The following is a 57,671-nucleotide window of genomic DNA, read 5'->3' on the forward strand; positions in this document are numbered from 1 at the left end:
CATCCCTATCCAGCCTATGCACCGGAGCAGAACCGTCACCTGACCACGGTGCGGCTGAACTACCGCGCCATGCAGGACAAGCTCAACCTGTCGCTGTTCGCCTTCTACAGCCCAACGGACGACGACTATTACCTGCGGCCCCAGGCCAGCTACCGGCTGGACGATCACTGGAGTTTCACCACCGGCCTGAACCTGCTCGGCGGCAGCGAGGATCACACCTTCTTCGGCCAGCTTGCCGACAACAGCAACGGCTGGCTGCGGATCCGTTACAACTACTGACATTTCAACAAACCCGGCACGGGTCTACGCCACTAAACTAAGGTGACGGCCCGCGCCTAACTCAGCGACCTGCGGAGGCCATTATGAGCAAACCCATCTGTACCCTACCCAACTCTACCGAGCGTACCCTGTATGCCTTTGCTGGCTTTATGGTGCTGCTGTCCGTAGCACTGACGGTCTGGGTTCATCCCCTATTTGTCTGGCTCACCGTCTTCGTCGGTGCCAACCTGTTTCAAAATGCCTTTACCGGCTTCTGTCCTGCCACTATGGTAATGCGTAAACTGGGTTTGCGCTCCGAGCGCGAACTGGAACAACAACAGGAACGGTAATATCCATGACACTCACCGCAGGGAAGTTTCTCCGCCTGCTGGGGCCCCTGCTGGCTCTAGCCTATTTCTGGGGTTCGGCAGCCACGGCGCAAACCCCGGATCGTGCCCAATTGGCCTGGCAGATGATCGAGCAGGGGGCCGTCATCATTGATGTACGCACCGCCGAGGAGTTTGGCGCCGCCCACCTGGAAAAGGCCCATAATCTTCCCTTCGACACCATAGGCCAGACCATTGGTAGCCTGAAGCTTGGCAAGGATACGTCCATCGTTGTCTACTGCCGCAGCGGTCGCCGCTCGGGGATCGCCGAGCAAACCTTAACTCAGTTAGGTTTTTCCCGGGTGCACAACGGTGGCGGCCTGCAAGAGCTTCGGCAGACCCAGCCTTAAGCGATCAACGGCTCTGAGCTCGATGCTAAAGGGCAGCATGGGATCACCAGCGCTGCCTTTTTTGCACTCTCAAGGGTTTCACGCTCACTGTCCTGACTCAATGCCCATTGCGGCCATTGGTATAGCGTTCCAGCTCCGCCTCTATCTGATGCGCTACCTGCCGCACTGCCGCTTCGCCCGCGGCAATCGCTTCTTCGGCCCGCTGGAATTCCATGGTTGCGATCTCGCCGACCCGGGGTAGAACGATCGATTCCGGTGGATCCCCCACCAGGCGGGCCCGTTTATGTCGTTGCTCCAGGATCTGCATCGACTGGTGCATCACTGCTATCGAGCTGGGATGATCACTGGTAAAAGTTCTCTTCACCCGGGTTAACAGCTCCCTGCCGGAAACCAGAAAGTCCATAAAGCCCGTATTGGAGTCCTGCCGTTCGATCTGCGCCGGGGCCACCGGCGTATCCGCCTTGACCACATCATGAATATGCTGGCGACTGTCGCCATGCAGATCCACCGCGATCACCAGATCCGCCCCCAGGGCCCGACAGGCTGAGACAGGCACGGGATTCACCACGGCGCCATCCACCAACCAGCGATCACCGATCTGTTTTGGCACCATCAACCCGGGGATGGAGCAGGATGCCCGAATGTTGTCAGCCAGTTCCCCATCGTCCAGCCACACCTCCTGACCGGTATAGAGATCCGCCGCCACCGCCAGAAAGGGTAAGTCGAGCTGATCGATATGATTTAAACCTATTGCCTTGCCGCCAGCATCGAAGACCTTATCACCCTGGATCAACCCTCCCCGACGCCAGGAAAGGTCCATCAAACCCATCACATCCCAGCTGGAGAAACCGCGAACCCACTCCTCGAGCGGATCGAGTTTCCCCGCCGCATAAGCCGCCCCGACAAACGCACCGATGGAGCAACCGGTCACCACTTCGGGCTTGATCCCCAAACGGGACAGTTCACGCAGTACGCCAATGTGAGCCCAGCCCTTGGCAGCACCACTGCCTAAGGCAATCCCTATCTTCACTCCCTGCGTCATCTCTGAGTCCCCCAGTTTCTGATATCCATAATCTAACACGACCCATCTGAGTAAAACTTGGCATTTATCCACGTTAGCCGACGCCCACAGGGTGTCCTAAAGTCATTACACTTTGACAACATGGCGCCACACTGGTAGCTTCCCGCGGCTATCCCTGTCACTCATCATAATTTAGGTTCAATATCAGTATGTTTGAACTTCGTAGTAATCCCCAAGCCACGGTACGGGCAGATCTCCTGTCTGGCCTGACGGTGGCCCTGGCCCTGGTTCCCGAAGCGGTCGCCTTCGCCTTTGTTGCCGGCGTCGAGCCCATGGTGGGTCTCTATGCCGCCTTTATGATCGGCCTGATCACCGCCATCTTCGGCGGTCGTCCAGGCATGATCTCCGGTGCCACCGGGGCCCTGGCCGTGGTCATGGTGGCCCTGGTTGCCCAGCACGGTGTCCAGTACCTGTTTGCCACCGTGATCCTGATGGGGATCCTGCAGATCCTGGCTGGCGTATTTAAACTCGGTAAATTTATTCGCCTGGTCCCTCATCCCGTGATGCTGGGCTTCGTCAACGGTCTGGCCATTGTGATCTTCCTGGCTCAGCTTGGTCAGTTTAAGGTCCAGGATGAGTTGGGTAACTGGGTGTGGATGCAGGGCCAGACCCTTTACCTCATGCTGGGCCTGATCGCCCTGACCATGGCCATCATCCACTTCCTGCCCAAACTGACCCGGGCGATCCCCTCCTCCCTGGCCGCCATTGTCACCGTCACCCTGCTGGTGCACGGCCTGGGGCTGGATACCGCTTCGGTGGTGGATTTTGTCCGTGCCATGACCCAAGATCCGGCAGCAACCCTGGAAGGCACCCTGCCCTCGTTCGCCATTCCCATGGTGCCCTTCAACTGGGAAACCCTGACCATCATCTTCCCCTACGCCCTGGTGCTGGCCGCCATTGGCCTGATTGAGTCACTGCTGACACTGACCCTGGTGGATGAACTGACCCAGACCCGAGGCCAGGGTAACCGCGAGTGTGTCGGTCAGGGCGCCGCCAACGTGGTCACCGGCTTCTTCGGGGGCATGGGTGGCTGTGCCATGATTGGTCAGTCGATGATCAACATCAACTCCGGTGGTCGCTCCCGGCTGTCCGGCGCCTCCGCCGCCCTGTTCCTGCTCGGCTTCATCCTGTTTGGTGCCAGCCTGATCGAGATGATCCCGATCGCCGCACTGGTGGGCGTCATGTTCATGGTGGTATTGGGCACCTTCGAGTGGTCGAGCTTCCGTATCATGCGCAAGATCCCCAAGGCCGATGCTCTGGTGATCGTCCTGGTGTCTGCCGTCACCGTCTTGACCGATCTGGCCGTTGCCGTACTCGTGGGGGTTGTTGTTTCTGCCCTGCGCTTTGCCTGGGATCACGCAACCCATATGACCGCTAAGGTAGCCGTGGACGCCAATGGCTGGAAGAGCTACCAGCCACAGGGACCGCTGTTTTTCGCCTCCATCACCAGCTTCCTGGATCTGTTCGATGCGAAGAGTGATCCTCAGGATGTGATCATCGATTTCCGCGACTCCCGAGTGGCCGACCACTCTGCACTGGAAGCGATAGACACCCTGGCAGAGCGCTACCTGCGTGAAGGCAAGCGCCTGCATCTGCGCCACTTAAGCCCAGAGTGCCGTCAATTGCTGCACAAGGCAGGCGATCTGGTCGAAGTCAATGTGATGGAAGATCCCACCTACAAAGTGGCCGTCGACGAACTGGGTGGCTAACCCACCACACATTAAAAAACCGGCCCTGCGAGGGCCGGTTTTCTTTTGTCGGGACTGACGCTCAATGCGTGCGGATCACCACATCAGTCTCGACTCGATGGCGCTCACCGTACACTCCATCCTCGGCCCGCTCTCCGCAACCAATGACCATGGTGATTTCACAGCGAGGATCCATACCCAGCGCCTTTTTCAAGCGCTTAGAATCGTACCCTTCCATGGCACAGGTATCATAACCTTCGGCGCGCAACGCCGTCATAAAGGTCATGGCTGCCAGAGAGGTGCTCTTGTGCAGGCAAACCCGAACATCACTCTTGCTCACTTCCCGCATGATCGGTTTTTTCAGGCCAAGATAGCCACTGATCACCTTACGGATCAGGCCACGAACGCCTAAGCGGTCGTTGTTGTACAGCGCCGGGATCAGCTTCTCATAGTAGGAAAACGCCCGTTTGGCACTGGCGTGGCTTTCACGTCCTTCAAAGTTATCCCGCACCTGTGCCGCATTGCGCGATGCCCGCTCTCGCCAGTGATGAGGTGTCGTGGCAATCACCACCAGTTCCCGTGCCGTCTTGGCGGCATTTTGATTAAAACAGCAACGCGCCACTTCGGCACGCTTGTCCGCATCAACCACCCGGTGAAACTCCCATAACTGCATATTGGAGGAGTTGGGGGAGAGCAGAGCCAACTCCAGGGCTCGTTGCACCGCGTCGTGATCGAATGGGGTATCGCTTTGGTATTTGCGTACCGAGCGACGACTGTGGATCAGTTCACCAAAGAGCTTGGGTGTCATGGCAGTATTCCAATTCAAATAAAACGTCACAGCTTACTCAAAGCCGCTACCACATCCCATTAGACCACTGAAATTTATTGATCTGTTTGGCTTTCTTCCCGCTCATCGTCTCGCATATCAGGCAATGCCTGGCGTGCAAGCGCCTTGGTACGCTGCTTATGTTCATACATGCGCTGATCGGCCTGCGCCACCACCGTATCGCAATCGGCCTGCGCTTGGCTGATCTCCGCGACTCCCCAGGACAGGTGAAGCTTCCTCCCATCCAGCCGTTCCCCTTCCAGGGGCACACCGGGATCGAGGAAGTTGCTGCACAACTGCCTGGCCTGATCGAGTTTGCAATCAACCAGGAGCAAAATAAACTCATCCCCTCCGTAGCGTCCCACCAGATCCGTCGCTCGCATCCGCAACGAGAGAAAACGGGACACCGTCAGCAAGACCTGATCACCAGCCTGGTGTCCCAAGGTATCGTTGATCTTCTTAAAGTCGTTGAGATCGATAAACACCACGCAGGCATGCAGGGCCTGCCGATGACAGCGTAGACACTCGCGCCGCAACTCCATCAGCAGGGCATGACGATTGAGCACCCCGGTCAGGGGATCTTGGCGAGAAAACAGCGACAGCTCACTGAACGCCCTATCCAGGCCGTCAAAGGAATCACTCAACTCATCATGGGAGACCACCTCCTGGGTCACATCCTGGGTGATCCCCACCAGAAAGCCGAGGCGCCCATCCTCGTTCCGGATCCCCTGGCCCCGATCCCGAATATGGCGGACCGTACCATCTTCCCGACAGATCCGATAACAGAGATCCCAGCCCAGTTCCCGAGAACGCTGCCAATGCCTTGCGACCCGATCCCTGTCATCCGGATGAATCAGTTCAAAGAAACTTTTAGGATCTTCATAGAGGCTGGCACGACTGCGGCCAAACAGACGCTCAAAGCCCGCATTCACATAATGCAACTTAGAAAGGTCCGCCGAGCCGATCCAGGCAACGACCTGTTCGGACCAGGACTCGACCATCACCCGGAAGCGATGTTCCGATAACCGGCTCCGTTGCAACGACTCCCTTTGGGCCGTCACATCCTGCAAGGTAATAAAGAAATAGTCTGGGTTCCCCGGCACCAGGGTTACCGTCAGTTGCCCCCAGATCAGATGCCCCTGCTTGTGGCGATAACGCAGCTCTGAGGTGTAATGCCGACGACGGCCGGACAGCAAAATGCCAAAATCCCGTAGATCCCGCTCTCGGTCCGCCTCCAGCGTCACACCGTGTAACCCCAGAGCAAGCAACTCTCCCTGTGCATATCCCAGCATCGCCACCAGGCTGGCATTCACCTGAATAAACTGTCCAGCCAGGCTCATATGGGCCATGCCCATCGGGCACAGGGCAATGCTATCCCCATACCGATGACCCAGGGCTCCTGCGGGGAACGTTCCGCCAGCGGGGGACCAAACATTCAATACGAGCAACGCCAAGGGAGAACTCTCTTCGAGCCTTTGTATCGACAGCAGACAGTGCTGTTGTGCTTGTCCCTCGCTGCCAAGTGCCAACCACAACTGAGCCTTTGCCTGGCCCTCAGGGTGGAAGAGCCGTTCAAGGGCCTGATGAAAGTCTTCCCGGGCATCCTGTGGCAGACAGGTATCGATGGAGTCTGCCAACGCTGGGGGCCTGTCCAACAGGCTCTGAACCGCTTCATTACAGGCCACCACTGTGCCTAGCGGATCCACCACCAGTGTCGGCTCAGACAAAGCGCTCACGGTCGCACGCCAGCGCGAGGCCGTCCCCTTGACCTGCCGCACACGGCGTTCATGCCACAGCGCAAGCAGCACAGCTACGACAGCGACATAAACGGTCAGCAAAAAGGGATCGGGCCACCACTGCAGCAACACCAGGTAACCAGAACAAGCCAGAAATGAAGAAAACAGGAGTCGCGTCATCCTGGACACGCTAAGCCTCCATGAAGGTTTTTTGTTCATTTGTTCAGTAAAGTGAGCTTAGGACAATTCGACGCACTCAACACATTCCTTCATGAAAACAAAAACGGCCCCTTGCGGGACCGTTTTGGCGTCGGCTCAAATGTAATTGAACAAGGTCATGCCATTAAGCTTACCGAAAGTTTGCGTCACCGAGTTAAGGGCCAGGGTCTGGCGTTCAAACTCGGTAATGGCCGCCGCATAATCCAAGTCTTCCAGTGTCGCCTTCGCGCCTGAAGTCACCAACTCCATATCCTGATGCTGCTCCAGGAAGGTATCCAGACCGCGCAAGGTGTTACCGGTTTCCGCCCGGATCACCGAGGCATGGCCCTGGTTGACCGTGATATCTGCGATCAACTGTGCATACTCCGCCTGAGCCACGTTGCTGTCGATCCCGGCCGGATCCTCCAGCAACTCCGCCGTACGTTTCATGGTATCGAAGATCGAACGGTCCGATTGCTGATCGATGGGGATCTGATCGCCTATCTCTGGCTCCCCCGTTAACTGGATCGCCATCCCGTTAAACTGCAGCGGTTGGGAGGCATCAAACGGCTGGGGTGGCAGGAGCACCGTACCACCGCCATCGGTCACGGTAACATTGATGTTCCCCGCCCCATCATCAACAAACTGAATCTCCATGGGACCGGCCACATGGGTCGCCGGATCGGTGATCCGGGCCGACTCCACAAAGGTATAACCCGTCATGGTGGCGTTAGCATAATCCGCCTGGTAATCCCCACTGGCGGTGGGCGATTGCATAAACAGGCGATCACCACTCTCACTGACATTCACCGTCACCCCGTCGGCTATGGTCGCACTGCGACGACCGCCATCCCCCATGTACACCACATCCCCATTGGCATCGAACACAAAGGGCTTGGTATCGGTCTGGTATCCGGCAAACAGGTAATTGCCGTTCTCATCCTGGTTATTGGCCAGGGCCAGCATGGCCGTCATCTGCTCACGAATATCCAGGGCCAGAGCCTTGCGATCATCCGGCCCCAGGGCACCATCATTGCCCTGCAGCATCTTGTCCCGGGTGGTCAGCAGTTGCTTTTCATACTCGTTGAGCCGGGTTTCCTGCTGGGTCAGCCGATTATTGGCCAGGTTGATATTGGCCTTGTACTGATTGAGCTGCAATTGCTGCTGGCCCAGATTTTCGATCATGATCGCCCCGACCGGATCGTCCTTGGCCGTATTCACCCGCTTTCCGCTGGAAAGCTGGATCAGGGTCTGATTACTGTCCGATTGAAGCCCGGTGATGTTACGCGCGTTAAGGTTATAAAACTGGCTGGTTGAGATCCGCATCATTCACTCCTTAACGTACCGAGTTAAACAGGGTATCGAAGGTTTCCTTCGCCACCGTCATGATCCGTGCCGACGCCTGGTAAGCCTGCTGGAAGCGCATCAGATCGGCCGCTTCCTCATCCAGGTTCACACCGGATTCCGCCTCAACCCGGGTCTGGGCCTGGCCCTTCACCGCTTCCGCCGAGATCAACGCCGTTTCCGCCGCCCGGGCCTTGCCGCCCACCGTCGTGGTGATGTTCTGATAGACATCCACCAGGGTCATGTCACCACCATGGGCCAGCTTGCTGGTCGCCAGCTTGGCCATGGCAACGGCATTGCCGTTATCACCCGGGCCAAAAGAGAGATCCATCTGAAACTGATCGCCACTGGCCGTATTGCCATCGACCTCAAGCACGAAACCCAGGGTCGCGATCTGGTTGCCGTTCATGCTCCCGCTGCTGATCTGAGTGCCACTGCTGTTGTGCACGGCAAAGGTGCCCAAGGCCGGATCAGCGGTAATGGTAAGCACTTCACCGTTCGCCGGAAAAGCCGGATCGGTCCGGTCGAACGAGACCAGGCTGGCCTCACCGGCACCGCTTAAGGTCGACAAGCCATATCCGGCGGCCGCCATGTCTCGGGGATCGGTCAACTGGTTCTTGATGCCATTGCTGGCCCCGGCAGTAGGCGTTAACTGCCACTTGTCACCGGCGACGGCAGTGCGAGCCGGATCGATCTGAATGCTGAACCCCTCGGCACCGATCAGGCGATTGGGATCCTGGGGATCGGCCACCAGGGCTACCGAGCTACCATACTGATCGGTTAGCTGATAGTTACTGCCATCAAACCCCAGGGAATAGGTCCCGCCGGTCAGTTGCACCGCATCGTCGATCTGCACCCCCAGCACCATGTTACCGGCGTTATCGGCATACTGGGCCGAACGGCCGAACATCAAACTCGGATCATTAATGTCGGTAAACAGGTTTTGGCCCTGCTCACCGTCCAGATCCAGCCCCTGCTGTTGCGCCTGATTGAACGCGCTGCTGATCCCAAGGGCCATCAAGTCCATCTGGTCCCGAGCCGTCGACAGCTCCTGATCCCGGTAATCAAACAGCGCCTGCAACTGGCCGCCCACCTCGTTATTGCGCAGGATCACCGTCTGATTGCCCGTGGTGGCGGTCAATCGGGTTTCGTGGGGGATAGGATCACCGGATGTGGTGCCCAACTCCACCGCCATCTCACCAGAAACCAGCATCATGGAGCCGCCGGCCATCACGCTGCGCACCCCATTGGGCTGATCGATGGTGCTGATCTGAACATACTCGGACAGCTCCATCAGCAGGCGGTCCTGTTGATCCAGCAACTGCAGATCCTGACCAGCCACCTTTTGCAACTCGCCATTGATGGAAGCCAGTTCGGCGGTGATGGCATTGACATGCTCCACCACCCCGCCGATCTGCTCATTTTGCAGTCGAACCTGCTGGTTCAGCTCCTGGCTCATGGTATTGAACGCGGTCGCCAGCTGGCTGGCCGAAGTCAGCAGATTTTCCCGTACCGCCAGATCCGTTGGCATGTCGGCCAGGTTATTAACGTTTTCAAACAGGGTATTGAGGGAGTTGGGGATCGACTTACCGACCACAGAGAAGATCTGATCCAGCTCCGACATCCTGGCATAGTGAGTAGATGCCTGGCTCTGGTTACTGGTCGCCAGGCTCAGCTCTTTCTGCGCATATTCGTTGTAGACCCGCTTGATATCGGCGACATAAGTGCCGCTGCCGACAAAAGTGTTGCCCAGCTTCTGAGACTCCAGCGTACGCTGTTCCACCACCTGCCGACTGTAACCGTCGGTCCCCACATTGGCGATGTTATTACTGGTCACTCCCAGGCGCTGCTGTGCGGCCATAATGCCCGAGCGGGCGATACTCATCATGTCTGCCATGGTTTACGTCCTTAGTCGGCCTGTTTCAACAGGCTCTGGAACAGCGTCAAAATCTTATTGGCGTAGTTGGGATCCGTGGCATAACCGGCCCGCTGCAAGCCATGAATGAAGCCATCGGGATCCTTTGCCGCCACCGCCTCTCGGTAACGGGGCTGGCGCAAAAAATTCACGTAATCGTCAAAGCTGGCCTTGAGATCGTCATAGACTCGGAAGGCACTTCGGCGCATCACCGGCAGTTCATCTTCAAACTCCAGTGCATTGATGGAGGTTTTCCCACCATCCCAACGGTTATCGGCCTTGATGTTGAAAAGATTATGGCTACTTTGCCCGTCCGGCCCCGGCAGGATCTTCTTGCCCCAGCCGGTTTCCAGTGCCGCCTGGGCAATCAACAGCATGGGATCTTGCCCCAGGGCACTGGCCGCCTCCTTGGCCTGGGGCAATAGCTGGGCCACAAACTCCGCCGGGGACTCGAAACCGCCCGCAGGGACCGTCGGCGGCTCAGGATTGATGGCCGCCTGCAGGGGCGGCATGACAGACTCTGCCGGTTCGATCGACTCAGGAGCCGACTCCCGGGGTTGCACCAGCGCCACCGGGGCAATCGGCTCCGGCGTCCGCAGGGCCGATGCGGGCAGGACAGACGCATCCCCACCAAGCTGAGCCACGATCAGATCCGCCAGCCCCAGACTCCCTTCCGAGGCCAGGGCCGTTGCCATCTGACTGTCGTGCATCTGCTCATAAAACTTGGTGGTATCACTGGAGAAGGGGCTGTCGCTGTCTTCAAAGGCCGCGTTGGCTTCCCGCATACTTTTGAGCATCATCCCCATGAAGATCCCTTCAAACTGCAGGGCCACCTCACGCAAGCTGGCATCGGGATCGCTCTGGGCCTGCTGTCGCAGGTTATCCAGGCTAGCCAGATCCAGGTAGTGACTGCTTTGCTTCAGGCTGTCCATCAGATGATCACCAGCTCGCCCCGCAGGGCGCCGGCCTGGGACAGGGCCTCCAGGATCGCCATCAGATCCGACGGCGCCGCGCCCACCTCGTTCACCGCCCGGACCAGCTCATCCAGGGAGGTCCCCGCATCGAACTTGAACATGCGGCTGTTATCTTGGATCACCCCGATCTCGGACTCCGGCGTCACCACCGTCTGGCCACCGCCAAAGGCGTTGGGCTGGGACACGTTGAAGTTCTCATTGATGGTCACGGTCAAGCCGCCGTGGGTGATGGCGGTGGGCATCAGGCGCACATCCTTGCCCACGACAATGGTGCCGGTGCGGCTGTTGACGATCACTCGGGCCGACTCATCCGCCGGTTCCACCTGCAGATTCTCCAACGTCGCCAGGTAGGAAACCCGCTGAGAGGGATCCCTTGGGGCCGAGACCTGGATGGAAGTCGCATCCATGGCCCGGGCGACCCCAGGCCCCAGCAGGCCGTTGATGGTTTCCACCACCCGCTTGGCAGTGGAAAAATCCGGCCGGTGCAGGTTAAAGGTAAGAAAATCCCCGGAGGCAAAGGGCGTCGGGACACTGCGCTCGACGATGGCACCCGCAGGAATACGCCCTACTGTGGGGGTATTCTGCATCACCTTGGAGCCATCGGCGCCCTCGGCGGAAAAACCGGAGACGATCAGGCTACCCTGGGCAATGGCGTACACCTTGCCATCCGCCCCCTTCAGGAAGGTCTGCAACAAAGTGCCCCCCCGCAGGCTCTTGGCACTGCCGACCGAGGAGACGGTGATGTCAATCTGCTGACCGGGTTTCACAAACGGCGGAAGGTCTGCATGCACCGCCACCGCCGCCACGTTTTTCAACTTGGGCCGGGCATTGGCGGGCAGGTTGATACCAAAATTGGACAGCATGGTGGCAAAGCTCTGCTCTGTGTAGCGGCTCTGCTCGCCGGTACCGGGCAGACCCACCACCAGTCCATAGCCCACCAGTTGGTTGCTCCGTACCCCTTGCAAGTCTGTGATGTCCTTCAGACGCATCGCCTGCGCCGCCAAGGGGAGCAGAGACAAGAGCAGTACGCTCGCTAAAACACGGCAAAATTGCATCATGACGTTCTCCTTAGAAGGGCCACAGGGGGCCGGAGAAGAAGCGGGCCAGCCAGCCGGTTTTCTGTGAATCGGCAAAGGTGCCGGTGCCGCTGTACTGGATACGGGCATTGGCCACCCGGGTGCTGGCGATGGTGTTATCCGGGCTGATATCCCGAGGACGAATAATGCCGGTGATACGAATAAACTCGTCGCCATCATTGATGGTGATCCACTTCTCTCCCCGGATCACCAGATTGCCGTTACTGAGCACCTGCAACACGTTCACCGAGATCGCTCCGGCCAAACTGTTGGACTGATCGGCCCCGGCCTCACGGCTCATGTCATACTTTTCGTTGTAGGAGAGATCCAGTGGGTTGCCGCCGATGGTGACATCGCCGCCCAGACCCGAGATGGGGTCCAGCGACATGTTGTTATTCTTGCTGATCTCGGCAGAAGCGGATTTCTTCGCCTTGGTCTGCTCCGCCAGCATCACGGTGATCACATCACCAACCCGGTGCGCCTTGATGTCGGAATACAGCTCGTTGGTATAGGCATCCTGATAGATGGAGCCCGTGGTCACCACCTGGCTCATGGGCAGGTCGGGGTAGACAGGCGCATAGTAGGGATCGTCCGGCAGCGGCGCATTGGGGTGAGTACAGCCCACCAGGGTGAACGCGGCCAACAAGGCCATCAGCCCCCGTGCGTGCATCTGTATCCGTTTCATCCTAATGCTCCGTTACAGCTGCTGGTTGAGGTTGGCCAGCATCTGGTCCACGGTGGAGATCACCTTGGAGTTCATTTCGTAGATCCGCTGACTCTCAATCATGTTGACCAGCTCCTCGGTGACGTTGACGTTGGAGGTCTCCAGCGCCCCCTGACGGATGCTGCCCAGGCCATCGAGGCCCGGCACGCCCTGGATCGGTGCACCACTGGCGCCAGTCTCCAGGTAGAGGTTCTGACCGATGGGCTCAAGGCCGGTGGGATTGACGAAATTGCTCACCTCGATCTGGCCGATCACCTGATTCTCCGCCTGGCCCGGTACCCGTACCGACACCTCACCTTCACCGGACACGGTCACCGTCTGGGCATCTTCCGGCAACTGGATCCCCGGATTGAGCAGGTAGCCGGCGCCGGGCGTGACCATCTCGCCTTCGTCGTTAACGGTAAACTGGCCATTACGTGAATAGGCGATGGTGCCGTCAGGCAGCTGAATTTCGAAAAAGCCCGGGCCCTCGATCATCAGATCCAGGCTGTTGTCCGTGGTCAGCATGTTGCCCTGGCTGAAGATCCGCTGGGTGGCCGCCACCTTGGTCCCCGCCCCCAGGGTCAGACCCGCAGGCAACTCTGAGTTCGCAGAGCTGATCCCCCCCGCCTGGTTGATGGTCTGGTAAAGCAGATCTTCAAACACCGCCCGACTCTTCTTAAAGCCAACGGTACTGGCATTGGCCAGGTTGTTGGAGATATTGGCGATGTCCGTCTGCTGGGCATCCAGCCCGGTTTTACTGATCCAAAGTGCCGGTTGCATACTCTTATCTCCTTGCTTACACGCGCATCAGCTGCGCATGTGCTTTGTCATTCTCTTCGGCGGTCTTCATCATCTTGACCGCCATATCAAACTGGCGCTGGGCATTGATCATCCCCACCAGCTCGCCCACCGGGTTCACGTTGCTGCCTTCCAACGCGCCCGATTGCAGTGCAGCTTCCACCGCCGCCTCATAGGGTTGTCCATCCATGCGGCGCACCAGGCCATCCTCCCCTTTCACCAGGGTATTGATGGGCGGATTGGTCAGGCGGATCTGGCCGATCTGCTCCATGGCGTTGGCCGGAGCCCCCTGGGGGCGAACGGAAATGGTGCCATCCTGGGCCACCTCGACTTTTTCAATGGGCAGGGGAGCAAAGATCGGCCCGGCATCGCCCAGAACCGGCAAGCCACGGCCATCAAGCAGCATGCCCAGATCATCGAAACGCAGGCTGCCGCTGCGGCTGAGGGCCTCTTCACCCTGTTTGTCCTGCACCAGAAACCACCCCTGATTCTTGATGGCCACATCCAGGTTGCGCCCCGTGGTCTTGAGCACACCGGGATCAAAATCCGTGGCAGGACGCTCGGTCATGGCAAACACCCGGGTCGGCATCCCTTCCCCATAGGCCTGCATCGAACGGGCCTGCTGCATGTCCGCCTTGAAACCATCGCTCTTGGCGTTGGCCAGGTTGTTGGCGTGCACGGCCAGGGCGTTCATATTCTGCTTGGCGCCACTGGCGGCCAGATAGAGGTAATTATCCACGTCGCTTTCCTGTCCCGGGATCCGGCAATCGGTCCGTCTTGTCGGTCACTGCTGACCCTTTCTGGATAAAGAGTCAGCAAATACTATGCCATTAGGCAAAGTGCGGATTTTATGGGATTTTTCTAAAGAACTGAACGACTTTGGGCGTCACGACACGGCAACGAGGGAAATGAATTGCCGGGGGCGGCAAAGGGGCAGGGACAAGCAGAAAACAGGACAAGCAGAAAACAGGGACAAGCAGAAAACAGGGACAAGCAGAAAACAGGGACAAGCAGAAAACAGGGACAAGCAGAAAACAGGGACAAGCAGAAAACAGGGACAAGCAGAAAACAGGGACAAGCAGGACACAGGACAAGCAGTTCTTCCTGCACTCGGTCAGCGAAGCGTCCTCAATAGGTGCTGGTGTTAGAACCTGAAACCTGGAACCTTGGTCCCAAGCACCCAGATCCCCAAACCTGGGAACACTCACCCTTCATCGGGTGTCGCACAACTCGGAACGATGATTTTGTACCCGGGCTCTTCGCAGAGAGCCCGGGTGATTCGCTAGTCGCTAACCCCGCGATCAGCGGATCTGCAGGATGTTCTGAGACAACTGGTTGGAGACATCCAGGGCCCGGGAGTTGGCCTGGAAGTTACGCTGGGCCGAGATCAGATCAACCAGCTCATTGGTCAAATCGACGTTGGACTGTTCCAGGGCCGCCGAGCGGATGGAGCCAAATGCGCCGATATTGGCTTCGCCCACCAGGGGCTCGCCCGAGCTCTGACTCTGCTTCCAGGAGGTGTTGCCGATCTGAGACAACCCCTGCTCATTGGCAAAGCGAGCCAGGGCCACCTTGCCCAGAGCCTGTTGGGTGCCATTGGAGTAGGTGGCGTTGATCAGGCCTTCGGCGGTCACTTCCACATTGGTCAGGCGACCGACCGTGGTGCCATCCTGATTCAGCTGGGTGACCTCGAACGGCGCGGCATACTGAGTCGGATTGAGGAAATTCAGGGTCAGGCGCTGAGTGCCGTCGGTGCCCGGGCCGATGACGTTGGCACCAGCCCCACCGGTCGGATCGGCCTGGCCCAAAGCCTGAGTTTCCACCACGGCTGGGTTGGTCCCCAGGAAGCTGCCCACATCATCGAAACTCAGGACAAAACCGGTCTGGCCGCTGGCGCCGGTGGCCGTTTGTGGCGTGTCGCCCACTCCATCCCCCGTCGTGTCCTGCATCCAGGTCGTCGTCAGTGGGCCACCATTGGTGGTATCCCAGATATCCACGGGCTGGTTGTCCACCGTGGTAAAGGCAAGCCACTGACTGTTGTTGTCCAGTGCGCCACCGGTTGGCTTGACGAAGTAGGTGGTTTGAATGTGTGGCTCACCCAGGGAGTCGTAGATGGTCACGGACGTGGAGGTGGTGTAGGTGCTGGGATCGGCCGGATCAAACAGTGCCGGATTGAGCTCCGCTTCCGCCACGGGCAGGTTCATGGACATGTCGATGGAACTGGTCGCCCTTGGCTGGCCGGCCGTCTGTGGGATCTGCACCGGATTGGTGGTGGACAGAGACACGGACTGCACCGTGCCATCACTGTTCACCGGCAGTGACATCAGGTAGTTGCCCTGGGAATCAACGATAAAGTTACTGTCATTCAGGCCAAAGGCCCCGGCCCGGGTGTAGTTGTAATCCTGGCCGCCAAACTCGGAGTTGGTAACGAAGAAACCGGCGCCGTTGATCGCCAGATCCAACGCATTATTGGTGAAGTTCAGCGCTCCCTGGTGAAACTGCTGGGCGATATTGGCCGTGGCCACACCCGAGCCTGTGGTGGTCTGGGTGTTAGTGAACAAAGAGTTATTGTACACATCGGCGAACTCGGCGCGGGACTCCTTAAAGCCGATGGTGTTGACGTTCGCGATATTATTGGACGTGGTGTCCAGATCTTTCTGAGCCGCGTTAATCCCGCTCAATGCGATATTAAATGACATGCTGGTTTCCTCTTATCCTTGTGCGACGGCCAACACATCACCCAGGGTGATCCCGCCAAGACCTTTCAAATTCAATACAGTTTCGTAATCCGCGCCGCCTAAGGTGACGCTGGACACATGGGCATAGGCGTACACGCCCAGCTCTTCGGTTTGACCATTGACCATGCCGCTAGCGGCAAAATTGTAGGTGCCCGGTGGCAAAGGGTTGCCATTGCTGTCGGTACCATCCCAGCTAAAATCGACATTGCCACTGCCATTGCTGGGCACCTGGAGGGTGCGTACCACCTGACCCGTACCGTCCTCGACGCGAACCAGCACACTCTGGCTGCCCTGAGGAACGCTGATCACTCCAGAGACCGGCTCGCCCGTTTCCGCCAGGTAGCCCGCACTGGAAGGCAACAGCACCTTCTGCCCCACCAATCCAGACGCTTCCAACGCCTGGTTGGAGGTCATCATGGTGTTGAGACTCTTGATCTCCTCATTGAGGCTATTGATCCCGTCAACGGTGGCGAACGATGACATCTGGGAGATCATTTGATCATTGTCCACCGGCTCGAAGGGGTCCTGCATCGACAACTGCTGCGACAGCAGGGAGAAAAAATCTTCCTGTGTCAGCGCCTGGTTAGGGTTGGCTTCCGGTGTTTTCTCCTGTTGCCACTTGATGGAGTCGAGAAAGCCGTTATTGATGGTGCTCATCTATCGCTCCTTAGCCCTTACCCAGGCGCAGGGTCTGCTGAGCCAGCTCTTTGGCGGCACTCGCCAGCTGGACATTAGCCTGATAACTGCGTGTGGCGGAGATCATATTGGCCATCTCCTCCACCACGTTCACGTTCGGTTTGTAGATATAACCGTCGCCGTCCGCCAAGGGATGGTTGGGGTTGAATTCGCGCATCATCGGCTTGTCGCTCTCGACGATCCCGGCGATCCGTACCGGCACGCTCTGGGACTGACTGCTACTGGCCTGGTTAAGCGCCGCTTCGAAGATAGGCTGACGAGCCTTGTAAGTGTCATCAGCACTGGAACTGACGGTGTTGGCATTGGCCATGTTCGAAGCCGTTACGTTCAGTCGGGTTGACTGGGCACTCATGCCCGAGCCCGCTACATCAAATATATTAAACAGGCTCATAGTCAGTCTCCTCGAATGGCCTTTTTCATGCCGGCAAACTTGCTGCCAAGAAACTCCAGGCTCATCTGGTACTCCAGGGCATTTTGCGCGAAGGCATTTCGCTCGATCTGCAGATCGACCGTATTGCCGTCCCCCGTATCCGGATGCATAGGTACCCGGTACTTGGCGGCGGGCTGGGGATCCAGGCTGACGGCAAAGTGCTTATCATGACTGCGGCTCAGATTAAACGACTGCTGACTTTTCGCCCCGCTCAGGGCCTGTTCAAAATCCAGCTCCCGGGCCTTGTAGCCCGGGGTGTCCGCGTTGGCGATGTTACTCGACAACAGCTCCGCCCGCTCGGCACGAACGCCCAAGGTATGCTGGTGAATGCCCAGTGCTTTATCAAAAGAGATTGCCAAACCCTTACCTCCCAAAACCGGCTCGTCGGCCCTTGCCGCCTCGTCGTCTATGCCCAGGAAAAGCAAAAGGCGTGCCAATGGCACGCCTTTTTCTTGAGTACTGGGGAGCAGGAAGCCGATCAACGCCGCCGGTAGAGGATCCCCGCCGGATGACGCTCCATCTCAAACCCATCACACAGGTTTGCCATGGACTCGGATGCCCCCAAGATCAGGTATCCCCCCGGGTTCAGGGCGGCAGCAAATTGCCGCAGGATCTGGCGTTTACTCTCTGTGCTGAAATAGATCAGGACATTACGACAAAAGATCAGATCAAACTTGCCGAGCAAAACATAGGATTCCAACAAATTAGCTCGGCGAAAAGTTACGGCGTTGCGGATCTCAGGTTTAAGCCGGGCCGCTCCACGCTCCAGGGGCTCAAAGAACTGACGTTTACGCTCCTCGGTGAGGCCGCGGGCCATCGCCAGGGCATCATACTCCCCCTTCTGGGCCTGGCTGAGGATCTGGTTATCGATGTCCGTGGCCAGGATCTCCGCCCCCTGCAACAGCCTGCCGGGGTTCCTCAAGCGAAACTCCTGCAGTGCCATCGCCAGAGAGTAGGGCTCCTGGCCGGAGGAGCAAGCGGCAGACCAGATCCGAAGGCGCCGCCCCTGTTTGCAGAGCTCAGGAAGCACCACATCCTTGAGCAGCTCAAAGGGGTAACCATCACGAAACCAGAAGGTCTCGTTGGTGGTCATCGCCTCGATCACATCGTTCTTAAGCTGATGCTGGCCCATCTGCATCGCCGAATGCACCAGACCAGCCAGGGTGCTGTGCTCATACTGATCCATGAGCGGAGCCAAACGGCTGCGCACCAGATACTGCTTGTTATCCCCCAGCACGATACCGCTATGGGACTGCAGAAAATCGGCGAATGCCTGGTATTCGCTGTTGGCTAACGTCTTTGTCGGCAAGCCTTACACCTCAACTTCGGCCAGGTAACGATTCACCGATGCGGCCAAATCATCGGGATTAAACTTGGCAATAAACTGGTCGGCACCCACCTTATCCACCATCGCCTGGTTGAACACTCCGGACAAAGAGGTGTGCAGCACCACGCGCAGTGAACGCAACTTGGGATTGGCTCGGATCTCGGCGGTCAGGGTATAGCCATCCATCTCCGGCATCTCAATATCAGAGATCACCAGATGCATCAGCTCACTGATATCACCCTCACATTGAGCCGAGAGTTCGCGCAATTTTTGCAGAGCCTCCAGGCCATCTTTGGCCAGGATGATATCCAATCCAAGCGGAGCCAATGCCCGCTGCACCTGCTTGCGTGCCACGGCGGAATCATCGGCGACCAGAATGGTACGACGCTTCTCCGACACGGGTCTCATCTGCTGAGCCACCTCGGCACTAAGCTCTGTGTTGGCCGGATTGATCTCGTCGAGGATCTTCTCCACATCGAGGATCTCCACCAGTTGGTTATCCAGTTCGGTCACCGCGGTAAGGTAGTTGCTGCGGCCACTGCCCTGAGGTGGTGGCATCACCTTTTCCCAATTCAGATTAACAATGCGATCCACCCCGGCAACCAGGAATCCCTGCACCTTGCGGTTGTACTCGGTGATAATGATAAAGCTGTCTTCGGTCTGCTCCATGGCCGGCCCACCGATGGCTGCCGACAGGTCGATCACCGAAATGGTCTGTCCCCGTATATGTGCCACCCCTCGGATCACCTTGCTCTGGTGAGGCATGACGGTGAGCTTCGGGCATTGCAATACCTCGCGCACCTTAAAGACGTTAATGCCGTAACGCTGACGGCCACGCAGGCGGAACAGCAAGAGTTCCAGACGGTTCTGACCAACCAACTGGGTGCGCTGGTTAACGGAGTCGAGGATACTAGCCATGAAGTCGGTGTCCTTATCGAACAAAGTAGGTATATCATTTCAGCCCCAACAAGGCGGGGCAATATTCTGGTTATAATGCAGCGGCGTTTTAGCAGTTTCCCTGATCAGGTTCAAGTTAAGTCAAAACGGCCCTACCATGAAATTAAACTTTAGCAAGATTGTCGTTCTATTCATCACTTTACCCTGGATTTTTTCCGCCTGGGCAGAAGCTGACAACACATCATTGCAGGAGATCCAGCAGACCGCTGAAGAGTATGTTGCCGCCTTTACTGACTTTCCGACACAAGCCCAAGTCGACATAAACGCCAAAGAACTGGATAAGCGCCTTAACTTTGCCCGATGCGATCTTCCCCTGATCGCCAGTGCACCGGGCAACAGTGGCTCAGGTCGTTACACCACGGTCAAAGTCGCCTGTCCGACCCCGGGCGGCTGGTCTGTCTACGTACCGGTCCACACTCGGATCCGCTATCCCGTAGTGGTCGCCACCGCCGCCCTCGCCGCCGAAACCGTACTGGAGAGTCAGTTGCTGCGAGTGGAGTTTGTCGATGCTCAATCCTTGCGCGGCAATCACTTCACCGATCCATCCGAAATCGCTGGGTCTCGCCTGATCCGCAGGATCGGCGCCAACCAGGCCATTCGTCAAAACAGCATTTGCCAGGTCTGTCGTGGCGATCTGGTCACCATTTTGGCCCGCACCGGCAGCATGGAACTGAAAACCTCTGGCGAGGCCATCGGTAACGGCAACGTTGGTGACACAATCCGGGTGAAAAACAGCCGTTCCGAGCGTATCATTGAGGCCCTTATCGTCGCCGTCGGCACCGTCGAAGTCCGACTGTAAGCATTTGGCTGCATTTATTTCTAAAGAAATTGCTCCCCGAGACGATAAACCCAGTATAGAGATGTACACAGTTAGCAAACGGAGCCAACAATCATGGCTATCGATCTGAACAAACTGGTTGGCGGCTCGCCCCGTCCACTGACCCCAAACACTCCGGCTCAGGGCAAACCTGCCCAGCAAGCCGAAGCGGCACCACGCCACAGCCAAGGAGATGAGGTCAAGCTGACCGAACAGGCCCAGCAACTGACCCGTGCCGAGGCGGGGTTGGCCAATGCCACAGGCATCGATCAGGCCAAAGTCGACGCCGTTCGTGCGGCGATCGCCGAAGGTCGCTACCATGTCGATCCGGAGAAACTGGCCGACAACATCGCCCGCTTTGAAAGCGAGCTCGATGGACTGCACGAGCACTAACCACTCTATGAACCGTCCTGCTATTGCCGATCTGCTTTCCCAGCAGCTGCTCCGACTGGAGCAGCTGCTGGTGCTTTTACAGGAAGAAACCCAAGCCCTGGTGGACCGCGATGTTGAGCAGATAGAAGCCCTGCTCAAGCGCAAGCTGGCCATGCTTGATGAAATTGCCCTGTCGGATAAAAACCTGGCCCGGCACCCCGATCTCGAGCAGCTCAACGCCGATCCCCAGCTCAAAGAGCAGGCCCAACAGGGCAAGGCCTTGCTGGCCGAGTGTCAGCAACGCAACGGCCACAATCAGCAACAAGCGGAGCTGGCCTCCGCCAGCCTTGCCCGGCTGCAGCAGGTGCTGCAAGGCACAACCCGCCACGCCAAGTCGATGACCTATGATGGCGACGGTCAAACTCACGTCGGCCAGCGCCTGGGCAAATCCATCAAGGCCTGAGTCTCCCCATCACGCCAAAGGCCCCGCATTGCGGGGCCTTTGTCATCTAAAGCCAGATCATCACGGCTGACTGGCCTGCCGGGCACTGCGCCGAACCTCCTGGGCATCGAGCCTGCGGTTGATCCGTTCATGGTTACGCTTGATCTCAAGCTGCTCCTTTTCATACTGGCGCAACTCCTGCCGCGTCATCGTGCTGGGATCGGGTTGGCTCACGCACCCGGCCAGCAGCACCATCAAACCCAAGATCCAAAATCGAAACATGGCATTGCTCCTGAGACCTTCTGTCTTGTTTTTTAGCTTACTACAGGGTTGGTGAAAATATCGCCCACGGCATAAAGAAGGGAGAATTCGAGCCACCAGCTCAGCGTTGCATAACCCCCTTGTTTTAATCCGGCCACTTGTCTCCCGTCGGTTGAGTTGAGCCCAAGCGAAGCTCAACACCGCCCAAATCATATCCGGTGAAAGCCCAAATCATATCCGGTGAAAACGTTGAGCCTCGCTCCGCTCGACGTCAACCTACGCCGGGGCAACCGGGAAGCCGAGGAAATCACGAAAACCGTAGGTTGAGTTGAGCCTAAGCGAAGCTCAACACCGCCCAAATCATATCCGGTGACAGCCCAAATCATATCCGGTGAAAACGTTGAGCCTCGCTCCGCTCGACGTCAACCTACGCCGGGGCAACCGGGAAGCCGGGAAAATCACGAAAACCGTAGGTTGAGTTGAGCCTAAGCGAAGCTCAACACCGCCCAAATCATATCCGGTGAAAGCCCAAATCATATCCGGTGACAGCCCAAATCATATCCGGTGAAAGCCCAAATCATATCCGGTGAAAGCCCAAATCATATCCGGTGAAAGCCCAAATCATATCCGGTGAAAGCCCAAATCATATCCGGTGAAAACGTTGAGCCTCGCTCCGCTCGACGTCAACCTACGCCGGGGCAACCGGGAAGTGAAAACGTTGAGCCTCGCTCCGCTCGACGTCAACCTACGCCGGGGCAACCGGGAAGCCCTAGGTTACACCCGATCACTTTCCCCCTGGGCACGCAAACAAAAACCCCCGAGGTCTTCCGACCACGGGGGTTTTTAACAATTAAATCAGGGGCCTATTGGGCCACCGTGTTAAGCGACTTTGGCTTCCAGAGCCTTACTCAGGCCTGCGGTGTTCTCAACGAACAGCAGGTGGGCCACGGAGCCGCTCATCACGACGACGTGCTGAACACCAGCCGCTACCAGAGCGTCTTTATTCAGAGCCGCAGTGTCGGCCAGCTCAACGCGCAGACGGTTGTCGGCGATGGCTTTGACGGACTTCAGACCGGCCAGCTCGGCAGACAGGGCGTTAGCCTTGGCTTTGTCTTCGGCAGAGGCTTCAACCACAGCTTCAACAGCAGCGGCAACCGGGGCAGCCGCAGTGTAGCCACCGGATTTCAGCATCTCTTCCATCTCGGTCTTGGTGATCTCGGCAGTGGTGCCAACAATCGCCTGGATGGCGTTGCCGGAGACGATCACACCGGAGGCGCCCAGTTGCTTCAGGCGAGCCTGGTCAACCTTGGCCGCGTCGACCACGGTCATACGCAGACGGGTGATACAGGAGTCCACGTTGGCCAGGTTTTCTGGGCCACCGAAGGCCTCAATGAAGTTACGAGCACGCTCGGTGCCTTCACCGGCATTAACTTCTTCGATCTCGTCATCGCCGCGCCCCGGAGTTTTCAGATCCAGTGCCTTAATCACTACGCGGAACACGGTGTAGTAGATGGCGGCGTAAGCCAGACCAATTACTACCATCAGCGGCATCTTCTGAGCATTCGGGCTAAGAACGATAAAGTCGATCAGACCGTGGGAGAAGGTAGTACCGTGAGCAATCTCAAGGCTGTTGGAGACCACGTAAGCGGAGCCAGCCAGCAGGGCGTGGATCACGTACAGTACCGGCGCCACGAACATGAAGGCAAATTCCAGCGGCTCGGTGATACCGGTCAGGAAAGAGGTCAGGGCGGCAGACACCATCAGGGAGCCCACTTTCGCCTTGTTCTCAGGCTTGGCACTGTGCCAGATGGCAAAGGCCGCGGCCGGCAGACCGAACATCTTGAAGAAGTAGCCACCCGCCAGCTGACCGGCAGTTGGATCACCTTGAGCAAAGCGACCCAGTACACCGCGAACCACTTCACCGTTGGCCAGCTCATAGGAGCCCACCTCGAAGAAGAACGGAGCATTCCACACGTGGTGCAGACCGAACGGGATCAGGGAGCGCTCAATCACACCGTACAGGCCGAAGGCCAGAGTCGGGTTCTGGTAGGCCGCCCAATGGGAGAAGGTGTCGATGGCCCAACCAATTGGCATCCAGGCCACGGTCAGGATCGCACCAACCGCAATGGCAACAAAACCAGTGATGATCGGCACGGCACGCTTACCAGCGAAGAAACCCAGGTACTGGGGCAGCTCCAGCTTAAAGAAGCGGTTGAAGGCCCAGGCTGCGATACCACCGGCAATGATGCCACCCAAAACACCGACATCGGTGCCCGGTGCCAACAGGGTGATGGTCTTGATCATGATGGCATAACCCACCAGAGCCGCAACCGCTGCCACACCATCGTTCTTGGTAAAGCCCAGGGCTACACCCATGGCGAACAGCAGACCCATGTTGCTAAATACAGCACCACCGGCCGCTTCGAGCAGTTGGGAAACAATCTCAGGCAGGAAGCTGAAGTTGGCGGCACCAATACCCAGCATGATACCCGCTACCGGCAGTACAGATACCGGCAGCATCAGCGCTTTACCGACCTTCTGCAGGGTCGCAAATGCGTTACTAAAAATACTCATTGTTTTATTTGTCCGTCACTCTGGCTTAAGCGCTTTGGGATTGAGCTTCATGGCCGGCGTGGAACTCACGCATCAGCTCACGAACCTGCTTGGCATCGGCACAGGCCATGGCTTTGGCAGCCAGTTCCTGACACTGTTCTTTGCTCAGGCTGCGAACCTGATGCTTCACTTCCGGGATAACCGGAACGGAGCAGGACAGCTCTTCCACGCCCAGACCGATCAGCAGCGGCACGGCATCTTTCTCGCCCGCCAGGCCACCACACACGCCGGTCCACTTGCCTGCGGCACGGGCGGCGTCGGCGGTCATCTTCACCAGACGCAGAACCGCAGGGTGCAGGCCGTCGGCGATGCCAGCCAGTTTCGGGTGACCACGGTCAATCGCCAGGGTGTACTGGGTCAGATCGTTGGTACCGATGGAGAAGAAGTCCACGTGCGGGGCCAGAATATCGGCCATCACGGCGGCAGACGGTACTTCGATCATGATCCCCACCTCGATGGTGCTCATGTCGATCCCCAGTTTGGCCGCTTCTTCCGCCAGGATCTCTTTGGCCAGCGTCAGTTCGAACAGGCTGGAGATCATTGGGAACATGATGCGCAGACGACCGGCTTCGGCAGCCTTGAGCAGGGAGCGCAACTGCTGACGCAGTACGGCAGGCTTATCCAGACCCACACGGATACCACGCTCGCCCAGGAAGGGGTTTTCCTCTTCCGGCAGTGGCAGGTACGGCAGTGGCTTATCGCCACCCACGTCCAGGGTACGGACGATCAGCGGACGGTCACCCAGAGTGGTCAGTACCTCACGTACGGCCTGCTCCTGCTCGGCTTCAGTTGGGAAGACGGCAGAAGTCTCGTACAGGAACTCGGAGCGCAGCAGGCCAACGGCGTCGCCGCCCTTCTCAACCAGTTTTGGCGCATCGGAGACCTTGGCGATGTTGCCAGCCACTTCGATGTGTACACCGTCAGTGGTGTGAGCATGCTCATCCTTCGCAGCGTTGGCAGCGGCTTTCACCTCGGCCTGACGCTGCTGCTGCAGAGCCAGCTCGGCCAGCTCGGCTTCGCATGGGTTGAGCATGATGTGGCCCTTGGAGGTATCCATCAGCGCGGCGGTGCCGTGCAGTTTGAGGATACGCTCTTCCACACCGGCCATGGCAGCGATGCCCATGGCACGCGCCAGGATGGCGCTGTGGCTGGAGGAACCACCCAGCACGGTGGCGATGGCCAGTACGCGCTGAGGATCCAGGTTGGCGGTGTCGGACGGAGTCAGATCTTTGGCCACCAGGATGGTGTTTTCAGGCAGATCGGCAGGAATGGTTTCCTGAGACAGACCGGCCAGGATGCGGGACACACGGCCACCCACATCACGCAGGTCGGCAGCACGACCGGCCAGCAGGGCGTTGTCCATACCCGCCAGGAACTCGGCCTGCTTGTCGATGGCAGCGCCCCAGGCGAAGCCCGCGGACTTACCATTGGCAATGGCGGCAGCAGCGTGATCGTACACGTCTGGATCTTCCAGCAGCTCCTGGTGAGCGACGAAGATATCGGCCTTCTGACCCATGCCCTTCTCGCGCAGCTCGGCAACGAAGGCTTCCAGAGTCTGCTTAGCTTCGGCAACGGCCTTATCCAGGGCAGCTTTCTCTTCAGATACGCCCGCGCCCTGCTCGGACGCTTGCGGCAGCTCGCACTCGATGACGTACAGAGTACCCTTCGCCTGACCGGCAGAAGCCTCAACACCCAGTACCTTGTTCTCGTCGCTGGACTTCTCGATCAGCAGGGACTCTTCCGCGTAGATATCGAAATCGCTCTTAGGGGCGGCTTTCTTTTCGACTACGGCGTTCGGATCAGCACCCTCTTCACCCAGGCCGGCTTTCAGGCCTTCTACCAGAGCAGCGATGGCCGCGTCGGCATCATCACCATGGGCCAGAACTTTAACGTCATCGCCGAAACCGATGTTCAGACCCATCAGGGCGACAACGGAGCGTGCGTTTACCTGCTTGCCGTCTTTCTCCAGCATCATGGTGCTGTTGAACTGCTTGGCAATGGCGACAATGGCGGCGGAAGGACGAGCGTGAATACCGGTCGGGTTGATCACGGTCACCGGCTCGGAAGCTTGCATCTCGGAAGCATCAACCGCAGCGGCGGTATCGGCCCTCAGCTCGGCTTCAAACAGGAAGTCACCGGCTTGAACGAAGGTTTCCTCGGTGGTCTTCAAAGAAGCGATGCGATCCTGATCGGTCAGCAGGATAACGGTACGCATGGACTTAACGCCCTGAGCAACCGGATCCATGTCCACTTCAACCAGAGGGGTGTTAGCAGTCACCTTCTGGCCAGCCTCAACCAGGGCTTTGAAGCCTTCACCGCGCAGCTTCACTGTGTCCACACCGATGTGGATCAGCAACTCAACACCGGCTTCGGTGGTCAGGGTTACCGCGTGGCGGGATGGGTGGATCTGGGTAACGGTGGCGTCGCAAGGCGCAACCAGCACGTTCTCAGTCGGGTCAACGGCGAAACCGTCACCCACCATCTTCTGAGCAAAGGCCGGATCCGGCACATGCTCTAGAGGACAGGCGATACCGGTAAACGGCGATAGCAGTCGGATCACTGCCGGTTTATCTACGGTCATGGGTACTAAGTCCTTAGTTTTTGAAATCGGTCGAGGCATGTTCGATTTTTCACCTGTCTTACGTCGTGGCAACTCGGGATCGCCGAGGTCTGCCTAGGCCAACAAATGACCATTTCGGGGTCGACAGCAGGGACGCCTACTTATGGTTGCCACACTAACTGAAGGCGAATTTTTTTCAGTGATTTAGGCAACACTTATCGCACTGACTTTCGGTTTTATTACATAAAATCCATATCGGTACGTTTCAAATTTTCACAGCAACAAGCAAAGAGCCGTCTGGCTCGGGCGGCGATTTTATCCTCCCATCCCCCGCCAGGCGCGCACTTCATTCGAAAAGTTTGAACCAGGCCAAAACAAAGTCACAAAGCATGAGTCCAAACTCAAATCGAACTTCTGTGATATTTTGCCCCTTCTGTAGTTTAATTACTACAAAGCAAGGTTCGGTAAAGACTGTTTCACAAGCAGTTTTACTCATACCCGGCCCGGTGCGGCCCTTTGCGTACGGAAAAAGGTAATGTGTTCTCAATCACAGTCCATGGCCTTTACGCGATCTTTACGCAGCCTTGCATTCGACTCATGTCCGAGTCGGAAAATACTCCCTCCCACAGTAAACCTTTTGCTTAAAACGACATCTTGCTTGGTCTTACCCGCGGACGCCTCGTCATCTGACGCTAGGACAAGCTTGTAACCCTCTCCGGTCTCAGCGTTCACTCCCTCTTCCCCCCTTGCTCCAGCAGCAAAAACAACAAAGGCGGCCCAGAGGCCGCCTTTGATCATCCGTTCATCGTTTGCCGGTATGCCACCGGTACGTCAGTAGTAGGTCACCTGACGGATCCGCTGCTTTGGTCGCTGCTGATAGAGTTGCCATACGGTACGGAAGTCCAGCTCCATCTCGGTGACATAACTGTCACCCACGGGATAGCTGCGCACCACCCGGGCACCTCGGATCACGCCATCAACCTGAGTACGGAACTGATCATCCAACAAAACCGCCTCCTCGACCTGGCTCTGCCCCTGGATCCGCTGACCGTAGATCTGCTCCGCCAGCTCACGATAGGCATCCAGCTTTGCCGCCCGCATCGCCCGGCGCATCTTCTCCTCATCGGTGCTGCCCAACTGAGTCGATAAAGGGGCTATCCCGGTGGCCGTTAGCAGAGGAAAGCTCTCGGGCTCAATGGTTTCATACTCCACATGACGATCCAGGGCACAACCGGCCAGCAATGCGCACCAGCCCAGGGCCAGCAGGCTTTGTATCAGCGACTTCATCTGCTCTCCTCCCACTCAATCACAGTGCCATCGGTGCGACTGGCATGACGGTATAGGCGGCCCTGCTCCATGCTCACCTGTCCCGAGGGCTGGAAAAATGCCGGTAATACCTGCCAGGGAATGCTGCTCTGGCTCGCCGCCATCACCCGGTTATTGGCAACACTGAGGATCCGGCTGTGGATCTGCACCCCTTCCCGGCTCCGCGCCACGGTGGCCACCATCACCTCATCCACGGCCATCTTGGCCGACAGCTTGGCCACATCACGGGACAGCAATAAATTGCCCTGCTCACCGATCCGTACCCGATCCGAGCCGTTGAGATCCACCAGGCTCATGCCCTGCTGGTGCAACGCCGTCACCAGCGCCTCACCCAACTGCATGGCAAAGACACTGCTGCGCTCATACTGATCCAGCATCACCGGCGTGGTCACCGCCAGAACAGGTTTACTGTCCAGACCGTTATGATGACGCAGCAGATCGGCGGCAATCCGCCCAGCCAGCTCATTGATCGCCCCGGTAGGCGGCAAAGGTTTGCCGTCATCCCCAAAGCCGTAATACGGTTGCTCATCACTCGTGGGAGCGCAGGCAGTCAACAAACCCGCCAACAATATCGCGATCCAACGCATGGTCGCCCCTCTATTTAGTCAGTTCGCCCTATTGTCCTTTGCTATCGGCGTGAAAACCATAACCTTTAGGCACACTGCTTGCTTATAATCCCCAAATCGTCCCAGAATCATCAACCGGATCCCATCTGATGAACCGATCCGGTTACCATGTCGTCAATGAAGGTCACCAAGATGCCGCACACCCTATCCCGCTCCCTGCTTGCCGCGCTGCTGTGCCTCTCCTTTACCCTGCACGGCATGCCCATAGAGATCAGCGGTGAAGCCCCGGTGATCAACAACAACGAAGAGGATGCTCGCCAGCGGGCTATTGATCGGGCACTGAGCCAAGCCGTGATGAGTCAGGGCGGGTTGGTGGACTTTACTCAGCAAAGTCAGAATGGCGTACTCGAACAGGAGCAGATGAGCTGGCAGAGTCAAAGCCAGGTGCGCTCCATGGAGTTGTTGTCGGAACAGCGTCGTGGCGATATGTATACCGTGCACCTGCTGGTCGAGCTGGAGCCCATCCTCAATAGCGGCTGCCAGGGCCTGGTGGGCCGGGCGGCCATTTCCATTCCCCGCGCTCAGGTGCGCTACCGGGAACAACTGGTACCTGGCGGCCTATATGAACTGGACGCCGCCCTCAGCCGCCTGCTCACCAATGTGATCAGCGGCGAAGCCCGTAACGCCTTTGCGCGTGCCCGAGACGATCTGCGCCTCGATCTACTCTCTCCCAACCCCGATTGGATCGTCAACCTGGGGGAGCAGGACCGCAGTCAATATGTGCTCAACGTGATCCTCGACGACATCAGTATCGACCGGCCCGACAAGCTGTTGGGCCTGTTCGAGCGCGACGCCACCCGCACCATCGCCATCGAAGGCCGACTCTATGACGCCTTCAGTGGGGAAAAGATCTGGCAGCAACGCTACCGCAGCGCCGCCGGCTGGCCCTATCAACGCCAGGAGATCGCCGACACCGCCACCGAGCGCTTCTGGAGCAGTGACTTCGGCGCCGAGTTACGCCGCCTGAGCCTGGATCTCGTGGCCGATGTCGATCGCCTGCTCGCCTGCCAGCCCCTGCAGGGGCGCATCGTCTCCCTCAATCAGGACAGTGCCATCATCGATCTGGGACTGCGCAACGGCGTCCGTCCCGGCGACCGACTGCAGCTGGTGCAACAATATACCCAGGCCAACCAGTCCTGGGGCCAGGACAGCGGGATCAGCCTGATCCTGGAGCAGGTCCGTCCCGACTCGGCCCGAGCACGGATCGAAGGTCGCGGTGCTGAATTTGGCGTACAGATCGGTGACTGGGTACAACGCCAGTAACCCAGCCAAGAGCGTCCCCCAGCCTCCCCTTAAAGGCACAGCAGCTATACTCGAAGACAGCGGGCAGTTTCTGCCGCCCACGGCGTTGGGCACGGAACAAGGCTGCCCTTCGTCCAACCAATAAGGGGAAATGACCATGCCGAACACTTGGGTTGTCGTTGCCGATAGCAGTCACGCTCGCTTCTTTACTAACGAGCAGGCCAGTGGCCCTATCATCGAACAGCAGGGGATCAGCTTTCCCGAAGGACGTGCCCACCCAGGGGATATCGTCGCCGATCGTCAGGGCCGAAACCGCAGTGGTCAAAACACTCACGATATGGGCCACGAACAACAAGCAATGCGGGAAGTGCGCAGCCGCTTTGCCGCCAACATCTGTCAAACCCTGGAGCAGGCCCGCAACGAAGGTGAGATGAACAAACTCTATATCGTTGCCCCGCCCCAGTTCCTTGGTGAACTCCGTCGACACCAAAGCAAACCGTTGCAACAGACGATCCAAGGAGAGGTGGCCAAAAACCTCGCCATCAGCGATATCGACACCATCCGCAACAGCCTGCCGAAACGCCTGTAGGCTTCCCGATACCACCAACCCCCGATTTGACCTGGCTCTCCTTCCCGATAGCCAGGTCAAACCGGGCACGCCCACTCACCGAATCGTTCACAAACTGCGCAATCGCTTCTTAAGCCTTTCATTTACACAAAAAATGTCGCTAGAATGTGGGCCAACTCCCCATAGCTCAACAGGATAGAGCAGCCGCCTCCTAAGCGGCCGATAGAGGTTCGAGTCCTCTTGGGGAGGCCATTCTTCTCTCTTCTAAGCCCCAGGCCCAGCGGCCCCTTACTAGGCTTCGCGCTCTCATTGCTTCTTCTCACTGGAAGCGCACGATTTCAATGTCTCTGACCCCTTGAACTTTGACCCCTTGAACTTTCGGTTGATCCGCCCCGTCATCAACCCGGATAAAACCTGCCCAAAACGAAAAAGGCCGCCTCAAGGGCGGCCTGACATCGCCGTTATTCACTTTAGAAAGTGAAACGGGCACCGAAGTTGACGCGCGGTCCGGTCTGGTACGCACTCAGGAACATATTCTCGTTACGCGAGTGGTTGCGGTGGGTCGCGTCGTTCAGGTTGATCCCCTCCAGGAACACACTGAAGCTGTCATTCACCTGGTAGGAGGCGGTAGCGTCCACCTGGCCATAGGACTCGACGTAGATGGGATTGTTCTTGTGGCCCACGCCAGCAAAGAAGGTATCCCGCCAGTTGTAGGCCACCCGTAACTGGAAACCATACTTGTCGTAGAAAGCGACGACGTTGGCAGTATCACTCAAACCGGTGAGAGCAAACTGCTCCGCCAGCGACTCGTTGTCGTAGCCCACGTCGCCATCCACATAGGTGTAGTTCAGCTGGGTGCCGAAACCGCTCTCACCAAACAGGTGCTGAACGGCGAACTCCAGGCCATACACCTTGGCGCTCTCCTGGTTGATCGGTTTGGCGATATCAAACTCCAGCAGGGGATCGTCCGCCTGACCGAGAATGCCATACTCGCCACCACCGAGATCGACCACGATACTGGGGTCGTTCTTGTACTTCTCAACAATCCAGTTGCGGATCCCATGGCGATCGTTGAGAGCAAAGCCCCCTTCGCGGATCGCCTCCTCCACCAGGGCACCGTGGCCTGGGTGGGTGACGCCGTCAAAGGTCATGGTGCTAAAGCCGGTGCCGATGAAGTTATCCACCTTCTTCCAGAAGCCGCCGAGTGCGATGTAGCTGCCCTCGTCGTAGTAGTACTCCCAGGAGAGATCCAGGTTCCAGCTTTCATAGGGCAGCAGGCCGGGGTTGCCCATGGTGCCGGTGCCGCCATCGATCAACGCCAGTTCCCGCAGAGACATGCCCCCCTGGATATCGTTATAGGAGGGGCGAGCCAGGGTCTTGCTCACTGAGGCACGCAGCATTTGATCTTGGGTCAGCTCGATACTGGCGTCGATGGAGGGCAGCCAATGATCGTATTCCCCCTCTACATCGGTAAAGGACTTCTCGTCGTCCCACTGGATCACATAGTCATTGTCACCCTGCCAGATCACGCCCACGGGCACCTGTGACAGCGCATTGGAGGTGATCTCCGTGCGCTCATAGCGCAAGCCAGCCACCACCCGGGTCCGGGCATAGCCGATATCGAAGGACCAGTTACTCTGCAGGTAGCCGGAGTAGCTCTGCTCCCGAACCCGGCTGTCAAAACTGTAATCATCACCGGCGCACATGCTCAGGCCACAAGGCCAGGCCGGATCCCCTTCAATTCCGTAGGTACGACCAATCACGTCGGCCACGGTATGGAAATCCCAGGTGTAGAAATGGGGTACCAGGTTAGGATTTGAGGCGGCACTGAAGCGATCATATTTGTCGGCGACGCTGGTTTTTATCCAGGTGCCCGGCGCGAAGTCCGACGGGCTGCCCACACCGTTCCAGGTATTGCGTTGAGTCACCGCCCGGGCAGAGCGGTTCTTCACGTTCAAGTAACCCACGCCGAAGCTGACTTTTTCCAGTGCACCGGTGAAGAGCTCGTAATCGCCATCGAGGCGGAACTGATCAATGTCCGAGCGCTGCAGCTCATTGCGGAAAATGGTACCGGCCGAGATGATCCCATCCGAGGTAAGTTCATTACCGCCGTACTCATGCCACACCACGGGGATATCACCGCGCATGTCAAAACCGGAAGCGGTCCGTACCCAGTTGGCGGTGTTGATCATGGCGCTGCTGCCATAGGGGGAGTTCGGCCCGCTCTCGGCGCTGGAGCTGTGGTAATCCGCTACCAGCACCAGGTTGTCACTGGCCACATACTCGACATTAAAGCCCAGGCTCTTATTCTCGTTGCGCACCGCCAGGTAGTTACCACCATGGGTCACATCATGATTCAGGTTGGTCTCCCGGTATGCCAGCGGGACAGCCACGGTATCGTCGCTCCACTCAGCCACCGCATCGATGTAGTTGAACCAGGTGCCCAGGGTGCTGGTGTACTGCTCCGTGTCCTTGCGCACATAGTTGTGATCCAGGGTGAAGGTGAGATCGTCCATGGGCCGGTACTGCAGGGTCGTGTAGGTATTGATCCGCTCCCGATTGGTATCGATCTGGTTGTACACGATGTTCTGCGGCAGGCTGTACATACGCCCATCTTCCGGTGCATTGGTAATGCGATGGTCGTTGCCCTGTCCGGCGATCTCCGTATGCCAGTTGCCGGTTGAAACGGCGTTACGGCCGCTATTGCGCTCCTGGAAGCTGCCGGTAAAGCTGTAGCCAAATTCACCAAAGCGATCACTCATCAGGATATCGGAGAACATCGCCTGGATCTCGGGAGTCACGGTATCCCCACGAGCCGCAGAATCATCCAGCACCCCCTTGATGGCAATACTGCCGCTGGGGGCCGGGGCATCCAGAGGGCGGCGGGTCTGCAGATCGATCACCGCACCGATCCCACCGCTGGGGCTGCTGGCCCGCCCGGTCTTCTGTACCTCGACGGTGGAGACCCCTTCCGAAGCCAGGTTGGCAAAGTCGAAGGAGCGTGAACCGATCTCCAGTGACGCCGTGGGCATCTGCCGGCCGTTGAGGGTAACCAGGTTGAATTCAGGCCCAAACCCGCGGACGGTCACCGATGAGCCCTCGCCGTCACGACGATCGATCGACACACCGGTGATCCGCTGCAGCGACTCCGCCAGATTGGTATCGGGAAACTTGCCAATGTCTTCGGCCGAGATGGCATCCACCACCCCGTCACTGCTGCGCTTAAGCTCCTGACTGCGCTCCATGGAGCCTCGGATCCCCTTCACCACGATCCGCTCCACGTCTGCGCCAGCTTCGCGCTCTTGCGCGCTCAGACCCGCCGACATGCTTGCCAAGCCCAACGAGATCGCTACCACCAGGGGCTTCTTCCGTGCATTGATCATCAACATTACCTCTCCGACATCCTGCGAGTGTTTCCAGCGTCTTGCGCGCTGGTAGATGGATAGTCAGATAAGCCAATGAGATTGGATAGCTCGACCTAAGTCTAATGGTAATCCAGCAAGTTGACACAAAATCAACAAGTTGCTTTTTACTACAAAACCAACAACTTAACTAAGGAATAGGGTAAGGATGTTCACGGCATCAGAATCTGCCGACTGTCATCCGAAGCAGGAAGATGTTCAATGCTGTAGGCGGGCTATCGAAGCACTTTGCATGAGATCCATTGTGATTTATTGATGCAAGCAAGCAGAGGGTTTCGTTCGCGTCTTGGGTGAGTCGTTCTATTAGGGCAAGTAAAAGAAGAAATATAATGACATTCGTCACTCGCCAGCGACCCCAAGTCACCAGTGAGCGGAACCGTTTGTACAGTTCTTCACCAAGGCTGTACTTGGCTATTAGTCTTCTTACTGTAATTTTGTGCGATCTTACCTATCCCAATGCGACCTCATTTTCACCCGGGCCAGATGTTCCCAATGACCATCCTATCGTGCGCACTGTCCTCTCCCGAGTGACATGGTGGCATCTCCCGGCGATTTGCTCGTCTCCCAGTGCAGTTCCCAGTTATGACACCGAATCACCAACACCAATGGCTGAACATAAATAAAGCCGGTCAGTTTACCTGACCGGCTTTTTCTTCGTAGGAGGCTTAGGCTAGCCCTAAGGCGCTTCCAATAGGGCTCGAAGCACCTGTTGCTGGATTAACGACGCAGCATTTTGCGACGCAGCAGGCCGAGCAGGCCCACCAGACCCAGTGCTCCGAAGGAGAAGCTACCGCTATCCTTCTTCTTCTCTGTCGTCGGTGCAGGACTGATGTCCAGTTCCAACAAGCTATCGTCGGTTGCACCAATACGATCGGTTACCGTGACAACGAAGCTGCGCTTGAAGGCTTCGGTCGGCGTTCCAGAGAAAGTGCCATCGGAGTTAAAGACCAGCCACTCAGGCGCACCCTGAATGCTGTAGACCAAGCGGCCCTGATCGAAGTCATTCGGATCGGTCGCAGTCACCTCTCCTTCAAGCTCCTCGCCAACGGTGCCCTCGGCAATAAAGCGCCACTCATCAAAGGCTGGGGCTTCATTGTTATTCGCCTCCACCGTGATAACGAGGGTGCCAGGAGTCTTCTCATTAAAGCCGTCGGTCACCGATACCTGGAAGGTATGCTCGCCAAGTTCCAAATCCTTAGGTGGCGTACCGCCCAAGGTGCCATCTGGATACACTTCCAACCAGGTAGAAGTGGTTACCAGCTCATAGACCAGTTCCAGAGAGCCCGCGTAATCGGTATTCAACGCACCTTCCACCGGAAGCTGGGTCAAGGCATTGTGCATCAGGGAGTCGGCAACGAAAGTTGGGGCATCCACCTTGCCCACCACATTGATGGTCACCTCGGAGCTGCTCGACTCGCCATGCTGATCCGTCACGGTCACAGTAAAGCGCGTCGGGATCACATCCGAGTCAGACGGTGTACCGCTCAGGGTGCCGGTATTGTCGCCATTGGAGATCACATTCAACCAGTCAGGGGCGGCCGGAGCACGGAAAGTCAACACATCGCCGTATTCCAGATCCGGATCCGTGGCGCTGAGCGTCAGGCTAAAGGGCACGCCAGCCATGGCATCGGCCTGGTACTGCTCCTGATCCATCACAGGAGGCCGGTTGTCCGGTGTCTTAAAGACTTCAATCTGTAGGAGCGTTTTAGCAACGTCACTGCCCGTCGTGAGTTCAATGGCAAATTCATTGTTCCCAATATCTGCATCCTGTGGCGTTCCCGACAAAGCACCGAGCTCATTAACCTTCAGCCAGCTTGGCCCACTCACCACAGCGAATGTCATGGTATCGGTCGGGTTGTTGACGAACTCTCTCAGGTTTCCAGTGTAATTCGCCCCCACAGAAGCTCGGCCACCGTTAAGGACTTCGCCTTCGAAACTCGGCGGAACCGGCTCACCGAAGATGATCAGGTTATCCACATCCAGGAAGGTACCGGTATTGTTATTTGTCGCCGCTTGGTAACAGCTGAAACGCAAGGCAAGCTTTGACCCGGAGGTGTCTAAGCCATCCAACGAGATGCGCTTATCAAACAGCTGCCATTCAGTGTCAACGAAATTTACACCGTCCCCGTTCGCGGTCTGCTCCAAGTAGACAGCGTCCAGCTTGTTCCACTGGGCGTTCTGGTTACTCGGATCATCCAGAGTCCACTCGATGGGGTATTCATAGGTGCCATCGGGCACAGCTTTATTAGCCCGCGCTTTAGCAAAAAACTGCACACGAACTTCACGGTTTTCACCGATATCAAATTGACTATAGGTCTTCGCCCCCTGACGGACCCGCAAACCTGCACCCTCGGCGTGATCACCCACTGAGGCACCGCCACCCTTAATGCTCGCCGGCCGCTGGGCACCTACCTGCCAGGCAGTTCCCTGAGGGCCCCGTTCGACATGCCACTCTGGGGCATCAGTAGCAAAATCGGCATTGTGTTCAAATTGATCGAAATGCTCTTCATGCAAAATAGAGAGGATCCCTTCACCAACCAGGTTGATGCTGACCCGGGCAGTTTCACCACCGGCCTGATAGGTAAAGTGATCCACCCCTACGGCATCGGGATTCGGGGTGTAGACGAAACTGCCATCGGCATTAATGGCATTCCCATCCAGGGTACCCAGTACAGGCTGATCAACCACCTGTGCAATCAGGGTATCGCTGTCGCCACGCTGATCATTGGCCAGCACGCCCTTGGCCGCATCGATGCTGAGCACGCCATCGCTCACCCGATGGTTGTAGTGCACATCCTGCACCAGCAGGGTGGCGTCGGTGACATCACGGCCGATCCCCTGGCGTGCCGTGGCGGCACTGTCCAGCAGATAGGTCCAGGTACTGAGGAAGGTTGGGGAATGGCGGTACTGATGGGCAACCAGAGCCGGATCATGGGTTTCGACCATCCAGTCGATAAGGTCCCGACGTAATCCTGCCAGAGCGGTCGCTTCGATCGGATCTGTGGTATCCACCCGGTTGGTCAGGGTGCCCGGATCCTGCCCCAACGGGTAGAACTCCTCAAGCGGTCGCAGGGTGTAAAAATCCGGATCCGTCAGCTCGCTAAAAGCATCCGTGGTCTGGCCAGGTGAGGTCATGGTGACTTCGCCGTTCGCCCACGGGTTGAAGATGTACTCAAAGCTGTCGCTTTGCACCGCACGCATCGGCCGAACTTTGTACGCCGCATCCTCGTGATAGGTTTTAAACACTCGGCTGCGATCGGCGCTGTCGACTTGGCCCTTGAGCAGGGGCAGCAGGGATTGGCCCATACTCTCTGGCGCCGTTGCGCCGCTGATCTCCAGGATGGTGGGGTAGAGATCCAGCAGGGAAACCTGGGCATTCAGGTTTGAAGGCGTAAAGGCAAACTCACCGTCCGCCAGGCCCTTGACGAGTACTGGCACATGGGCACTTTGCTGCCAGACATTGGAGCCGCCAAAGGGCAGGGCCCAACCCTGAGGGGAGTAGAAGATCACGACCGTATTGTCCATCACCCCGTCCAGAGCAGTCAGCACCTCTTCGACCGCCTTGTCGCCACGGCTGACGCTGGTCAGGTAGCGCTCCAGCTCAGGCTTGGTGAGTGGGCCATTGGGGTTCAGCGGGGCAGACACCACCACATCCCTGTCCCCGGCATAGTCGTAACGCAGGTGACTCTCGCTCTCATTGATGTCGATGAGATTACCTTCATCGTCCGTCGCACCAAAAAACTCCAGCTGAGGATCGGCGATATTCACCATCATAAACAGCGGGCTACCATTGGCCTTCGCCAGAGCACCAGCTGCCCAGCTGCCGAACAGGGAGGGATCACGGGGAGACTGGCTGACGGGATCCATCGGCGCATCGACACTGGATGCGTAACCCCATTGATAGGCGGTGGATGGGGTCACATAGGTCTCATCTCCCACCACGGCGGTGAAGTAGTCTGCCGGCAGCAGATCCAGCAGATTTTGAGCCGGGGTCTGCCACACCTGGTTGTTCCCTAGGATGCCGCTCTGGTGCGGGTAGAGACCGGTGAGGATAGCATTGGTTGCCGTGGTAAAGGTGGAGGCGGGGGTATGGGCGTTTTTAAAGACGACAGAGCCCTGAGCCAGGGAGTCGACGCGTTCCAGAGGCGCATTGGTAAAACTGTTGCCAAAGGCTTGCAGAGAGTCTGGATGCACCCCATCCATGCTGACCAACACGATGTTGGGTTGCGCCGCCAAGGCCATACCGGAGACACTCATTCCCGCAAGCGCCATCGCCATCACTAACTTATTTTTTATCATTATCGTTGTGTCCTAATCCATTTACATTCACAAGCAACACAAAATTATTCTTCCAACCCCACAAAACTGTGAGAAGGAACCCCTATCAACCGAGCATTTATAATCGTCACAGCGCATTTAACCGACTCTCTAAAGGGATGGAAAAATTAATTGCTCGTTGCGTGAACCAACAGGTAAACAAAGTTCGAACAAAAATGAGATCGAATGTAATTGGCTGGCAAAATGTTACCAAAAACGGCACCGCTAAAAAGTCACAGCTGAATGCGCAAGCATCAATTAACACATTTTCACAGACAAACGCACAACAGGCGCATTACCAACCTTTACCAAATCATGAATCAAACACTAGGTCGGTCACAGCCGCAAACAACTCACCACTGAGCATTTCCATTAAAAAACATTGTCACAAGAAACTGGATATTTCTTAATGGAACGCAAAAGTTCAAAAAACAAACACGAAACGCTCAAAATACCACTACCAAAAAACAACCAGCCCAGAGTATGTTTTTAAAAATAAGCGACAAAACCAGAGAGCTTTTCTTTATAACTGGAGGAATGCGGTTTCCTGACAGGACCAAGTCTGGCCAAGTGTCACTCGACCTTGGGCTCTATATCGCTTGATGTTGGGGCGATTGAATTCTCCCCTGAAACCATCCCGTCTTAGCTAACTGCTGGGAGCTGACAGCAGACAGGGAAAGTCCTCGAACAAGGCCTGGGTCTGTGTAGACGGTCCGTGACAGATCAGGGCCATTGGCATGTCAGCCACCACCGCCCCGTCCATCCCCCCAGCTCTCCTTCATCACCTCACCGAGCCATCGCCTTCCCCTCGATAGGCTGTACCAACCGGCAATCTCCTCCAGCGAAGAGATTGGATACCGACCCGCCATTTTTGAAAAAAAGAACGCCCAGCCAGCGACGCTGATTCACAAGCACGCGGCCAGGAACAGTACCCAGCTCAGACTCTTAGCCAGTCAAGCGTTGAACAGCCTTAGTGCACCACATTTCACTTCCCCACAGACCGACCGATAATTTTTCTTCACAACGAGCGCAAAGCTAGTCACCTCCTAGGTAAAAAAGAATAAATCCCCCCCAGAAATCGCGATGAAACCTGTTTGTTGACCCAGCTCTCCATATAATGCGGGCATAACAAACCTCACTAAGAGTTCCCGATAGCGCTATGGACCAATCCATCCCAAACATTCAGCTTTGCGGCGAGCAAAGCTGCGAACTCAACGACAAGCTTCACGCCCTGCGTCAGGAGATCAGTAAAGTTATTGTCGGTCAGCAAGATCTGGTCGACCGCCTGATCCTGGCCCTGATGTGCAAGAGTCATGTGCTGATCGAAGGGATCCCCGGTTTGGCCAAAACCCTGACCGTAAACACCCTGGCCCAGGCCCTGGGACTGGACTTCAGCCGAGTGCAGTTCACCCCGGATCTATTGCCAGGTGATCTGACCGGTACCCTGATCTACAACCCGGCCAAGAGCGAATTTCACGCCCAAAAGGGTCCCATCTTCGCCAACATCGTCCTGGCCGATGAGATCAACCGCTCTCCGGCCAAGGTGCAATCCGCCCTGCTCGAAGCGATGCAGGAGAAGCAGGTTACTCTGGGCCAGGAGATCAACCCCCTGCCCCACCCCTTCCTGGTGTTGGCAACCCAGAACCCGGTCGAGCAGGAGGGTACCTACCCCTTGCCAGAGGCCCAGCTGGATCGCTTCATGTTCAAGCTGACGGTGACCTACCCCAGCTTCGACGAAGAGCTGGAAGTGATGCGCCGCATGTCTCGTCCAAGCCAGAAGGCCACCATCGAGGCGATCCTCAATCGTGAAGATCTCGAAGCCCTCTCGGCCCGAATGGAATCCATCTACCTGGCCCCGGCTCTGGAGGCCTATATCATCCACCTGATCAGCGCCAGCCGGGATCCCAATGCCTATGGCCTGGAAGATGGGCTGGTCCGATTCGGTGCCTCACCCCGGGCTTCCATCGCCCTGGCCATGGCCGCCCGGGCCCTGGCCGTGATGCAAGGTCGTGATCATGTCCTGCCTCAGGACATCCGCAGCCTGGCCCCGGATATCCTGCGCCACCGTATTGCCCTGACTTACCAGGCAGAAGCCAAGGGGCTCACCAGCGATGCCCTGATCGAGCAACTGCTCACCAGTGTGGCAATCCCGGACGCCTGATCATGCAACCTGAGCTGGACCAACGCCTGCAACAGTTGCAGATCTTCACTCGCGCCCGGGTCAATCACCTGCTGTGCGGTCACTACGCCTCGATATTCAAAGGCCAGGGCCTGGAGTTTGACGAAGTGCGCCGTTACACCCCGGGTGACGACGTACGCGCCATCGACTGGAACGTCACCGCCAGAACCGGTGAGGTCCACATCAAGCGTTTCCTGGAGGAGCGAGAGCGGGATCTTATCTTCGTAGTGGATCGCTCCCCCTCCTTCGCCTGGTCGAGCGAGCGGGTGTCACGCCTGGAGAGTGCGACCCAGATCTGCAGCCTGCTGGGCACTGCTGCGCTGCGCAACAATGACCGCATCGCCCTGCTGGAGTATGGCAACCAGGCAACCCCCTGGCGTCCACCGGCGGCTGGCCGGGATTCGCTGATCCGCTGCCTGGCCCAACTGATGCTCCCGGCCCGTCACGACGGCGAGCGCACCAGCCTGGCCGACGCCCTGCATCACCTGCAGCAGCGACGCCTCAAACGCTCGGTGATCGTCCTGCTCGGAGACTTTTTCCAGCGCGATCCCGACCAGGCCCATCGCGAGCAGGACCTGCTCAGTCAGCTGGGACAACATCACGACGTGCTGGCCATCGCCATCGACGATCCCAGGGAGCTCACCCTGCGCGGCGGCGGCCTGATCCACCTGGCCGACAGTGAAGTACCCGACACCGCCTGGCTGGATCTGGATCACCCACCAGCCCAGCAAGCCTTTGAGCAACAGATGAACGAGCGGCTCAAACAGCGTCAGCAGATCTTCCGCCAGACCGGGATCGACTTTATCCGTCACCCCCTGGAGAAGGATCCCCTGACCACCCTGCTGGCCTACTTCCATCTGTGTCAAAGCGGCAATCCCGGAGGCCATCATGACTAGAGCCAATACCCAGCGCTGGGTTGCCCTGTTGCAAGCTGGCCTGCTCTGCCTGTTGCTGCCCTTCTCATCTCTGGCCGAAGAAGCGCTGCCTGTGACCGTAAGTCCGGCCCACATCACCCCGGGCCAGCAGATCACCCTGAGTGTAACCCTGGCCTACCCGGACGGTGCCCATCCCGAGTTGCTCGTACCCGGTCCCGCCCACTGGGGCCGATTGCGGGTACTCGAACTGCCGGAGAACGCTCCCCAATGGCGGGGCAGCTACTGGCAACAGGAGTTCGAACTGGTCCTCCTGGCGCCCTCGGCGGGCGATCATGCTGTCCCCCCCCTGAGCATCACCCTGCACCAGGGCGAGCAGCGCACCCAACTTCCCATCAATGCCCTCACCCTGACGGTAAACAGCACCTTCGATGACAGCGAGGCCCAGGAGCAGGGGATCGAGCAATTCAGACAAGAGGCCGAACAACCCGTCAAGCTGAGGCCCTCGCGGTGGGGCGTCGTCCTGCTACTGCTTGCTATCACCGCCGGAATGATGGTGCAACGGCGCCTTGCCAGGCCCAAGGTTGTCAAGCCGATCACCCTGGAGCAACTGCGCCACGCGATCAAAGCCGATACCCAGGCTCTGCCCTGGACCGAGCTGCGCGCCTGTGTACTCAGGATGGGGCAACCGGATCCCCTGGACCAGGAGAGTTCGGATCCCCGCAGCCAACGCTACCAACACCTTAGGTTTACCCCCATGACTCATGTCGAGCGCCATCAGGGGTTCATCGAGCTGTGCCTGGCCTATGAAGCCGTGCCAGCTACCGGCACCTCCCCCGAACTGGAGGCCAAGCCGTGAACTTCACTTACCCTCAGCTACTCTGGCTGCTGCTGCTGGTGCCTATGCTGGCCCTGTGGCTATTCCGTCCCGCCCGGACGGGCCACTCCAGCCTGCAGTATTCCCACCTGCCCCTGTTGCAAGACTTACCTCAGAGTGAACGTCAGCGCTTACTCTGGCTGCCGACCTTGCTGCGTCTGGCTGCACTGGCTGCACTGATCGTCGCCCTCGCTCAGCCCTACCGCTTGATCCCCCAGCACAGTGAGCAGGCAGAAGGGATCGCCATCTCAATGGTGGTGGATATCTCCACCTCCATGAACATCAACATGGACATGGATGGAGATCGGATCTCTCGCATGGACGGGGCCCTGCGTGTGTTGCAGGAGTTCGTCCTGGGCGACGGTGAGACCCAGCAGGGACGACCCAATGATCTCATCTCGGTGATCACCTTCGCCCGCTATGCCCACACCATAGTGCCGCTGACCACCAGTCATCACGCCCTGGCCAAGATGGCCGAGGATATCGAGCCGGAAAGCCGCCCCGACATGGATGGCACCGCCTACGGTGATGCGGTCACCCTGGCGGTGGCACAGCTGCATCAGTATGAGCAGAATCTCGGGGCCGAAGCCGATCCCATCGAAAACAAGGTGGTGATCCTGCTGACCGACGGTGAAAACAACGCCGGTGCTTACAGTCCACTGATGGCCGCCGCCATGGCCAAGGAGTATGGGATCACCGTCTACACCATCAGCCTCGGCACACCGCTTGACCACAAAGTCGAGGGCAGTGCCGGACGAGTCTCGCTGGACGACAACACCAGCGAAGCCGATCTGGTGCTACAAGCCATGGCCGAAAGCACCGGTGGGATCTTCCAGCGGGCCCACGACTACCGCTCCCTCCACCAGATCTACCAAGTGATCGATCAACTGGAGACCTCCAAGTTGCACCATGTGGCCTTTGAAGAGCAGCAACCCAGTTTCCAACTGCCCGCCGCACTCGCTTTACTCTGCCTGCTGCTGGCCAGCCTGCTCAGTGCCACCTGGCTAAGGAGCAACGGATGAGCGCCTTTACCTTCCTCGCACCGGCCTGGCTCGTGCTCCTGGCACTGCTCCCTGCCCTGCTGGTCCTTCTGGGTTACCAGCGCCAACGACAGAAACGCAGCCTGCAGCGCTTTAGCCAGCGTCCTCTGACCCTGCGCTGGCAGCGCCTCAACCTGCTGCTTTTGCTGTTGACCGTCACCGCCCTGGTACTGGCCCTGGCCCGCCCGGGCTGGAACCCCAAACCCAAGCCGATCAACGAGCAGGGCCGGGATCTGGTCTTCGTCGTCGATGTCTCCATGTCGATGCTGGCTGCCGATGCGAGACCAAACCGGTTGGAAGTCGCACGCCACGCCATCCTCCAGACCGTTGATCAGAGTCCATCGGACCGCTTCGCCCTGGTCGCCTTCGCTGGTGTCGCCTCGATCCTCTCCCCCCTGACCAACGACAAGGCGTTCCTCAACGGCCTGCTCGACGGCCTGGGCCCAGGCTCCGTCAACCAGGGGGGCACCAATATCGCCCAGGCCCTGGAGCTGGTGCTGGATAAGATGATCAGCGAAGAAGCCCCGGCGGTGGATCTGGTGTTGATCAGTGACGGCGAAGATCTCGATGGTGACACGGCCCCCGTCATGGCACGCCTCAACGAGCTGGGGATCCGCCTGATGGTGATTGGCCTGGGGGACACCCGTACCGGCGCCCGTGTACCCCTGCGGGACGGCAACGGCTGGGCCCTGGATGGCGATCGTGAACACTGGAGCAAGATGTCCGCCGCCACCCTGCGTACCCTGGCCGAAAACGCCGAGCAGGGGATCTTCTTCCCGGTCGGTACCGCTCGCTTCGACCTGGCTGAGCTGATCAATCAGCTACGTCTGGTATGGCCCGGCAGTGACCGCCAGCAGGGCGAGCACCTGAGCTATCAGGAGGGCTATCCCTACTTCCTCGCCCTGGCCGGCCTGTGCCTGGCGCTGCTGCTGTGGCGCAGCCGACGTGCCGCCACGGCCCGCCTCGGTGCCGCCGGTCTGGTGCTGCTCAGCGCTCAGTTGAGTGCGATGGAGTCCGAGCCCGTAAACTGGCGCACTCTGACCATCGCCGAGCAGAGTGTCCATGCACAGAGCCTGTTGGATGACTACCAACCCGGTCAGGCCGCCGAGATATACCGTCACATTATCCAGAACACCTCGAAGATGGAGACTGCGGTCCTGGCCAACTACAACCTGGCTACCGCCCTGCTCCAGCAAGGCCAGGAGGTCGAACGTAAGCAACAGATGCTGGATCGCGACGGCTACATCGATCCCAGCCTGTTCGATCCCGAAGATCCCGACTTCTTTACCGATCCCAACCTCTACTTCGATGAGGCGATGCGGGTTCTCCAGGTTGTACTGCGCCAACAGCCGGATCACCTCAATAGCGCCAAGAATCTGGAGTGGCTGACGCTGCGCCGGGAAGCCCTTGGGGATGAAGAGCAAGAAGATCAGGCCGACCAGATGGACCCATCTGACCAATCGGATGACGGTGAAAAACAGGATTCCGAGGGCGATAACGATTCCGAGGGCGACACCCCGGACGGCGAAAGCGAGTCCAGTGACGAACAGGGGGATGAAGAGGGCCAGGCCGACGACCAGGCCCAGCAGTTGGATCAAACCGAACTTCCCCAATCCAACATCAGTGCCGAGGAGATCCTCCAGCAGGCACAGCAGCGAGAGCAAGAGATGCGCATGACTGCCCCACGCCAACAAACCCAGGTGACACAGGACTGGTAACTGATGACTAAATCTAACTTTTTCAAGACACTGAGCAGCGGTTTGCTCGCTCTGTGCGCCCTGGGGCCCCAAGCCCATGCCGAACCGGCATCCGCCGATGCGTGGCAGGTGAGCCTTGACGCCCCTGAGTCCACCCTCTGGCTGGGCCAAGCCAGCGAATGGCGGATCTGGTCCCAGACACCGCCCCAGGGGCCGATCACAGTGACTGCGGAAGCATCCGATGACTTCACCGTGCGGATCTCCGATCCCGTCCCCTACCGCGGAGAGCAGCACAGTGGCATGGCCTATACGGTGCAAGTGACGCCCCGCCAGAGCGGTGAGTTGATCCTGCCCAGCATCACCCTGGTGCACCCGGACAGCGGCCAACAACACCGCACCGAACCTCAGCCCATCACGGTTCAGGCGCCGGAACTGCGTGACTCCATGAGCTTCGAAGTGACGCGCTCGGAGTCGGAGATCTATCTGGGCCAGAGTGTCCGACTGCAGGGGATCTGGACCTTCACCGATCCCATCTTCGCCCTGCGCGCCGTCGATATCCTGCTGCCGGAACTGGAATCGGCCGGGATCCGGGTCCACCAAGCCTGGGATAAGCCCGATGAATCCGCCCTCTCCAGCATCGGCCTGCCGGTCTCCGGCCGCCGCCTGATCGCCCAATGGGAAGATCTCGGCGATCATCGGCTGGCGATCCGCTTTGATATCGTGATTGAGCCCACCCAGGCCGGCGAGTTCCGCTTCGATGCCCCCCTATTGCTGGTCAGCCTCGATAACGAGATCGCCTCACGTAATCGCCGTCAGTTCACCGGTTCCCGCTATCCAGCCTACTTCGATAACGACTTCTTCGACGATGGCAGCAATCGGGCTACCACCCGCCTGATGGCCCGGGCCGAGCCCTTCACTTTGACGGTCAAGCCCTTGCCCGAAGGGGCGCCGGCGCATTTCTCCGGGATCATCGGCCGCCCGAAGATCGATCTCGATATCAGCCCCCAGGCGGTCCAGCAGGGCGAGCCGGTACAGTACCGCTTAAACATCGCCCACCCGGATCTGGAAGCCCTGCGCCTGCCCAACCTGCACCAGTATGAGGCCCTGCAGTCGGACTTTGATCTGCCCAACGCTGCCAGCGCCGCGATCATTCGGGATCAACAACGCACCTTCCGCCTGAACCTGTTCCCGAAACATGCGACGACCGAGGCGATCCCCGCCATCGAGGTGCCCTACTTTGATCCTCAAAGCGGCCAGTATGATGCCGTTACCCTGGATGCACAGCCCCTGATCGTGACCGAAGCCGAACATTTCAGCCTGTCTGATCTTCAAGCCAATGCCGGGCTGGATCTGCGCAACCAGGTGGACGCCGATCCCGAGGGGATCTGGGCCCATCGCTGGGGCGAGTCCCTGGAGCAAGGCGTCTCGGCCTCCCCCTCCTTGTGGCAACGCTGGCAGGAGTACCTGCTGCTCCCAGCCCTGCTGCTGCCGCCGCTGCTGATGCTGCTGACCCTGTTACCCCCGGCGCTGCGCCGCGCCTTGGCCAAACACCGACAGGGGCCGTTTGCCAAGTTCCAGCATAATGTCGCGAACGATCCCTGGTTGGCCCTGAGCGACTACTGCCAGCATCGTCTGGGGATCGCCCCCTCCCAACTGGGCGCCGCCAGCCTGCAACAGCGTCTCGGTAGCAAAGAGCGCCAGGCCCAGGCCTGCCTGGTTGATTTCCTCAGCCGACACGCCGATCGCTACGCCCCACAAGGTCCCAGCAGCGAGCTTGATCTGCTTGCCCTGCGCCAGGCGGTCAAGCGGATCGAGCGCCAGCAGCGCGCCCTGGAGCGTCGCACCGCCTTGAAGCAGCGCACCGCCCTGCCGCTTTGCCTGGCACTGCTGGCCACCAGCACCCTGCTATCCACCCCCTTGGTTAACGCCGAAACGGCGACCCTGCCGCTTCATGCCCAACTGGAGGCGCTGGAACTGCAATATCGCCAAGCGCTTTTGCTGGACGAGGCCCACCCCCAGCAGGCCCGTCGAGAGCATCGAAATGTTGCGGCCAAACTGGCTGGGCTGATCAACGAACCGTCGCTGGATCCGGCCACCCTGAGCTACAACATCGGCAGCAGCTACTTCCACGCCGGGCAATATGGCGACAGCATCCTCTGGCTGCAACGTGCCGCCACATTGGCCCCGAGTGATGACGGGATCCGCCACAATCTGGCCCAGGCCAGGGATGCGCGGCTGGACGATCTGCCGAAACGGTTCGATCAAGGTTGGCTGGGGACCCTCTCCTACTACAGCGGCCACCCCGCCTGGCAAGCCCTGTGCTATGCCCTCTACCTGCTGTTCTGGCTGGCCCTGTGGCGTGCCCTGCGCAGCGGTGATCGCCACGAGCGTCAGTTGACCCATCTGGCCTTGGTACTGCTTCTGATCGCTGCGGCCAGCCAGGAGCTGCATCGCGCCTACCCAGCGATGACACCCGACGGGGTGATCCTGAGTCAGGAAGTCACAGGTCGCAAGGGACCCGGACAGGTGTTTGCTCCCGCCTTTACCGCTCCTTTGCACCAGGGAACCGAGTTTATCCTGCTGCGCCAGGAGGGGGATTGGCTCCAGGTGGAGCTCAGCAACGAACTCACCGGTTGGTTACCCAAACAGGCTATCGCCCTCTTTGCTCAACCCGACCTCATCTCGAACCACTAGGGCAGCAAGAAAAAGCCCGGCTTCCATGGAAGCCGGGCTTTTTTATGAGCCAATCCAAGAGCTAAAAACCATTAGCGCCGCAACAAGGCCCCGACATAGTCCCAGTCACGACCCCTATAGCCATTCTGGTCCTTCGCCCGGATCTTCACCCAGACCGGCTCACTCGTCGGTGCAGCCAGCTCAATGGACACCTCGTCGCCATTTTGCGTCAGGCTGACGGCACTGCCCTTCGGATAGCTCTCGGTAAGCTCATAGGTGATCGCATCCCCCTCCACATCATAGAAAACTCCGGTCAGATCCAGCGTCACCTGAGTCTGTGCAGGAGCCAGACTCACCTCATCCAGCCAGCCCAGACGGATAGGAGGCAGATCTTCGATATGTCCTGCCACGGCATCAATGGAAAGGTCCGTGCCTAAGACGGGTTCGGCCGAGGCCGGGATGGCTCCACCGTTGAGCCACTGCCCTGCCTGGACCGTCGTCTTTTCATCCACCACATACTCGGGTAACAGACTCAGCTCGGCATTGGTTTTGTCCAGCCACTCGACATGGATATTCTCCAGCATCTGGGAGGTAAAGTTACCGGTGACATAAGGCACGTATTCGGGTGCCTGAAGCTCCGTCAGATAGAGCTGCTGTACCGTGCCATCCTTACCGACGAGAGATCCATCGATGGTCACCGTGGACGTAGGCAACGAAGTGATCACCCCATTGAAGGCGTTGCTATGCCACTCAATATGGGCAAACAGCGGCACCTGGCTGAACGGCAGGCTGTTCTGGAACTGGATAGGGCCCAACACCTTAGAGGTATGACCGCGATCGATCCGCTTGCTGTAACCTATATCCCTCAGGTTATCCAGAGTGGCCCCGGCGATGGCATTAAAGCGGCTCTTCGCCGGCAACACGACACCCACATCGAACCCTTCGATATGGGGGGCCAGGTAGAGATGGCTAGAGATATTGTCTGTCGATGCCGTCGCATGGATCCCATTGCCTGAGGGCGCATTGCGATCGCCAATAAGAACGGTATCCCGAAAGACCAGACGGTGGGCATACCAGAATATGGCCCCTTCACCAATAGACCAGCCAGTGAAACCATCGATGAGGTCCCAGTTCCCCCACTTCACCGCATTTTTATACACCTGAAGCGCTCGGGTGCTGCCATAAGCGGTATTGTCACGGAACAGAATACTGGGGTGATCCGGCTCTACCAGGGCATTCGGCGGAAACTGTTCAGGGTGAACCAAGCCACTGACCACAAGCCCACGCTCGTCGGCCCCGTCGATCCCTTCCCCTGCGACGGAAAAGGCTTCTTTGCCCGCGCCGCTGGCCAGGTTGCCAACGACCTCCAGACCATGGGAGGTGATCCAGAAGCCATGACCCTGGCCGGCCGGATCCTCCTTACCTTCAATATTGCGACTGGGACCAACCCTTGGATTGAAGCTCAGCCCCACCTCACCCAGGGTCCGGATACTCAGGTTGCCGACAAAGCGCCCCAGTTCATCCCCCGCCTCCGAGACAAACGCCGCGCCCCGCACATCATAGGCAACGTTGTTATCAAAATTGACGTAGGAGGAATGGTTGACCAGCCCCCAACCGGGCGAGCCATCCACCACATTCCCACTCACTTGAGCGATACCATCGCTGCCGGTCCGGTGGAAATGCAGCGGATAGCGAGCAATGGGATTCACCCCAATATGGGTAATATTGCCCGCGTCATCGTCCAGCGTGATATTGGCACCATACAGCTTATTGCTGCGCCCCAAATTGGCAAAGCGGGCATGGCTGATCGTCACATCGGCGCTCATCATCATCACATGACCCCGTCCGGTGAATTCGGCCACCTTATTGGTGTACTCGGTATGGACGACTTGCTCTGACTCCTTACCCGCAACCGTCACCAGCTCGATATTGCGGCTCAGGTTGGCCGCATGGACCTTGAGGACCAAGCCGGGCTTGGTATGCTCGGCAACCACATGATCCAGTGCCAGGGGTTCATCCAGGACCACCCGGCTATTCACCGGATCCAACTCGACAATCGTACGCCGCTCATCCCCCAGGGCATCCCGCTGGGTGCCCGCCAGAACCAACACATCCCCCACACGCCAATCCCCCGGAAGGCTATCCAGGTTCAGGACAGAGGAACCCGCATACGCGCCATCGAAGCTGGCATAAGGGGTCACCTCGGTGCCATGCATCACCACCTTGCCCATGGCGATCAACCCCAGGCCCAGCTTATAAGGGTCATAGTCCGGATGGCTCACATCATCCGTGACAAATGGGCCAAGATCGTCAAACACCAAGCGGGCTGTGCGGTTTGACTGTACAGGAGACTCCGGGGTCCCCACCTGTAAGGTCCCAGTCGCGGTAACCACCAGAGTGTCCACACTCAGCCCGGTATTACGTGCCGGGGCAAAGAAAAGCGTCCCCTCGACCTTGATGCTCTGCATTCGAGCCGATTCCACATTGCGAACCTGAACCTTGTGGCCCGACAAGATCCGTACCCGGGCACCGTCTCCCGGTACTGGCCCTCCCCAGGTGGACTCCTCCTGCCAGCGACCACTTTGCACCGAGGTATGAGTGACATCCTGATCCCGCACCAGGCGCATCACCTGAGCCATGTCATGGACTCCCGATGCATGACTGACACCACTGGAAATCGAGAGGAGGAGTGAAAGTAATAAAAGTAAAAAAAGATCCCTGATGATCATAAGCGCTCCTTGCCATAGTGATCGGCCCTCCAAGTCCGGAAAGCAGATTCAAAGCTAGACGCCGCCAATCGAACACGAGTCACTCGCCGACAACATTTAACAAAATTTACATTTGTCACCAGGCAGTGCCCTTACAGGGGAAAAAAGACAACGGTGTCATTTTTTCCCCTATTCGACCGCAAACGGACTGGCCCAAGTCACTCTCGTCGACTAGCTTTCCTGGCGTGCAACGGACGCACGCCCAGTGAAAAGGAGTTCACAGTGAAGAAAACCTACTACCCCCTGTTGGCAGCCGCGCTACTGTGTGGCCAGTTGCTGGCCGCAACCCCCTATGACCCCACATTGGCCTATTCCGGAGGCAGCCAGGTCACCCTGAACGGGATCCTTTACGAAGCGAAGTGGTGGGCGGAGGCCGGCCAGTCTCCGGATGCTCAGGTCGCCAACGAATGGGAAACCCCCTGGATGGCGGTTGGCGATGCCCCGGATGGTGGCGGTGATACGGGGGACTCTGGCAGTGATGGAGGCAGTGGAGCGGAGGGCGGCGATAACGGCGCGAACTCTGGCAGCGGAAGCTATAGCCTGACTCAGGCACAACTGGATGCCACCGAAGCCAGCCTCACCGATTTCCCCTTGATGGCATCTGTGCGTGCCTCCATCCGCACCCTGGATAACACCGAAGTGGAACACATCGCCCCTGGCCTGGGGACCAACCCAGGCAATGTACAACGGGTCGAGTCCCTGATCAGCGACAACGACTGGGAACATCTCTTCTCCCGTCGTGCGCCGGAATACACCTACCGTCACCTGCTTCAGGCCGTCGGCAAGTTCCCGGCGTTTTGTGGTGACTACAACGACGGCCGCGACGCCGATGCCATCTGCCGCCGCTCCCTGGCCACCATGTTTGCCCACTTTACTCAGGAGACCGGCGGCCATACCGCCCATTGGGAGGTACCCGAATGGCGCCAGGGCCTGGTGCATGTGCGGGAGATGGGCTGGACCGAGGAGATGCGGGGGGGCTACAACGGGGAGTGCAACCCCGATACCTGGCAGGGACAGACCTGGCCTTGTGGCACCTTCCCCGACGGCGACTATAAAAGCTACTTCGGACGGGGGGCCAAGCAACTCAGTTACAACTACAACTACGGTCCCTTCTCCGACGCCATGTTCGGCGACGTCCGAGTACTGCTGGACGATCCCGCCCGGGTCGCCGATACCTGGCTGAACCTGGCCAGTGCGGTCTTCTTCTTCGTCTACCCTCAACCTCCCAAGCCCAGCATGCTCCACGTGATCGACGGCAGTTGGCTGCCCAACGAACGGGACATCAGCAACGGCCTGGTACCCGGCTTCGGCGTCACCACACAGATCATCAATGGCGGCGTAGAGTGCGGGGGCAGCACAGAGATCGCCCAATCCCTCAATCGCATCGACTACTTTCAGAACTTTGCTCAGTATCTGGGAGTCCCGGTGCCCGCCGAGGAAGTGCTCGGCTGCGCCGGGATGAAGCAGTTCGACGCCGACGGCGCCGGCGCGCTGAACATCAACTGGGAGCAGGACTGGTCCTGGGATCCCAGCACACCGGACGGCAAAAGCTATCGCTGCCAGCTCGTTGGCTACCAGACCCCCTTCTCCGCCCTTAAGGACGGCGACTACAGCCGATGTGTCGCACACCACTTTCCAGAGCTGGTGATCACCCCCTGATCCGGATCACCTCCACACCCCTCACGCCGCCCTCGAGGCGGCGTTTTTCCTGCCCAATGCGCCATGGCTCTCATTAACAAAGCTGTATGGTCGCTGTCCTTTCGCCGAGAACTTGCTGCCAGCAAGGCATGACAGACGTAGAGTGACCGTCAGTGGGCAAGCTGGCCCGTCCTCATCCGACGTGCCAGATCCATACCTGAGGAGATGTGATGCATAGATTGTTACATACCGCCGTAATGCTCCTGCTGTTGGCCGGCGGCTCGGCTTTTGCCACACCCAGCCAGGCCGTCGGAGCCAGCCACACCCTGGCCCATGCCGCCGGGGCGCACGCCAACCTGATCCGCACTACGGGCGGACTCCGGACACAGCGCAAAGAGGATGAAAAGGGTAGCCGCGACCAGCAAGAGTTCTATCTTGCACTCAAAGCCCTCTACGCCATCGAACCGGTGGAGCTTGATCAACACCAGCCCCTGAGCAACTTTGCCCACCTGCATGTGCAAGCCGAATTGGCGCAACACAAGCTGGCTGCCCTGGGCCGCCAGATCGCCATGCAGACCGGCGTGCAAGCCCTGATCCCTGAGGTCAAATCCCGCGAGCGTGCCGAGCAAAAGCTGGCCGCAGATCTCGAGGGAGATGTCACCCGATTAACCGATCTGGCCCGCATCTCCCTGGTTGCTGACGAACTCCCCGATCTGATCTCCGCCTACCAGGCGCTCACCGAGCAGGTCGAGATCGTTTCGCTGAAGAATCGCTTTAAGCATCCCAAGGCCAACGGATATCGGGATCTGAATCTGCTGGTTCGCCTGCCCGATACCGAGCACCTGGCCGAGGTTCAGCTGCATCTGTCCGCCATCGCGACCATCAAAAACGGTGCCGAGCACGAGATCTATCAGCAGGTACAACAGATCACCCGCCAGCATGACGCCTTAACAGAGATAGACCGTGCCCGCATAGCCAGGCTCAAGCAGCATTCTTTGCAGCTTTACTCCCAGGCCTGGCATGCCCATCTGGCCACCAGGCCAAGTCAGGCGGTGCTGCGTTCGGCCTAAACTTCCCAAGATGGAGTCCAACTCCCTTTGCCGGCGCATTGCGCCGGCTTTTTTTATTGAACTCAGGCCGTCAGCGCCACAGTTTCCGTTTGCGTCATCAGGTACTCCAGCAGCCACAGCTCACGCTCGATGGAGAAGCCTGCTTTTTCCGATGCGGCGATCACCGCCCGGTTGTGGGCGATGGCATCCTCCAGGCGAACCCAACGTGCCTCCATACCATTGGCCAGCTCGTAGGACTCCAGGGCATTGGGCCCCAGCTGTCGACGGGCACGACAATGGTAACAGTAGGAAAGGATCCGGACATTATCGTGATCCGGCTTATACCAGGGGCGCAGCTCTTCGTACGCCCCCATGACCGACTCGATCACCAGATCCTGGGCTCCGGCCTCCTCCCGCACCTCGCGCAGCAACGCCTCGGTCAGGGACTCCCCCTCATCCACGCCACCGCCGGGCAGGCTGTAGTCGTCATACCGGGCGGTGTACATCAGCAAGATCTCCTCCCCGTCGCGGATCACGGCCCGGACACTGGGGCGAATAAACTCACTGCCTGACGGGACGGCCTGGGGGTGTATGGTGAAACGCAAACGCTGCATTGGGCTCTAGGCTCCGGAGAAAAAGGGCGATTGTACCTATCGCTCAACGCCAGACAAGCTTAAGGAGCCCCAACTCAAGTGGGGCTCAGAGTGCAGCGGCCGATCTCACCTTTCGTGCTGGACGGGTCGTGTGATCGACTTACCGACACAAAAAAGGCTGTGTCTGAGTTAAGTGTTGAACGTGCCCATCATATTGTTTTACAAACTAAAGCTGGTGTACCACCTGCTTTTACGCCGACTTAGAGTCGCCCAAACGGAAGGGATTGAGACAAGGCCGGAGGCCAGGGTGAAAGCCGAAGGCTTGAACGCGCAGGCAGGGATGCCGCAGCCGGTCTTTTTGACGAAACAGGGACTGCACAGTCACAAAGCCGACTCTGGCCGCAGCCGCAGCAGCAAAGGGAAGAGCGAAGATAAGCACCGACGGTCGGGGAATCAGAGCGGGGCGCGCAGCCGGGAGGATCCCTTTTTGTTGGCCGCTCATCCGCATCCCTGCTGTCGCGGCATTGGTGCTTCCCGCACGGCACCACGCCAACGCGACAAACAGACGTTATGCCCCACAACATTCGCACGCCTGTGGCGTCCCCTAAACGGACTTCGATGCAGACGGATATCTAGACCATACGCGACTCTATGTATTCCCCAGTAAAGTGCTAAGAACCAAAAAAAAAGGATCGCCAAGGCGATCCTTTTTTTCTATGTAAGGGCTAGAAACTGACATGCAAACAGGTGCAACGTTTGCGCAGAGTGTAGATCAACAGGGCCGGATAGGAGAGGCTAAAGCCCGCCAGGATCCATCCTACCTGCTCCATACCACAGCGACGGGGGTAGAAGATCACCAGCAACCCCGGCAACATCCACAACAGCAGCACCATGGCCGACAACCACAAATCCCCCATCCTTCACCTCACTCGTCAGTTGGTGCGACGCACGTACACGGTGATCTCTTCCCGATCATGGTACAGGTGCTTCGCCTTGAGCTCATAGCGTACCCCAGAGCTGCGTAGGATCTCCGTTAACTGGCTCAAACATTCGCAGACGCTGGCATAACGTTGCTTCATCGGCAGCTTGAGGTTGAAGATGGTCTGCTCACACCAGCGATTGACCAACCAGCGAGCCATCAACTGGGCCACTCGATCCGGTTTCTCCACCATGTCGCACACCAGCCAATGATTGCCCGGCTTCTCCGGCTCAAATTTGAACCCATCGGCGGCATGGTGAGTCACCTGGCCGGTATCCATCAGGCTCTGGGCCATCGCGCCGTTGTCCACGGCACTGACAAACATGCCCCGGCGCACCAGTTGATAGGTCCAGCCCCCCGGACAGGCCCCCAGATCCACCGCCCGCATGCCAGAGTGGGCCCGCTCCTCCTGCTGCGCCGGCGTCAGAAACACAGAGAATGCCTCGTCCAGTTTCAGGGTAGAGCGACTCGGCGCATCCGAGGGGAACTTCAACCGTTCGATCCCCATGTAATACTGGGAGCCGTTATCGGATCGGCTGTAACCCAGGTAGCCGTTGGCCGAATCGGTCAGGAACAGGTGAACTCGCGGCATCTTCTCCTTTTCAGCCTTGGTCAGCTGCCCTGCATTACGCATCGCCTGACGCAGGGGCACGGTAAACTTGCGACAAAAAGAGAGCATGGAGCGATAGGCATCGCCATCACCGCTTTCCACCCAGAGCTTGCCCGCCTTGGGCAATCCCTCGGTCGCGGCCATCACGGCACTGACCCGATCCGCCGGATCCATATCGCTCAGCTCGGCGCTGATCACAAACCAGCTGCGGGCAAAGATCATCTGAGAAAAATCCAGCGTCTGCATCAGGCGTTCGCCGTCGTCCTGGCCATAGCCTTCAAACACCACGAAGCCACTCTCTTTTTCCAGCCGAGGGTATCCGTAGATCCCCGCCTCGGCAGCCAGATCCTGGATCTCTGCCGCACAGTCTTTCTCAAAGCCGGGACGGCAATGCAGCAAGACTTTATTCATTTAGCTTCTCCCACTTCCAGGCAGACGCCGCCAACAGCGCCCACCCGATCATCAAAACCAGGCCTCCCATCGGCGTGATGGGGCCAAAAAACTTGTTACCCAGCAGCACCAAAGCGTAGATGCTGCCGGAGAAAGCCAACATGCCGGCGATAAAGCAGATGCCCGCCGCCAGCAACAGGCGACAGGCACGCTGCCGCATGGCCAATGCCACACCCAGCAGTGCCAGCACGTGATAAAACTGGTATTGCACCGCCGTTTCAAAGCTGGCCAGCAGATTGGGCGAAACCTTGCCCGGCAGGCCATGGGCCCCGTAGGCCCCTAATACAGTGGCCAAAAGCCCCAGTAATGCGGCGATCACGCCAAATACCTTAGCCATCCTTCCCTTCCTTCTCGATAAAATCCCTGGCCAGGCGTGCCGCCTGGTCGATCAGTTGTGACTGGCTCAGGCCGCTGCGCTTACGCGGCACAAAGCTGTGATCCCCATCGGTCAGCCAACTCAGGCGTACGGCGTCGGGCAGAGTCTGTACCGCCAGCTCGGCAGCATTGCCAAAGGCATCGCGCTCCCCCTGCAGGATCAACAGGGGCGCCGGGCACTCCTGCAGAGGCTGCCAACGCCACTTGTCCGCTTCCCGCTTACCCACAGGGTGGAAGGGATACCCCAGCGCTACCACCGCCTCGGCCTTGGCCCCACACAATGCCGCGACCCGGCTGCCCATGGACTTGCCCATCAGTACCAGGCTCGCGTCGGGGTGCGCTATCTTAGCGGCCTCAATCCAGCGGTCAAAGCATTCCGTCAGTTTGGCCAGCCGATCCGGGGGACGGCGCTTCCCCTCGGCCCTCGCTCTGGCCATGTAATCGAACTCGAAACGCAGCACGGCGATCCCCGGGGGCAGACCCTCCAACCCCGTAAGGGCCTGGGCCATCTGCTGCATAAACTCATGATCCATCCCGGCTCCGGCGCCATGTGCCAGGAGGATCAGAACCTTGGGGGCAACGGGCCCGTCCCATCGGTGCTCGCCGGGCCAGCCATGCTCACTCGACGCTTGGGATAAGATCACTGTGTGCCTCCTCCTCGAAGGTTTTCATCAGCCAATCACGAAACGCCTGGATCTTGCCCAGCTCCTCCTGGCTCTCATGGCACACAAGGTAATAGGCATTCTTATGCATCAACACCTTGTCAAAGGGACAAACCAAGCGACCGGCCTCCACCTCGGGCCGGGCCAGCACCGAAGATCCCAGGGCGATCCCCTGACCGTGGATCGCCGCCTGCAACACCAGCGACGAGTGGCTGAAGATGGGGCCGGCGTTCACATTGACCATTCCCTTACCATGCTGTTTGGCCCAGGCCTTCCAGTTATCCCGCGTCATATCATGCAGCAAGGTATGGTTGGCCAGATCTTCAATGCTGCGCAGGGGTTTGGGCCCACTCAGCAACCGGGGGGAACAGACGGGGACCAGGCACTCGCTGCGCAGCTTATCGGCGCGCAACCCCGGCCATTTGCCACGGCCGAAATAGATGGCCACATCCACATCTTCGGTCAGTGAATCATCGTCTCGATCCACCGCCTTGATCCGCACATCGATCTCCGGATGCAACTCGGAAAAACGCGCCAGCCTGGGCACCAGGGATTGGATAGCAAAACTCGGGGTCATGCTGACGGTAAGCGAGCCGGTAGCGCTGCGAGCCAGCAGGCGTTCGGTGGCATCGGCCAACTGGGTAAAGAGATCCTTGATATCGAGGAAGTAGCTCTGCCCCTCCTCCGTCAGCAGCAGGGAGCGGTTTCGCCGCCGAAACAGCTTCAGACCCAAGTGCTCTTCAAGCCCCTTGATCTGGTGGCTGACTGCCGCCTGAGTGACAAACAACTCTTCAGCGGCCCGGGTAAAGCTCAAGTGGCGGGCCGCAGCTTCGAAGGCCTTGACGGCATTCAGGGGGGGAAGGCGACGGGACATAGGAGGTCTTCTTGATTAGTTTTTCTAATGCCGAAGTGTACATTAACTCGCTTGTCGACGACACAGCAAACGGTTAAATTTTAGCCCGTTATAAAACTTCCCCTTCGGGAGCCTTACTAGGAGTGTCATCATGTCTGCTGTAGTTGTTTTATCTTCCGCACTGTTGTTGATCCCCATGAGCCCTGAACCTGTGGAAATGGATATCCAAGATCTGCACCAAGAGGTACAGGTGAGCCTGCAACAAGACCGTAATGAGTTGCATGGCCAGTTCGCCACCATGGAGAT

General features: G+C 58.4%; 48 protein-coding genes and 1 tRNA gene (2 of these 49 cut by a window edge). 19 read left to right on the top strand and 30 right to left on the bottom strand.

Annotated features, from left to right (window positions below; all coding sequences use genetic code 11):
• The 3 genes from AC2D8U_RS07450 to AC2D8U_RS07460 all read left to right on the top strand — a co-directional run.
• On the top strand, positions 1-279 hold the 3' end of the coding sequence (locus AC2D8U_RS07450; protein ID WP_484618433.1) for a hypothetical protein. Its footprint begins 1,023 nt before the window's first position; only the last 279 of its 1,302 coding nucleotides appear in the window; its start codon lies off the left edge, out of view; it ends in the stop codon at positions 277-279.
• An 83-nt stretch (positions 280-362) separates the two neighbouring features.
• The gene (locus AC2D8U_RS07455) at positions 363-608 is read left to right on the top strand and encodes a YgaP family membrane protein (protein WP_484618434.1); all 246 of its coding nucleotides are present in this window, start codon (positions 363-365) and stop codon (positions 606-608) included.
• Positions 609-613: 5 nt separating this feature from the next.
• Positions 614-994, top strand: a complete 381-nt coding sequence (locus AC2D8U_RS07460) for a rhodanese-like domain-containing protein (protein WP_484618435.1) — start codon at positions 614-616, stop codon at positions 992-994.
• Between the two features lie 97 nt (positions 995-1,091).
• Here AC2D8U_RS07460 and rssA read toward each other — a convergent pair whose 3' ends face one another.
• Entirely contained in the window at positions 1,092-2,036 is a 945-nt protein-coding gene (gene rssA, locus AC2D8U_RS07465; protein WP_484618436.1) for a patatin-like phospholipase RssA, read from the bottom strand.
• A gap of 188 nt (positions 2,037-2,224) precedes the next feature.
• On the opposite strand from rssA, the gene AC2D8U_RS07470 reads away from it, so the two are divergent.
• The gene (locus tag AC2D8U_RS07470) at positions 2,225-3,784 is read left to right on the top strand and encodes a SulP family inorganic anion transporter (RefSeq protein WP_484618437.1); all 1,560 of its coding nucleotides are present in this window, start codon (positions 2,225-2,227) and stop codon (positions 3,782-3,784) included.
• A 61-nt stretch (positions 3,785-3,845) separates the two neighbouring features.
• Here AC2D8U_RS07470 and AC2D8U_RS07475 read toward each other — a convergent pair whose 3' ends face one another.
• The 15 genes from AC2D8U_RS07475 to AC2D8U_RS07545 form a co-directional block, all read right to left on the bottom strand.
• Positions 3,846-4,571, bottom strand: a complete 726-nt coding sequence (locus AC2D8U_RS07475; protein ID WP_484618438.1) for a nitroreductase family protein — start codon at positions 4,569-4,571, stop codon at positions 3,846-3,848.
• Positions 4,572-4,645: 74 nt separating this feature from the next.
• Positions 4,646-6,505: a diguanylate cyclase gene (locus tag AC2D8U_RS07480; RefSeq protein ID WP_484618983.1), complete on the bottom strand. Its 1,860-nt coding sequence runs from the start codon at positions 6,503-6,505 to the stop codon at positions 4,646-4,648.
• A 135-nt stretch (positions 6,506-6,640) separates the two neighbouring features.
• Positions 6,641-7,849, bottom strand: a complete 1,209-nt coding sequence (flgL, locus tag AC2D8U_RS07485; RefSeq protein WP_484618439.1) for a flagellar hook-associated protein FlgL — start codon at positions 7,847-7,849, stop codon at positions 6,641-6,643.
• 10 nt (positions 7,850-7,859) lie between these two features.
• The gene (flgK, locus tag AC2D8U_RS07490; protein WP_484618440.1) at positions 7,860-9,764 is read right to left on the bottom strand and encodes a flagellar hook-associated protein FlgK; all 1,905 of its coding nucleotides are present in this window, start codon (positions 9,762-9,764) and stop codon (positions 7,860-7,862) included.
• An 11-nt stretch (positions 9,765-9,775) separates the two neighbouring features.
• Positions 9,776-10,714 carry a flagellar assembly peptidoglycan hydrolase FlgJ gene (gene flgJ, locus AC2D8U_RS07495; protein ID WP_484618441.1) on the bottom strand — a complete coding sequence of 313 codons (939 nt, stop codon included), beginning with the start codon at positions 10,712-10,714 and terminating at the stop codon, positions 9,776-9,778.
• Positions 10,714-11,811 carry a flagellar basal body P-ring protein FlgI gene (locus AC2D8U_RS07500; RefSeq protein ID WP_484618984.1) on the bottom strand — a complete coding sequence of 366 codons (1,098 nt, stop codon included), beginning with the start codon at positions 11,809-11,811 and terminating at the stop codon, positions 10,714-10,716. The genes flgJ and AC2D8U_RS07500 overlap by 1 nt, the downstream gene beginning before the upstream one ends.
• A gap of 13 nt (positions 11,812-11,824) precedes the next feature.
• Positions 11,825-12,517: a flagellar basal body L-ring protein FlgH gene (gene flgH / locus AC2D8U_RS07505; protein ID WP_484618442.1), complete on the bottom strand. Its 693-nt coding sequence runs from the start codon at positions 12,515-12,517 to the stop codon at positions 11,825-11,827.
• 12 nt (positions 12,518-12,529) lie between these two features.
• Positions 12,530-13,318, bottom strand: a complete 789-nt coding sequence (gene flgG / locus AC2D8U_RS07510; protein ID WP_484618443.1) for a flagellar basal-body rod protein FlgG — start codon at positions 13,316-13,318, stop codon at positions 12,530-12,532.
• A 16-nt stretch (positions 13,319-13,334) separates the two neighbouring features.
• On the bottom strand, positions 13,335-14,075 hold the full coding sequence (locus tag AC2D8U_RS07515) for a flagellar basal body rod protein FlgF (protein WP_484618444.1): 741 nt from the start codon (positions 14,073-14,075) through the stop codon (positions 13,335-13,337).
• A 562-nt stretch (positions 14,076-14,637) separates the two neighbouring features.
• On the bottom strand, positions 14,638-16,035 hold the full coding sequence (gene flgE / locus AC2D8U_RS07520; RefSeq protein WP_484618445.1) for a flagellar hook protein FlgE: 1,398 nt from the start codon (positions 16,033-16,035) through the stop codon (positions 14,638-14,640).
• Positions 16,036-16,047: 12 nt separating this feature from the next.
• A complete protein-coding gene (locus AC2D8U_RS07525) occupies positions 16,048-16,731 on the bottom strand; it encodes a flagellar hook assembly protein FlgD (RefSeq protein ID WP_484618446.1) in 684 nt (227 codons plus the stop codon).
• Positions 16,732-16,741: 10 nt separating this feature from the next.
• On the bottom strand, positions 16,742-17,161 hold the full coding sequence (flgC, locus tag AC2D8U_RS07530; protein ID WP_484618447.1) for a flagellar basal body rod protein FlgC: 420 nt from the start codon (positions 17,159-17,161) through the stop codon (positions 16,742-16,744).
• Between the two features lie 2 nt (positions 17,162-17,163).
• Positions 17,164-17,559: a flagellar basal body rod protein FlgB gene (gene flgB / locus AC2D8U_RS07535; RefSeq protein WP_484618448.1), complete on the bottom strand. Its 396-nt coding sequence runs from the start codon at positions 17,557-17,559 to the stop codon at positions 17,164-17,166.
• A 119-nt stretch (positions 17,560-17,678) separates the two neighbouring features.
• Positions 17,679-18,509, bottom strand: coding sequence for a CheR family methyltransferase (locus tag AC2D8U_RS07540; RefSeq protein ID WP_484618449.1), 831 nt, complete (start codon positions 18,507-18,509; stop codon positions 17,679-17,681).
• A gap of 3 nt (positions 18,510-18,512) precedes the next feature.
• On the bottom strand, positions 18,513-19,445 hold the full coding sequence (locus AC2D8U_RS07545; protein WP_484618450.1) for a chemotaxis protein CheV: 933 nt from the start codon (positions 19,443-19,445) through the stop codon (positions 18,513-18,515).
• A 136-nt stretch (positions 19,446-19,581) separates the two neighbouring features.
• On the opposite strand from AC2D8U_RS07545, the gene flgA reads away from it, so the two are divergent.
• The 3 genes from flgA (at position 19,582) to flgN (ending at position 21,136) form a co-directional block, all read left to right on the top strand.
• Complete coding sequence (flgA, locus tag AC2D8U_RS07550) at positions 19,582-20,283, top strand: flagellar basal body P-ring formation chaperone FlgA (protein WP_484618451.1); 702 nt, start codon at positions 19,582-19,584, stop codon at positions 20,281-20,283.
• A 93-nt stretch (positions 20,284-20,376) separates the two neighbouring features.
• Positions 20,377-20,694: a flagellar biosynthesis anti-sigma factor FlgM gene (flgM, locus tag AC2D8U_RS07555; protein WP_484618452.1), complete on the top strand. Its 318-nt coding sequence runs from the start codon at positions 20,377-20,379 to the stop codon at positions 20,692-20,694.
• 7 nt (positions 20,695-20,701) lie between these two features.
• Positions 20,702-21,136, top strand: coding sequence for a flagellar export chaperone FlgN (gene flgN / locus AC2D8U_RS07560; protein ID WP_484618453.1), 435 nt, complete (start codon positions 20,702-20,704; stop codon positions 21,134-21,136).
• A 60-nt stretch (positions 21,137-21,196) separates the two neighbouring features.
• Here flgN and AC2D8U_RS07565 read toward each other — a convergent pair whose 3' ends face one another.
• The 5 genes from AC2D8U_RS07565 to AC2D8U_RS07585 all read right to left on the bottom strand — a co-directional run bounded on the left by AC2D8U_RS07565 (position 21,197) and on the right by AC2D8U_RS07585 (position 28,462).
• Positions 21,197-21,397, bottom strand: coding sequence for a hypothetical protein (locus AC2D8U_RS07565; RefSeq protein ID WP_484618454.1), 201 nt, complete (start codon positions 21,395-21,397; stop codon positions 21,197-21,199).
• 858 nt (positions 21,398-22,255) lie between these two features.
• Positions 22,256-23,950, bottom strand: coding sequence for a PTS glucose transporter subunit IIBC (gene ptsG, locus AC2D8U_RS07570; RefSeq protein WP_484618455.1), 1,695 nt, complete (start codon positions 23,948-23,950; stop codon positions 22,256-22,258).
• A gap of 25 nt (positions 23,951-23,975) precedes the next feature.
• Positions 23,976-26,570, bottom strand: coding sequence for a phosphoenolpyruvate--protein phosphotransferase (gene ptsP / locus AC2D8U_RS07575; protein ID WP_484618456.1), 2,595 nt, complete (start codon positions 26,568-26,570; stop codon positions 23,976-23,978).
• A gap of 810 nt (positions 26,571-27,380) precedes the next feature.
• Positions 27,381-27,836, bottom strand: coding sequence for an LPP20 family lipoprotein (locus AC2D8U_RS07580; protein WP_484618457.1), 456 nt, complete (start codon positions 27,834-27,836; stop codon positions 27,381-27,383).
• Positions 27,833-28,462, bottom strand: a complete 630-nt coding sequence (locus AC2D8U_RS07585) for a FlgO family outer membrane protein (RefSeq protein ID WP_484618458.1) — start codon at positions 28,460-28,462, stop codon at positions 27,833-27,835. Before AC2D8U_RS07585 ends, AC2D8U_RS07580 begins: the two co-directional genes overlap by 4 nt.
• 171 nt (positions 28,463-28,633) lie before the next feature.
• On the opposite strand from AC2D8U_RS07585, the gene AC2D8U_RS07590 reads away from it, so the two are divergent.
• From AC2D8U_RS07590 to AC2D8U_RS07600, 3 genes are all read left to right on the top strand, one after another.
• Entirely contained in the window at positions 28,634-29,764 is a 1,131-nt protein-coding gene (locus AC2D8U_RS07590) for a flagellar assembly protein T N-terminal domain-containing protein (protein ID WP_484618459.1), read from the top strand.
• A 136-nt stretch (positions 29,765-29,900) separates the two neighbouring features.
• On the top strand, positions 29,901-30,332 hold the full coding sequence (locus tag AC2D8U_RS07595) for a host attachment protein (protein WP_484618460.1): 432 nt from the start codon (positions 29,901-29,903) through the stop codon (positions 30,330-30,332).
• A 155-nt stretch (positions 30,333-30,487) separates the two neighbouring features.
• Positions 30,488-30,563 (top strand) — tRNA-Arg (locus AC2D8U_RS07600).
• A gap of 218 nt (positions 30,564-30,781) precedes the next feature.
• On the opposite strand, the gene AC2D8U_RS07605 is transcribed toward AC2D8U_RS07600, so the two are convergent.
• Positions 30,782-33,700 (bottom strand): TonB-dependent receptor, encoded by a 2,919-nt coding sequence (locus AC2D8U_RS07605; RefSeq protein WP_484618461.1) that lies wholly within the window; start codon positions 33,698-33,700, stop codon positions 30,782-30,784.
• Positions 33,701-34,450: 750 nt separating this feature from the next.
• The gene (locus AC2D8U_RS07610; protein ID WP_484618462.1) at positions 34,451-38,032 is read right to left on the bottom strand and encodes a putative Ig domain-containing protein; all 3,582 of its coding nucleotides are present in this window, start codon (positions 38,030-38,032) and stop codon (positions 34,451-34,453) included.
• Positions 38,033-39,209: 1,177 nt separating this feature from the next.
• Between AC2D8U_RS07610 and AC2D8U_RS07615 the strand changes: the two genes are divergently transcribed.
• Genes AC2D8U_RS07615 through AC2D8U_RS07640 form a run of 6 tightly spaced genes read left to right on the top strand, consistent with a single transcriptional unit; the run spans position 39,210 to position 47,409 of the window.
• Positions 39,210-40,211 (top strand): AAA family ATPase, encoded by a 1,002-nt coding sequence (locus AC2D8U_RS07615; protein ID WP_484618463.1) that lies wholly within the window; start codon positions 39,210-39,212, stop codon positions 40,209-40,211.
• A 2-nt stretch (positions 40,212-40,213) separates the two neighbouring features.
• Positions 40,214-41,125 carry a DUF58 domain-containing protein gene (locus AC2D8U_RS07620; protein ID WP_484618464.1) on the top strand — a complete coding sequence of 304 codons (912 nt, stop codon included), beginning with the start codon at positions 40,214-40,216 and terminating at the stop codon, positions 41,123-41,125.
• A complete protein-coding gene (locus tag AC2D8U_RS07625; protein WP_484618465.1) occupies positions 41,118-41,960 on the top strand; it encodes a hypothetical protein in 843 nt (280 codons plus the stop codon). The genes AC2D8U_RS07620 and AC2D8U_RS07625 overlap by 8 nt, the downstream gene beginning before the upstream one ends.
• A complete protein-coding gene (locus tag AC2D8U_RS07630) occupies positions 41,957-43,000 on the top strand; it encodes a vWA domain-containing protein (protein WP_484618466.1) in 1,044 nt (347 codons plus the stop codon). Before AC2D8U_RS07625 ends, AC2D8U_RS07630 begins: the two co-directional genes overlap by 4 nt.
• Positions 42,997-44,736, top strand: coding sequence for a vWA domain-containing protein (locus AC2D8U_RS07635; protein ID WP_484618467.1), 1,740 nt, complete (start codon positions 42,997-42,999; stop codon positions 44,734-44,736). Before AC2D8U_RS07630 ends, AC2D8U_RS07635 begins: the two co-directional genes overlap by 4 nt.
• 3 nt (positions 44,737-44,739) lie before the next feature.
• On the top strand, positions 44,740-47,409 hold the full coding sequence (locus AC2D8U_RS07640) for a hypothetical protein (protein WP_484618468.1): 2,670 nt from the start codon (positions 44,740-44,742) through the stop codon (positions 47,407-47,409).
• A 71-nt stretch (positions 47,410-47,480) separates the two neighbouring features.
• On the opposite strand, the gene AC2D8U_RS07645 is transcribed toward AC2D8U_RS07640, so the two are convergent.
• Complete coding sequence (locus AC2D8U_RS07645; RefSeq protein ID WP_484618469.1) at positions 47,481-50,027, bottom strand: G8 domain-containing protein; 2,547 nt, start codon at positions 50,025-50,027, stop codon at positions 47,481-47,483.
• 351 nt (positions 50,028-50,378) lie between these two features.
• Between AC2D8U_RS07645 and AC2D8U_RS07650 the strand changes: the two genes are divergently transcribed.
• Positions 50,379-51,815 carry a glycoside hydrolase family 19 protein gene (locus tag AC2D8U_RS07650; RefSeq protein WP_484618470.1) on the top strand — a complete coding sequence of 479 codons (1,437 nt, stop codon included), beginning with the start codon at positions 50,379-50,381 and terminating at the stop codon, positions 51,813-51,815.
• 209 nt (positions 51,816-52,024) lie between these two features.
• Positions 52,025-52,864, top strand: a complete 840-nt coding sequence (locus AC2D8U_RS07655; protein WP_484618471.1) for a RelA/SpoT domain-containing protein — start codon at positions 52,025-52,027, stop codon at positions 52,862-52,864.
• 62 nt (positions 52,865-52,926) lie between these two features.
• On the opposite strand, the gene AC2D8U_RS07660 is transcribed toward AC2D8U_RS07655, so the two are convergent.
• The 6 genes from AC2D8U_RS07660 to AC2D8U_RS07685 form a co-directional block, all read right to left on the bottom strand.
• Positions 52,927-53,457 (bottom strand): NUDIX domain-containing protein, encoded by a 531-nt coding sequence (locus AC2D8U_RS07660; protein ID WP_484618472.1) that lies wholly within the window; start codon positions 53,455-53,457, stop codon positions 52,927-52,929.
• A 704-nt stretch (positions 53,458-54,161) separates the two neighbouring features.
• Positions 54,162-54,353 (bottom strand): hypothetical protein, encoded by a 192-nt coding sequence (locus tag AC2D8U_RS07665; protein WP_484618473.1) that lies wholly within the window; start codon positions 54,351-54,353, stop codon positions 54,162-54,164.
• 15 nt (positions 54,354-54,368) lie between these two features.
• Positions 54,369-55,436, bottom strand: coding sequence for a 23S rRNA (cytidine(2498)-2'-O)-methyltransferase RlmM (rlmM, locus tag AC2D8U_RS07670; protein ID WP_484618474.1), 1,068 nt, complete (start codon positions 55,434-55,436; stop codon positions 54,369-54,371).
• Positions 55,429-55,812 carry a DUF423 domain-containing protein gene (locus AC2D8U_RS07675; RefSeq protein WP_484618475.1) on the bottom strand — a complete coding sequence of 128 codons (384 nt, stop codon included), beginning with the start codon at positions 55,810-55,812 and terminating at the stop codon, positions 55,429-55,431. Before AC2D8U_RS07675 ends, rlmM begins: the two co-directional genes overlap by 8 nt.
• Complete coding sequence (locus AC2D8U_RS07680; protein WP_484618476.1) at positions 55,805-56,494, bottom strand: alpha/beta family hydrolase; 690 nt, start codon at positions 56,492-56,494, stop codon at positions 55,805-55,807. Before AC2D8U_RS07680 ends, AC2D8U_RS07675 begins: the two co-directional genes overlap by 8 nt.
• Positions 56,469-57,386, bottom strand: coding sequence for a transcriptional regulator GcvA (locus tag AC2D8U_RS07685; protein WP_484618477.1), 918 nt, complete (start codon positions 57,384-57,386; stop codon positions 56,469-56,471). Before AC2D8U_RS07685 ends, AC2D8U_RS07680 begins: the two co-directional genes overlap by 26 nt.
• 130 nt (positions 57,387-57,516) lie before the next feature.
• Here AC2D8U_RS07685 and AC2D8U_RS07690 point away from each other — a divergent pair, with 130 nt between their 5' ends.
• Positions 57,517-57,671 carry the 5' portion of a hypothetical protein gene (locus tag AC2D8U_RS07690; RefSeq protein WP_484618478.1) on the top strand. Its footprint extends 61 nt past the window's final position, so only the first 155 of its 216 coding nucleotides appear in the window; its start codon is at positions 57,517-57,519; the stop codon falls past the right edge of the window.

The organism is Ferrimonas sp. YIN67 (assembly GCF_057219095.1).

Excerpts from the sequence above, each read along its gene's own strand:
- flgM (WP_484618452.1), top strand. The coding sequence starts at position 20,377 with ATGGCTATCGATCTGAACAAACTGGTTGGCGGCTCGCCCCGTCCACTG.
- rlmM (WP_484618474.1), bottom strand. The coding sequence starts at position 55,436 with ATGAATAAAGTCTTGCTGCATTGCCGTCCCGGCTTTGAGAAAGACTGT.
- AC2D8U_RS07470 (WP_484618437.1), top strand. The coding sequence starts at position 2,225 with ATGTTTGAACTTCGTAGTAATCCCCAAGCCACGGTACGGGCAGATCTC.
- AC2D8U_RS07500 (WP_484618984.1), bottom strand. The coding sequence starts at position 11,811 with ATGCAATTTTGCCGTGTTTTAGCGAGCGTACTGCTCTTGTCTCTGCTC.
- AC2D8U_RS07480 (WP_484618983.1), bottom strand. The coding sequence starts at position 6,505 with ATGACGCGACTCCTGTTTTCTTCATTTCTGGCTTGTTCTGGTTACCTG.
- ptsP (WP_484618456.1), bottom strand. The coding sequence starts at position 26,570 with ATGACCGTAGATAAACCGGCAGTGATCCGACTGCTATCGCCGTTTACC.
- AC2D8U_RS07635 (WP_484618467.1), top strand. The coding sequence starts at position 42,997 with ATGAGCGCCTTTACCTTCCTCGCACCGGCCTGGCTCGTGCTCCTGGCA.
- rssA (WP_484618436.1), bottom strand. The coding sequence starts at position 2,036 with ATGACGCAGGGAGTGAAGATAGGGATTGCCTTAGGCAGTGGTGCTGCC.
- AC2D8U_RS07640 (WP_484618468.1), top strand. The coding sequence starts at position 44,740 with ATGACTAAATCTAACTTTTTCAAGACACTGAGCAGCGGTTTGCTCGCT.
- AC2D8U_RS07655 (WP_484618471.1), top strand. The coding sequence starts at position 52,025 with ATGCATAGATTGTTACATACCGCCGTAATGCTCCTGCTGTTGGCCGGC.
- AC2D8U_RS07665 (WP_484618473.1), bottom strand. The coding sequence starts at position 54,353 with ATGGGGGATTTGTGGTTGTCGGCCATGGTGCTGCTGTTGTGGATGTTG.
- AC2D8U_RS07565 (WP_484618454.1), bottom strand. The coding sequence starts at position 21,397 with ATGTTTCGATTTTGGATCTTGGGTTTGATGGTGCTGCTGGCCGGGTGC.
- AC2D8U_RS07625 (WP_484618465.1), top strand. The coding sequence starts at position 41,118 with ATGACTAGAGCCAATACCCAGCGCTGGGTTGCCCTGTTGCAAGCTGGC.
- AC2D8U_RS07545 (WP_484618450.1), bottom strand. The coding sequence starts at position 19,445 with ATGGCTAGTATCCTCGACTCCGTTAACCAGCGCACCCAGTTGGTTGGT.
- AC2D8U_RS07455 (WP_484618434.1), top strand. The coding sequence starts at position 363 with ATGAGCAAACCCATCTGTACCCTACCCAACTCTACCGAGCGTACCCTG.
- flgG (WP_484618443.1), bottom strand. The coding sequence starts at position 13,318 with ATGCAACCGGCACTTTGGATCAGTAAAACCGGGCTGGATGCCCAGCAG.
- AC2D8U_RS07525 (WP_484618446.1), bottom strand. The coding sequence starts at position 16,731 with ATGAGCACCATCAATAACGGCTTTCTCGACTCCATCAAGTGGCAACAG.
- AC2D8U_RS07615 (WP_484618463.1), top strand. The coding sequence starts at position 39,210 with ATGGACCAATCCATCCCAAACATTCAGCTTTGCGGCGAGCAAAGCTGC.
- AC2D8U_RS07660 (WP_484618472.1), bottom strand. The coding sequence starts at position 53,457 with ATGCAGCGTTTGCGTTTCACCATACACCCCCAGGCCGTCCCGTCAGGC.
- AC2D8U_RS07475 (WP_484618438.1), bottom strand. The coding sequence starts at position 4,571 with ATGACACCCAAGCTCTTTGGTGAACTGATCCACAGTCGTCGCTCGGTA.
- flgE (WP_484618445.1), bottom strand. The coding sequence starts at position 16,035 with ATGTCATTTAATATCGCATTGAGCGGGATTAACGCGGCTCAGAAAGAT.
- flgK (WP_484618440.1), bottom strand. The coding sequence starts at position 9,764 with ATGGCAGACATGATGAGTATCGCCCGCTCGGGCATTATGGCCGCACAG.
- AC2D8U_RS07685 (WP_484618477.1), bottom strand. The coding sequence starts at position 57,386 with ATGTCCCGTCGCCTTCCCCCCCTGAATGCCGTCAAGGCCTTCGAAGCT.
- AC2D8U_RS07585 (WP_484618458.1), bottom strand. The coding sequence starts at position 28,462 with ATGCGTTGGATCGCGATATTGTTGGCGGGTTTGTTGACTGCCTGCGCT.
- AC2D8U_RS07605 (WP_484618461.1), bottom strand. The coding sequence starts at position 33,700 with ATGTTGATGATCAATGCACGGAAGAAGCCCCTGGTGGTAGCGATCTCG.
- AC2D8U_RS07580 (WP_484618457.1), bottom strand. The coding sequence starts at position 27,836 with ATGAAGTCGCTGATACAAAGCCTGCTGGCCCTGGGCTGGTGCGCATTG.
- AC2D8U_RS07610 (WP_484618462.1), bottom strand. The coding sequence starts at position 38,032 with ATGATAAAAAATAAGTTAGTGATGGCGATGGCGCTTGCGGGAATGAGT.
- AC2D8U_RS07620 (WP_484618464.1), top strand. The coding sequence starts at position 40,214 with ATGCAACCTGAGCTGGACCAACGCCTGCAACAGTTGCAGATCTTCACT.
- ptsG (WP_484618455.1), bottom strand. The coding sequence starts at position 23,950 with ATGAGTATTTTTAGTAACGCATTTGCGACCCTGCAGAAGGTCGGTAAA.
- AC2D8U_RS07645 (WP_484618469.1), bottom strand. The coding sequence starts at position 50,027 with ATGGCTCAGGTGATGCGCCTGGTGCGGGATCAGGATGTCACTCATACC.
- flgH (WP_484618442.1), bottom strand. The coding sequence starts at position 12,517 with ATGAAACGGATACAGATGCACGCACGGGGGCTGATGGCCTTGTTGGCC.
- AC2D8U_RS07460 (WP_484618435.1), top strand. The coding sequence starts at position 614 with ATGACACTCACCGCAGGGAAGTTTCTCCGCCTGCTGGGGCCCCTGCTG.
- flgJ (WP_484618441.1), bottom strand. The coding sequence starts at position 10,714 with ATGGACAGCCTGAAGCAAAGCAGTCACTACCTGGATCTGGCTAGCCTG.
- AC2D8U_RS07590 (WP_484618459.1), top strand. The coding sequence starts at position 28,634 with ATGCCGCACACCCTATCCCGCTCCCTGCTTGCCGCGCTGCTGTGCCTC.
- flgA (WP_484618451.1), top strand. The coding sequence starts at position 19,582 with ATGAAATTAAACTTTAGCAAGATTGTCGTTCTATTCATCACTTTACCC.
- AC2D8U_RS07675 (WP_484618475.1), bottom strand. The coding sequence starts at position 55,812 with ATGGCTAAGGTATTTGGCGTGATCGCCGCATTACTGGGGCTTTTGGCC.
- flgC (WP_484618447.1), bottom strand. The coding sequence starts at position 17,161 with ATGAGCCTGTTTAATATATTTGATGTAGCGGGCTCGGGCATGAGTGCC.
- AC2D8U_RS07595 (WP_484618460.1), top strand. The coding sequence starts at position 29,901 with ATGCCGAACACTTGGGTTGTCGTTGCCGATAGCAGTCACGCTCGCTTC.
- flgN (WP_484618453.1), top strand. The coding sequence starts at position 20,702 with ATGAACCGTCCTGCTATTGCCGATCTGCTTTCCCAGCAGCTGCTCCGA.
- flgL (WP_484618439.1), bottom strand. The coding sequence starts at position 7,849 with ATGCGGATCTCAACCAGCCAGTTTTATAACCTTAACGCGCGTAACATC.